47 protein-coding genes, 1 tRNA gene and 1 other RNA gene (2 of these 49 running past the window's edge) are annotated in these 57,671 nt (G+C 73.2%); 13 read left to right on the top strand and 36 right to left on the bottom strand.

Annotation, left to right across the window (positions count from 1 at the left end; genetic code table 11):
* Both E2B92_RS32990 and E2B92_RS16840 read left to right on the top strand, forming a co-directional pair.
* Window positions 1-13, top strand: partial view of a hypothetical protein gene (locus E2B92_RS32990; RefSeq protein WP_185923678.1) — the final stretch only. The gene continues 164 nt to the left of window position 1, outside the view; only the last 13 of its 177 coding nucleotides appear in the window; its start codon lies off the left edge, out of view; its stop codon occupies window positions 11-13.
* Complete coding sequence (locus E2B92_RS16840; protein WP_126887654.1) at window positions 10-1,296, top strand: MFS transporter; 1,287 nt, start codon at window positions 10-12, stop codon at window positions 1,294-1,296. The genes E2B92_RS32990 and E2B92_RS16840 overlap by 4 nt, the downstream gene beginning before the upstream one ends.
* Here E2B92_RS16840 and E2B92_RS16845 read toward each other — a convergent pair.
* The 4 genes from E2B92_RS16845 to E2B92_RS16860 form a co-directional block, all read right to left on the bottom strand.
* Window positions 1,235-2,023, bottom strand: a complete 789-nt coding sequence (locus tag E2B92_RS16845; protein WP_126887653.1) for a S16 family serine protease — start codon at window positions 2,021-2,023, stop codon at window positions 1,235-1,237. The genes E2B92_RS16840 and E2B92_RS16845 overlap by 62 nt on opposite strands.
* Window positions 2,024-2,156: 133 nt before the next feature.
* The gene (locus E2B92_RS16850; RefSeq protein WP_126887652.1) at window positions 2,157-2,798 is read right to left on the bottom strand and encodes an IclR family transcriptional regulator; all 642 of its coding nucleotides are present in this window, start codon (window positions 2,796-2,798) and stop codon (window positions 2,157-2,159) included.
* A 290-nt stretch (window positions 2,799-3,088) separates the two neighbouring features.
* Window positions 3,089-4,876, bottom strand: coding sequence for a DEAD/DEAH box helicase (locus tag E2B92_RS16855; protein ID WP_126887651.1), 1,788 nt, complete (start codon window positions 4,874-4,876; stop codon window positions 3,089-3,091).
* A 134-nt stretch (window positions 4,877-5,010) separates the two neighbouring features.
* On the bottom strand, window positions 5,011-6,453 hold the full coding sequence (locus tag E2B92_RS16860; protein ID WP_126887650.1) for an MFS transporter: 1,443 nt from the start codon (window positions 6,451-6,453) through the stop codon (window positions 5,011-5,013).
* 159 nt (window positions 6,454-6,612) lie between these two features.
* On the opposite strand from E2B92_RS16860, the gene E2B92_RS16865 reads away from it, so the two are divergent.
* A tRNA-Cys gene (locus E2B92_RS16865) sits at window positions 6,613-6,684 on the top strand.
* Here the strand turns inward: E2B92_RS16865 and E2B92_RS16870 are convergent.
* The 10 genes from E2B92_RS16870 to E2B92_RS16915 all read right to left on the bottom strand — a co-directional run bounded on the left by E2B92_RS16870 (window position 6,685) and on the right by E2B92_RS16915 (window position 17,731).
* Entirely contained in the window at window positions 6,685-6,966 is a 282-nt protein-coding gene (locus tag E2B92_RS16870; RefSeq protein WP_126887649.1) for a hypothetical protein, read from the bottom strand.
* A gap of 5 nt (window positions 6,967-6,971) precedes the next feature.
* The gene (locus tag E2B92_RS16875; protein WP_126887648.1) at window positions 6,972-9,284 is read right to left on the bottom strand and encodes a xanthine dehydrogenase family protein molybdopterin-binding subunit; all 2,313 of its coding nucleotides are present in this window, start codon (window positions 9,282-9,284) and stop codon (window positions 6,972-6,974) included.
* Complete coding sequence (locus E2B92_RS16880) at window positions 9,281-10,522, bottom strand: (2Fe-2S)-binding protein (protein WP_133087582.1); 1,242 nt, start codon at window positions 10,520-10,522, stop codon at window positions 9,281-9,283. Before E2B92_RS16880 ends, E2B92_RS16875 begins: the two co-directional genes overlap by 4 nt.
* On the bottom strand, window positions 10,519-11,394 hold the full coding sequence (locus tag E2B92_RS16885; RefSeq protein ID WP_133087583.1) for an FAD binding domain-containing protein: 876 nt from the start codon (window positions 11,392-11,394) through the stop codon (window positions 10,519-10,521). The genes E2B92_RS16880 and E2B92_RS16885 overlap by 4 nt, the downstream gene beginning before the upstream one ends.
* A 294-nt stretch (window positions 11,395-11,688) precedes the next feature.
* The gene (locus E2B92_RS16890) at window positions 11,689-13,320 is read right to left on the bottom strand and encodes a beta-N-acetylhexosaminidase (protein ID WP_126886768.1); all 1,632 of its coding nucleotides are present in this window, start codon (window positions 13,318-13,320) and stop codon (window positions 11,689-11,691) included.
* A gap of 3 nt (window positions 13,321-13,323) precedes the next feature.
* Complete coding sequence (locus tag E2B92_RS16895) at window positions 13,324-14,157, bottom strand: carbohydrate ABC transporter permease (RefSeq protein WP_126886769.1); 834 nt, start codon at window positions 14,155-14,157, stop codon at window positions 13,324-13,326.
* Window positions 14,154-15,167, bottom strand: a complete 1,014-nt coding sequence (locus E2B92_RS16900; RefSeq protein ID WP_126886770.1) for a carbohydrate ABC transporter permease — start codon at window positions 15,165-15,167, stop codon at window positions 14,154-14,156. The genes E2B92_RS16895 and E2B92_RS16900 overlap by 4 nt, the downstream gene beginning before the upstream one ends.
* A 4-nt stretch (window positions 15,168-15,171) precedes the next feature.
* On the bottom strand, window positions 15,172-16,476 hold the full coding sequence (locus E2B92_RS16905) for an extracellular solute-binding protein (RefSeq protein WP_126886771.1): 1,305 nt from the start codon (window positions 16,474-16,476) through the stop codon (window positions 15,172-15,174).
* 239 nt (window positions 16,477-16,715) lie between these two features.
* The gene (locus E2B92_RS16910; RefSeq protein ID WP_023588437.1) at window positions 16,716-17,003 is read right to left on the bottom strand and encodes a DUF3039 domain-containing protein; all 288 of its coding nucleotides are present in this window, start codon (window positions 17,001-17,003) and stop codon (window positions 16,716-16,718) included.
* A gap of 167 nt (window positions 17,004-17,170) precedes the next feature.
* Complete coding sequence (locus E2B92_RS16915) at window positions 17,171-17,731, bottom strand: YqgE/AlgH family protein (RefSeq protein ID WP_064072171.1); 561 nt, start codon at window positions 17,729-17,731, stop codon at window positions 17,171-17,173.
* Window positions 17,732-18,018: 287 nt separating this feature from the next.
* Here E2B92_RS16915 and murA point away from each other — a divergent pair, with 287 nt between their 5' ends.
* Window positions 18,019-19,359, top strand: coding sequence for a UDP-N-acetylglucosamine 1-carboxyvinyltransferase (gene murA, locus E2B92_RS16920; RefSeq protein ID WP_126886772.1), 1,341 nt, complete (start codon window positions 18,019-18,021; stop codon window positions 19,357-19,359).
* Window positions 19,360-19,585: 226 nt separating this feature from the next.
* Here murA and E2B92_RS16925 read toward each other — a convergent pair whose 3' ends face one another.
* The 6 genes from E2B92_RS16925 to E2B92_RS16955 all read right to left on the bottom strand — a co-directional run bounded on the left by E2B92_RS16925 (window position 19,586) and on the right by E2B92_RS16955 (window position 26,461).
* Window positions 19,586-19,867: an HU family DNA-binding protein gene (locus tag E2B92_RS16925; RefSeq protein ID WP_017237029.1), complete on the bottom strand. Its 282-nt coding sequence runs from the start codon at window positions 19,865-19,867 to the stop codon at window positions 19,586-19,588.
* Window positions 19,868-20,190: 323 nt separating this feature from the next.
* On the bottom strand, window positions 20,191-21,624 hold the full coding sequence (locus E2B92_RS16935) for an NAD-dependent malic enzyme (protein ID WP_126886774.1): 1,434 nt from the start codon (window positions 21,622-21,624) through the stop codon (window positions 20,191-20,193).
* A gap of 426 nt (window positions 21,625-22,050) precedes the next feature.
* Window positions 22,051-24,339, bottom strand: coding sequence for a HelD family protein (locus E2B92_RS16940; RefSeq protein WP_126886775.1), 2,289 nt, complete (start codon window positions 24,337-24,339; stop codon window positions 22,051-22,053).
* A 60-nt stretch (window positions 24,340-24,399) separates the two neighbouring features.
* Window positions 24,400-25,215, bottom strand: coding sequence for an anti-sigma factor family protein (locus E2B92_RS16945; RefSeq protein ID WP_126886776.1), 816 nt, complete (start codon window positions 25,213-25,215; stop codon window positions 24,400-24,402).
* Window positions 25,212-25,805: a sigma-70 family RNA polymerase sigma factor gene (locus tag E2B92_RS16950; RefSeq protein WP_064072166.1), complete on the bottom strand. Its 594-nt coding sequence runs from the start codon at window positions 25,803-25,805 to the stop codon at window positions 25,212-25,214. Before E2B92_RS16950 ends, E2B92_RS16945 begins: the two co-directional genes overlap by 4 nt.
* Before the next feature lie 110 nt (window positions 25,806-25,915).
* A complete protein-coding gene (locus tag E2B92_RS16955) occupies window positions 25,916-26,461 on the bottom strand; it encodes a CGNR zinc finger domain-containing protein (RefSeq protein WP_126886777.1) in 546 nt (181 codons plus the stop codon).
* Between the two features lie 129 nt (window positions 26,462-26,590).
* On the opposite strand from E2B92_RS16955, the gene E2B92_RS16960 reads away from it, so the two are divergent.
* Both E2B92_RS16960 and E2B92_RS16965 read left to right on the top strand, forming a co-directional pair.
* Window positions 26,591-26,794: a hypothetical protein gene (locus tag E2B92_RS16960; protein WP_200836917.1), complete on the top strand. Its 204-nt coding sequence runs from the start codon at window positions 26,591-26,593 to the stop codon at window positions 26,792-26,794.
* Window positions 26,791-27,186: a type II toxin-antitoxin system VapC family toxin gene (locus tag E2B92_RS16965; protein WP_126886778.1), complete on the top strand. Its 396-nt coding sequence runs from the start codon at window positions 26,791-26,793 to the stop codon at window positions 27,184-27,186. The genes E2B92_RS16960 and E2B92_RS16965 overlap by 4 nt, the downstream gene beginning before the upstream one ends.
* Window positions 27,187-27,217: 31 nt before the next feature.
* Here E2B92_RS16965 and E2B92_RS16970 read toward each other — a convergent pair whose 3' ends face one another.
* From E2B92_RS16970 to E2B92_RS16995, 6 genes are all read right to left on the bottom strand, one after another.
* Window positions 27,218-28,366: a uroporphyrinogen-III synthase gene (locus tag E2B92_RS16970; RefSeq protein WP_126886779.1), complete on the bottom strand. Its 1,149-nt coding sequence runs from the start codon at window positions 28,364-28,366 to the stop codon at window positions 27,218-27,220.
* 74 nt (window positions 28,367-28,440) lie between these two features.
* Window positions 28,441-29,772, bottom strand: coding sequence for a nitrate/nitrite transporter (locus E2B92_RS16975; RefSeq protein WP_126886780.1), 1,332 nt, complete (start codon window positions 29,770-29,772; stop codon window positions 28,441-28,443).
* Window positions 29,773-29,914: 142 nt separating this feature from the next.
* Window positions 29,915-31,111, bottom strand: a complete 1,197-nt coding sequence (locus tag E2B92_RS16980; protein ID WP_399431884.1) for an acyltransferase — start codon at window positions 31,109-31,111, stop codon at window positions 29,915-29,917.
* A gap of 503 nt (window positions 31,112-31,614) precedes the next feature.
* Entirely contained in the window at window positions 31,615-33,801 is a 2,187-nt protein-coding gene (locus E2B92_RS16985; protein WP_126886781.1) for a glycosyltransferase, read from the bottom strand.
* Window positions 33,802-34,641: a hypothetical protein gene (locus E2B92_RS33430; RefSeq protein WP_235023853.1), complete on the bottom strand. Its 840-nt coding sequence runs from the start codon at window positions 34,639-34,641 to the stop codon at window positions 33,802-33,804.
* 367 nt (window positions 34,642-35,008) lie between these two features.
* Window positions 35,009-35,974 (bottom strand): LysR family transcriptional regulator, encoded by a 966-nt coding sequence (locus E2B92_RS16995; protein WP_126886782.1) that lies wholly within the window; start codon window positions 35,972-35,974, stop codon window positions 35,009-35,011.
* 83 nt (window positions 35,975-36,057) lie between these two features.
* Between E2B92_RS16995 and E2B92_RS17000 the strand changes: the two genes are divergently transcribed.
* Entirely contained in the window at window positions 36,058-37,380 is a 1,323-nt protein-coding gene (locus tag E2B92_RS17000; protein WP_133087584.1) for an MFS transporter, read from the top strand.
* Window positions 37,381-37,446: 66 nt separating this feature from the next.
* Here the strand turns inward: E2B92_RS17000 and ssrA are convergent.
* The 5 genes from ssrA to ftsE form a co-directional block, all read right to left on the bottom strand.
* Window positions 37,447-37,817: a transfer-messenger RNA gene (gene ssrA / locus E2B92_RS17005) on the bottom strand.
* A 149-nt stretch (window positions 37,818-37,966) separates the two neighbouring features.
* Window positions 37,967-38,452 carry an SsrA-binding protein SmpB gene (smpB, locus tag E2B92_RS17010; RefSeq protein WP_073750546.1) on the bottom strand — a complete coding sequence of 162 codons (486 nt, stop codon included), beginning with the start codon at window positions 38,450-38,452 and terminating at the stop codon, window positions 37,967-37,969.
* A gap of 18 nt (window positions 38,453-38,470) precedes the next feature.
* Window positions 38,471-39,658 carry a S41 family peptidase gene (locus E2B92_RS17015; protein WP_126888309.1) on the bottom strand — a complete coding sequence of 396 codons (1,188 nt, stop codon included), beginning with the start codon at window positions 39,656-39,658 and terminating at the stop codon, window positions 38,471-38,473.
* A gap of 67 nt (window positions 39,659-39,725) precedes the next feature.
* A complete protein-coding gene (gene ftsX, locus E2B92_RS17020; protein ID WP_126888310.1) occupies window positions 39,726-40,643 on the bottom strand; it encodes a permease-like cell division protein FtsX in 918 nt (305 codons plus the stop codon).
* Between the two features lie 39 nt (window positions 40,644-40,682).
* Entirely contained in the window at window positions 40,683-41,372 is a 690-nt protein-coding gene (ftsE, locus tag E2B92_RS17025) for a cell division ATP-binding protein FtsE (RefSeq protein WP_064072157.1), read from the bottom strand.
* A gap of 279 nt (window positions 41,373-41,651) precedes the next feature.
* Here ftsE and E2B92_RS17030 point away from each other — a divergent pair, with 279 nt between their 5' ends.
* Window positions 41,652-41,843 (top strand): hypothetical protein, encoded by a 192-nt coding sequence (locus E2B92_RS17030; protein ID WP_126888311.1) that lies wholly within the window; start codon window positions 41,652-41,654, stop codon window positions 41,841-41,843.
* 87 nt (window positions 41,844-41,930) lie between these two features.
* Here E2B92_RS17030 and E2B92_RS33435 read toward each other — a convergent pair whose 3' ends face one another.
* The 4 genes from E2B92_RS33435 to E2B92_RS17050 form a co-directional block, all read right to left on the bottom strand.
* Window positions 41,931-42,896 carry an LPXTG cell wall anchor domain-containing protein gene (locus E2B92_RS33435; protein WP_126888312.1) on the bottom strand — a complete coding sequence of 322 codons (966 nt, stop codon included), beginning with the start codon at window positions 42,894-42,896 and terminating at the stop codon, window positions 41,931-41,933.
* Between the two features lie 388 nt (window positions 42,897-43,284).
* On the bottom strand, window positions 43,285-44,391 hold the full coding sequence (gene prfB, locus E2B92_RS17040; RefSeq protein WP_126888313.1) for a peptide chain release factor 2: 1,107 nt from the start codon (window positions 44,389-44,391) through the stop codon (window positions 43,285-43,287).
* Between the two features lie 70 nt (window positions 44,392-44,461).
* Window positions 44,462-45,697 carry a serine/threonine-protein kinase gene (locus tag E2B92_RS17045; protein ID WP_126888314.1) on the bottom strand — a complete coding sequence of 412 codons (1,236 nt, stop codon included), beginning with the start codon at window positions 45,695-45,697 and terminating at the stop codon, window positions 44,462-44,464.
* 107 nt (window positions 45,698-45,804) lie between these two features.
* Window positions 45,805-47,496, bottom strand: coding sequence for a serine/threonine-protein kinase (locus E2B92_RS17050; RefSeq protein ID WP_126888315.1), 1,692 nt, complete (start codon window positions 47,494-47,496; stop codon window positions 45,805-45,807).
* A 442-nt stretch (window positions 47,497-47,938) separates the two neighbouring features.
* Here E2B92_RS17050 and E2B92_RS17055 point away from each other — a divergent pair, with 442 nt between their 5' ends.
* The 5 genes from E2B92_RS17055 (at window position 47,939) to E2B92_RS17075 (ending at window position 57,316) form a co-directional block, all read left to right on the top strand.
* On the top strand, window positions 47,939-51,208 hold the full coding sequence (locus tag E2B92_RS17055) for an FtsK/SpoIIIE domain-containing protein (protein WP_133087585.1): 3,270 nt from the start codon (window positions 47,939-47,941) through the stop codon (window positions 51,206-51,208).
* 256 nt (window positions 51,209-51,464) lie between these two features.
* Complete coding sequence (locus E2B92_RS17060; protein ID WP_126888467.1) at window positions 51,465-52,799, top strand: ABC transporter substrate-binding protein; 1,335 nt, start codon at window positions 51,465-51,467, stop codon at window positions 52,797-52,799.
* Window positions 52,800-52,803: 4 nt separating this feature from the next.
* Window positions 52,804-54,153 (top strand): carbohydrate ABC transporter permease, encoded by a 1,350-nt coding sequence (locus E2B92_RS17065; RefSeq protein WP_126888466.1) that lies wholly within the window; start codon window positions 52,804-52,806, stop codon window positions 54,151-54,153.
* Window positions 54,150-55,016, top strand: coding sequence for a carbohydrate ABC transporter permease (locus E2B92_RS17070; protein ID WP_126888465.1), 867 nt, complete (start codon window positions 54,150-54,152; stop codon window positions 55,014-55,016). The genes E2B92_RS17065 and E2B92_RS17070 overlap by 4 nt, the downstream gene beginning before the upstream one ends.
* Window positions 55,017-55,084: 68 nt before the next feature.
* The gene (locus tag E2B92_RS17075) at window positions 55,085-57,316 is read left to right on the top strand and encodes a bifunctional glycosyltransferase/CDP-glycerol:glycerophosphate glycerophosphotransferase (protein ID WP_126888464.1); all 2,232 of its coding nucleotides are present in this window, start codon (window positions 55,085-55,087) and stop codon (window positions 57,314-57,316) included.
* On the opposite strand, the gene E2B92_RS17080 is transcribed toward E2B92_RS17075, so the two are convergent.
* Window positions 57,313-57,671, bottom strand: partial view of a glycosyltransferase family 2 protein gene (locus tag E2B92_RS17080; protein WP_126888463.1) — the 3' end only. Its footprint extends 1,285 nt past the window's final position; only the last 359 of its 1,644 coding nucleotides appear in the window; its start codon lies off the right edge, out of view — the gene reads right to left on this strand; it ends in the stop codon at window positions 57,313-57,315. The two genes, E2B92_RS17075 and E2B92_RS17080, sit on opposite strands and share 4 nt — an antisense overlap.

Here is a 57,671-nt window from a genome sequence, read left to right on the forward strand (position 1 = left end):
CCGCCTCGCATGAGGGCGCCGGGCCCGCTCGGCACCGTGCTGGCCGCCAACGCCGTCTCCGTCAGCGGTAACGCACTGACCCTCATCGGCGTCCCGTGGTTCGCGCTCCAGACGACGGGAAGCCCCGGCAAGGCCGGGCTCGTCGCCTTCTGCGCCACCCTCCCCGTCGTCGTCTCGGCGCTCGCCGGCGGGCCGGTCATCGACCGGATCGGCCGCCGCCGCGTGAGCATCGGCTCGGACCTGGTGTGCGCCCTGGCACTCGCGGCGATCCCGCTCCTGCACCACGCGGGACGACTGGAGTTCTGGATGCTGTGCGTCCTGATGGGCGTCACCGGGCTGTTCCACGCGCCCGGGGAGACGGCCCGGCACGTCCTCGTCCCCGACCTCGCCGAGCGGGCGGGGACGACGCTCACCCGGGCGGCGAGCCTGTTCGACGCGGTGTCGCGCGGGGCCCGGATGACCGGCGCCGCGCTGGCGGGCGTCCTGATCGCGCTGATCGGCGCGGAAACGGTCCTGTTGCTGGACGCGGCGACCTTCGGCCTCTCCGCACTGCTGGTCTTCGGCGGCGTACGGGGGGTGAAGGCGGCCGAGCCGCGGCGCGGCGCCCCCGTCTCGATGGCGCGGTACCGGGCGGAGCTGCGCGAGGGGTACTCCTTCGTGCTGGGCTCGCGGCTGCTGCTGGGGATCACGCTGATGGTGATGTTCACCAACGGCCTGAACCAGGGCTGGAGCGCGGTGCTCCTGCCGGTGCACGCGCAGCGGAACCTGGGCGGGGCGACCGCGATCGGCCTGGTCACGGCGGTGTTCGGCGGATGCGCGCTGCTCGGGGCGCTGCTGTACGCGGCGGTGGGGCACCGCTGGCGGCGGCGGACGGTGTTCACCACCGCGTTCCTGGTCGGCGGGGCGCCACCGTACGTGGTCGCCGCGCTGACGGACGGCGTGCTGCCACTGGTCGCCATGGCGGCGGTGGCCGGGCTCGGCGTGGGGACGCTCAACCCCATCCTGACGACCGTGATGTACGAGCGGGTGCCGGACGCCCTGCGCAGCCGGGTGGCCGGGGTGACCACGGCCGGGGTGCTGATGACCACGCCGCTGGGCGGGGTCGGCGCTGGTCACCTGGTGGAGCGCGTGGGTCTCGTACCGACGCTGCTGGCCATCGGCGGCGTGTACTTCGTGGCGACGCTGACCCCGGCGCTCTTCCCCTCCTGGCGGGACATGGACGCCCCGCCGGAGGTCAGCAGCCCGGGACGTCCTTCCCCTGCTGCAGGGCGCGCAGCGACGACACCGCGTCCTTGAGCGTGCTGACCGGGACGAGCCGCAGGCCCTCGGGCTTCTCCGCCCGGGCGTCCGCGCACTCGTCCTTGGGTACGAGGAAGACACTCGCGCCGTCCCGGTGGGCGGCCTGCGTCTTCAGGGACACCCCGCCCACGGCACCGACCGTGCCGTCGGGGGCGACCGTGCCCGTACCGGCGATGGTGCGGCCGCCGGTGAGGTCACCGCCGGCGCCGTCGCCCTCGATCTTGTCGATGATCCCGAGCGCGAAGAACAGCCCGGCGCTGGGCCCGCCGACGTCGGCCAGCTCCAGGTCCACCTTCACCTGCCGCGGGCTCTTGCCCAGGTAGCCGAGGGCCGCCTGGACCGCGCTGTTCTGCGACGCGCGCATCTGGCCGAGGTTGCGCTTCTCGATCTCCTCGTCGGACTTGCCGGCCGGGTAGACGGAGTCGCGCGGCAGGACGGCCCGGTCGCCGCGGAACCAACTGTCGACCACGTCACCGAGGTCCACGTCGGCGCGGGGCCCGGTGGCCACGATGGTCGTCATGCGCAGTTCGCCCTTGGTCGGGCGGACGGGCACACCGGTGATCGTGATGACCTGACGGCCCTTGTGCTCCCCGAGCACGTCGCTGGTGCTCCCCGGCTGCGCCAGGGTGAACGGCAGCGGTGCGACCCCGGCGACGACGAGCAGCGCGACGACGGGAAGGGCGCACAGGGCGAGCGCACGGGGGCGCGTGAGACGGGAGAGCACGGTGCCAATCTATCGGCCACCCGCGCCGCGCCGCGCTCCCGGGCGGGCCGCGGCGCCCCGGCCCGCCCGCCGGGGGTGGCCGCCCCGGCGGGAACCCCCGGCGCGGGGAACCCCGGCCGGGGCCCCCGGGCCGTCAGCGCAGGGCGTCGGCGACCTCGCGGGCGGCGTCGACCACGCGGGGGCCGACCCGTTCCGGTACGGCGTCCGCCAGCATGACCACGCCGACGCTGCCCTCGATGCCGGTCACCCCGAGCAGCGGGGCCGCGGCGCCGCTCGCGCCCGCCTCCAGCTCGCCGTGCGTCAGCGTGTAGCCGGGCTCGTTGAGGGCGCCCTGCCGGGCGGCGAGTATCGCGCGGCCGGCCGCGCCCCGGTCCAGCGGATGGCGGAAACCGGCCCGGTAGGCCACGTGGTAGTCCGTCCAGGTGGGTTCGACCACCGCCACGGCCAGGGCCTCCGCCCCGTCGACGAGCGTCAGGTGGGCGGTGGCCCCGATGTCCTCGGCCAGGGCCCGCAGCGCCGGCAGCGCCGCCTCGCGCACCAGGGGGTGCACCTGGCGGCTCAGGCGCAGCACGCCGAGGCCGACGCGGGCGCGCCCGCCGAGGTCACGGCGGACCAGGGCGTGCTGTTCGAGCGTGGCGAGCAGACGGTAGACGACGGTGCGGTTGACGCCGAGTTTGTTGGACAACTCGGTGACGGTCAGCCCGTGGTCGGTGTCGGCGAGCAGCTTGAGGACACGCAGTCCTCGGTCGAGCGTCTGGGAGGTCTCCGCGGTCACGACGCCCTCTCCTTCGGAGTGAGTGACGGCGGACACTCTCAATGGCGGACGCGCCACCGGTCCCATCGGCGACGCACGGAGAGGCCGCCGGCAGGCCATGGCACACCGGCTGCGCTCCGCGGCGGCGCTGCCACGGGGCGTTTGCATTGCGATTGCCGGGACAGTAGCGAGCCGCTCCGCTCAGCGGAAGCCCTCGTCCAGAATCCGGTCGCAAGCGAGTGCCGTACGGAAATTTCGCCCCGGTATGCGCCGATCGCACCGGCGGCCGGCCGGGGCCGGCCGCGCGACGCTCAACGCATGCGTGTAGCCCACTCCTGGACCTTCTTGATCCGCTCGCGGATCTGCCCGGCCGTCGCCTCCGCGCTCGGCGGCCCGCCGCACACCCGGCGCAGCTCCGTGTGGATCACGCCGTGCGGCTTGCCGCTCTGGTGGACGTACGCGCCGACCATCGTGTTGAGCTGCTTGCGCAGCTCCAGCAGCTCCTTGTGCGAAACGACGGGGCGCCGCTCGGCGGGCAGCTCCAGCAGGTCGGCCTCCTCGGCCGGCTTCTGCCGGCTGTGCGCGATCTGCCGCGCCTGCCGCTTGCGCAGCAGCAACTGCACCTGGTCGGGCTCCAGCAGTCCGGGGATGCCGAGGTAGTCCTGCTCCTCCGCGCTGCCCGGGTGGGCCTGCATGCCGAACTCGGCGCCGTCGTAGAGCACCCGGTCGAAGACCGCGTCGGACTCCAGCGCCTCGAAGGGCAGCATGTCCTGCTCGCCGGTGTCCTCGTCCTGCTGCTTGTTGGCCTCGTCCATCTCCTTCTCGGACTCGGCGTACGGGTCCTCGTCGGCCCCGTCCTTCTTGGGCTTGTCGAGGGCGTGGTCGCGCTCGACCTCCATCTCGTTGGCGAAGGTCAGCAGCGTCGGGATCGTGGGAAGGAACACGGACGCGGTCTCGCCGCGCCTGCGCGAACGTACGAAACGGCCGACGGCCTGGGCGAAGAACAGGGGCGTCGAGATCGTCGTCGCGTACACCCCGACCGCGAGGCGCGGGACGTCGACGCCCTCGGACACCATGCGGACGGCGACCATCCACCGGTCGTCGCCCTCGCTGAAGTCGTCGATCCGCTTGGACGCGCCGGCGTCGTCGGAGAGGACGACGGTCGCCTTCGTCCCGGTGATCTCGCGGATCAGCTTGGCGTAGGCGCGGGCCGAGTCCTGGTCGGAGGCGATCACCAGGCCGCCCGCGTCGGGGATGCCCTTCCTGACCTCGGTGAGCCGCTGGTCGGCGGCGCGCAGCACGTTGGGCATCCAGTCGCCGCGCGGGTCGAGCGCGGTGCGCCAGGCCTGCGAGACCGCGTCCTTGGTCATCGGCTCGCCGAGCCGGGCGGCGACCTCGTCACCGGCCTTGGTGCGCCAGCGCATGTTGCCGCTGTAGCTGAGGAAGATCACCGGCCGGACGACGCCGTCGCCGAGCGCGTTGCCGTATCCGTACGTGTAGTCGGCGGACGACCGCCGGATGCCGTCGTTGCCCTCCTCGTACGTGACGAAGGGGATCGGGTTGGTGTCCGACCGGAAGGGCGTACCGGTCAGCGCGAGCCGTCGCGTCGCGGGCTCGAACGCCTCCAGGCACGCCTCGCCCCACGACTTGGAGTCGCCGGCGTGGTGGATCTCGTCCAGGATGACCAGCGTCTTGCGCTGCTCACTGCGGTTGCGGTGGAGCATGGGCCGCACGCCGACACCGGCGTACGTCACCGCCACCCCGTGGTACTCCTTGCTCAGCGGCCCGGCGCTGTACTCCGGGTCCAGCTTGATGCCTATCCGCGCGGCGGCGGCCGCCCACTGCTTCTTCAGGTGCTCGGTCGGCGCCACGACGGTGACCTGCTGCACGACGTGGTGGTGCAGCAGCCAGGAGGCGAGCGTGAGCGCGAAGGTGGTCTTGCCGGCGCCGGGCGTCGCGACCGCGAGGAAGTCGCGGGGCTGTTCCTGGATGTACTTCTCCATCGCGGCCTGCTGCCAGGCACGCAGCTTGTTGGCGGTGCCCCAGGGGGCGCGGCCGGGGAAGGCGGGTGAGAGGTGATGGGAGGCGGTAGTAGTCACGGTCTCCGATTCGGTCTCTCGGCTGTTACGTACGACAACCGGGCCACCCTACCCGTGGCCCGGCACCGCCCCGGCCGGGACGGCGCCGTGACCTCGTGGAGTGCGACGCGGGTCACATCCCCCGCGCCGGGCGGTCACCGTGATCCGGTGCCGGCCCGCAGCCTGGTGGCCACCCACGCCCCCACCAGCGCCACGCCCGCCATCGGCAGGAACACCGCCGCGAAGGCGACCGGGTGGGAACCGCCCTGGGCGGTGTGCCCGGCGACCGAGCCACCGCCGAGGGCGGCGAAGGCCGCGCCGCCCGCCGTGAGGAGCACGGCGTTGGTGAGCCCGTCGGAGATCTGGAGCGCGGCCGAGTTCGTCCCCGCCTCCTCCGGCGCCGACAGCTTCAGCAGCAGCACGCTCGTCGAGGCGATCACCATGCCCATGCCGAGGCAGCCGAAGCCCCAGGCCACGCCCACGATCCAGACCGGTACGGAGGGGATCAGCACGCTCGGCGCGGTCGCGATGGCCGCCGCGACCAGCAGCATCCCGAGCACCATCAGCCGCTCGCGGTACGGCTCCGTGCGCGGCCGGGACTGGAGGTAGGAGCCCAGCGCCCACGTCGCGCCGCCCACCGCCAGCGACAGCCCGGCCAGCGTGGGGCTGACGCCCCGCTCGGTGACCAGCATCAGCGGCACGAACGACTCCGCCGAGATGAACGCCCCCGCCGCCACCCCGCGCAGCAGCACCACCGACGGCAGCCCGCGCGCCGCCCGGTAGGTGCCGCGCGGCAGCAGCCCGAGCGCGGCGGGCACCAGCAGCGCCGCGCCCGCCACCGCCGGGACCAGCGACAGCCAGCGCAGGTCCTGGCCCGCGTACTGCAACAGGCCCGCGCCCAGCGAGATCGCCAGCGCCAGCCGGATGCGCCGCCCGTCGAACGGCACCGCCGGCGCCCCGGGCCCGGCCGGCCCGGACGCCTTCCGCCGTATCGCCGGCAGGGCGAGCGCCAGCGGCAGGACGACGAGCACGGGGATGCCGATGAAGACCCACCGCCACCCCAGCCGCTCGGTGACCGTCCCGGCGGCCAGCGGCCCGACGACCGAGGGAATCACCCACCCCGCGGCGAACGCCGCCATGATCGCGGGCCGCAGCCGCTCCTCGTAGGCGCGGCTGACGACCACGTACAGGCCCACGATCACCATCCCGCCGCCCAGCCCCTGCACGGCCCGCCCGAGGATGAACAGCCACATCGCGCCCGCCGTCCCGGACATCAGCAGCCCCGCCCCGAAGGCGGTGATGCCCACGGTCACCGGCAGCAGCGGCCCCGCGCGGTCGGACCACTGGCCGGACAGCACCATGGCGAAGAGGCTGGTCGTGAAGTACGCGGAGAACGCGAACGCGTACAGCGGCACACCGTTCAACTCCCGTGCGGCGACCGGCATCGCGGTACCGACGGCGGTCGCCTCGAAGGCGATCAGCATCACGACGGAGACGATGCCGACGCTCAAGCCGCGGTGCTCCCGGCCGAGCACACCGCCGGGCTCGCTCCGCCCGGCGGTGGATGTGCCTCTACGGCTGCTGTCCAGTGCGGTCATGCACCCACCGTAAGGGGCGATCACGAAGTTGGCCCCTGTCCGGAGACGGGCCGCCCCTCGTCCTTCCGACGTACGTCCATGAACACCGTGTGGCAGTCGTGTTGCGGCCGTTCCGCCACCCTGCCCGGGCGTTCTACGGTCGTACCGGAGCAACCGCCCGACCGTGTACCCGAGAGGCTCAGGGAGTCGCCTGCAAAGCGACTGACGCGGGTTCGAATCCCGCCACGGTCTCTAGACGATCCGGGCCTCGCCCAGCCGGGCCAGGATCGTCTCCACCGTCTCGTCCACGGTGAGTTCCGAGGTGTCGAGCCAGAGCCCGATGCGCTCGGTCTCCTCCCGCATCGCCCGGTCCATCCCCTCGGGCGTCCACCCGCCCCCGTACGCCGCCGGTTCGGGCCCCGGCACCGCGTCCCGCACGACGGCGGTGAACCCCTCCGCCGCGTGAGCCGGCGCCCGGGCGACGGTCGACTTCCCGGCGGCCATGGCGCCGGTGACGAGGACGACGGCGGACACGGCCGCTAGGGTGCCGCCACCGCCGCCTGGGGGCGGATCGGCAGGCGGTTGACGGGGCGGCCCGTGGCGGAGCGGACGGCGGAGGCGACCGCGGCCGGGGAGGTGACCACGGGGACCGCGCTGGCGGCCTTGGCGCCGAAGGGGGCGACCACGTCGCGTTCCTCGACGAGCTTGACGATGCGGATGTCCGGGGCGTCCAGCGCCGTGGGGAGGGCGTAGCCCGTGAGGTCGGGGTGGCGGACCAGGCCGCGGGCGGTGCGGAGGTTCTCGGTGAGGGCCGCGCCGACACCCTGGGTGACGCCCGCCTCGATGCGGGTGGCGAGCTGGGCGGGGTTCAGGACGCGGCCCACGTCCTGGGCGACCGCCATCTCGACCACGCGGATCGAGCCGAGTTCGATGTCGACGTCCACGACCGCGCGGATGGCGCAGAAGGCGAGGCCCACGAAGGCGTCGCCCTGGCCGGCCTCGTCGAGGGGTTCGGTGGGGTGGGGGCGGCACTGGGCGGTGGCCCACAGCTCCTTGCCCTCCAGGGCCTCCATGACGGTGGTGGACAGCACCCCGTCGTAGGAGGTGATCTTCCCGTCGGTGATCTGGAGCAGCTCGGTGGACATGCCGAACTTGTGGGCCAGGGGCTGGAGGAGCTGGGTGCGCACCATCTTGGCCGCGCGCTCCACCGCACCGCCGGAGACCCAGGTGTGGCGGCCGTGGGTGGCCGGGCCGGCGGGGGGCTGGTCGGTGTCGACGGAGGCGACGTGCACCTCGTCGATGCCCAGGGTGTCCTGGACGATCTGGCGGGCGAGGGTGGAGAAGCCCTGGCCGGTCTCCACCGCCGCGCAGATGACGGTCGCCACGCCGTCGTGGACCTTGACCGTGGCCGTGGAGACCTCGTCGGTGCCCTCGGCCCCCAGCATGTGGACCATGCCGAGCGCGTAGCCGACGCCCCGGCGTACGGCGCCGGGCTCGCCCGCGCCCTCCGGGCCGCCGGGCAGCAGCCAGCCGTCCTCCGGGGAGTCGGCGGGCAGGGCGGGGAGCGGGAAGTCCCGGACGGCCTGGAGCAGTTCGGCCACCGGGGCCGGGCAGGTGACCGTCTGGCCGGTGGGCAGGATGTCGCCGGTGGCGAGGACGTTGCGCAGCCGCAGTTCGGCGGGGTCGAGGCCCAGGCGCGCGGCGAGTTTGTCCATCTGGGCCTCGTACGCGGCGCAGACCTGCATCGCGCCCTCCCCGCGCACATGGCCGGAGGGGGGGTTGTTGGTGCGTACGGCCCAGCCCTCCACGAAGGCGTGCGGGACGACGTAGGGGCCGCAGGCGAACGCGACGGCGGCGGCGAGGGACTCGGAGGACGACTCGGCGTAGGCGCCCGCGTCGAGGAGGATCTGCGCCTCCACCTTGACCAGGCGGCCCTCCGCGTCCGCGTGGTGGCGGTAGCGCAGCAGGGTGGGGTGGCGGTGGGGGTGCCCGAGGAAGGACTCCTCGCGGGTCGCGGCCAGTTTGACCGGGCAGCCGGTGCGCAGGGCCAGCAGGCCCAGCGGGATCTGGAAGCCGGGGTCCTCGCGGTCGCCGGTCGCGCCGGGGACGCCGGTGACGACGACCTTGACCTGCTCGGGCGGGAGGCCGAAGCAGGCGGCGGCCAGGTCGCGGTCGGTGTGCGGGTCGGTGGAGGCGGTGTAGATGTCGACGCCGCCGTCCGGGCGCGGGACCGCGAGCCCGGCCTCGGCGCCGATGGGCGCGGGGTCCTGGCGGCCGATGCGGTACAGGCCCTCGACGACGACCTCGCCCGTCGCCTCCGGGTCGCCGTAGCGCAGCGGGATGTGGCGGATCAGGTTGCCGTCGGGGTGGAGGGGCGGGGCGGCGAACGCCTTCTCGGGGTCGGTGACCGGGTCGAGGATCTCGTACTCGACGGCGATGGCGGCGGCCGCCAGGCGGGCCGTGTCCGGGTGGTCGGCCGCGACGGCGGCGATGGCCTCGCCGTGGTGGCGTACGAGGTCGGCGGCGAAGACGGGCCGGTCGGCGACCGTGCGGCCGTACGTCGCGTCGCCGGGCACGTCGGCGTGGGTGACCACGGCCCGTACGCCCGGCATGTCGGCGGCGGCCGTGGTGTCGATCGAGACCACGCGCGCGTGCGCGTGCGGGGAGCGCAGGACGGCCGCCCACAGCAGTCCCTCGGCCCACAGGTCGGAGGCGTACGGGAAGGTGCCCTCGGTCTTGGCGCGGGCGTCGGCGGACGGGAGGGACGCGCCGAGCCCGTGGGCCGGCAGCTCCTGCTGGGGCCCCTGGGGGCCGTCGACCGCCGGGATGGCGGTGGCCGCGTCGTTGCTCACGCCATGCCTCCGTCGTGCGGGTGGGGGATCTGGTGCGGGATGCGGGCCTGCGCGGCGCCCTCGTCGGTGGCCCCGGCCGCACCGGCGGCCTCCGCGGCGGCCTCCCGTTCGGCGACGACCTCCCGTACGGCGTCGAGGACGCCCCGGTAGCCGGTGCAGCGGCAGAGGTTGCCGCAGAGTGCCTGGCGGGTCTCCAGCTCGCTCGGGGCGTGGTTGCCCTCGAGGAGGTCGTGCACGGTCATCGCCATGCCGGGGATGCAGAAGCCGCACTGGACGGCCCCGCACTGGGCGAGGGCGCGCTGGACGTCGGAGGGTTCGCCGTCCGTGGCGAGCCCCTCGACCGTACGCACCTCGCTGCCGGCCGCGGTCGCCGCGGGCACCAGGCAGGAGGCGACGAGCCGCCCGTCGACCTGGACGTTGCAGGCGCCGCACTCGCCCTGCGAGCAGCCGTCCTTGGCGCCCGCGAGGCCGAGCCGCTCGCGCAGCACGTACAGCAGCGACTCGCCGATCCACGCCTCGGTGACGGGACGGTCGGTGCCGTTGACGCGCAGGACGTACGAGATGTGCGGGTGCTCGTCGCTGTCCGTGACGTGGGTGGGGGCCGCGGGGGCCTCCGGGCCCTGCTGGTGGGCCGGTTCGGGGCCGGGCTCCCCGGCCTCCGCGCCGGCCGGCTCACGGCCGGGGTCGTGGGCGGGGGCCTGCGGGGCCTCGGAGGCGTGGAGGGCCTCGGGGGCGGGGGGCTGGGGGGCCTCGTGGTGCGGCGCCCGGGCCGGATCGGGGGCGGGCTCGGAGGCCGGCCGCGGATACGGCTCCGCCTCCGCGGCGTCCCGCGCCGGCTCCGGCGTCGCCCAGGGCGCGGGCGCGCCGCCCGGCAGGGTCGCCGGCGGGTTGCCGCTCGTCCAGTGCGAGGCGAGCGCCGAGGTCGTGAACTCGCCCGATTCGTCCGGAAGATCCCCCTGGGCGACCGGGATCGTCCACTGACCGGTGAGCTGCGAGGGCGCCGGATCGGGCGCCGCCGCCCGGAAGTCCCACTGCGCCGTCGCGTTCGGGTCGTGCGCCGCCCACGCCTCCGGCGGCACGTAGCCGTGCCCGGGGGCCTCCAGGGGGGCGCCGGTGGTCGACATGTCCGGCGGCAACTGGACGAAGGCGGTCGCGTCACCGTCGTACTCGCCCTGCGGGGTCGGCTGCCAGCCGCCCCGGCCCCGCTCGGTGTCGTTCTCGTTCTCGCCGGTGCTCACGACAGCGCCCTCCCCAGTGCCCGTCGGGCCAGCGCGGCGACGGTGCGCCGCAGATGCAGTACGGCGGGCGGCAACTGCTCCTCGCCCGGCGGGTCCGGGATGCACGCGGCGGCGACGTACTCGCCGAACGCCGTGAGCGCCTCCGGAGCCAGCCCGCGGTCGCCGTCCCAGTCGATGAGCGACGCGATCCAGCGCTCGGCCTCCAGCGGCCGCAGCGGCATCGGGGCGATCGCCCCGACCGCGCAGCGCACGCCGCGCCGCGCCGGGTCCAGGACGACCGCGACGGACGCGGTGGCCCGCCCGGGGCCGGTCCGGCCGGTGGCCTTCAGGAACACCTGCGGGGCGTGCAGGAGGGGTACGCGGACGAAACCGATCAACTCGGCGGGGCCGAGCAGCTCCCGGCCGGCCAGCAGGTGCGTCACGGGCACCTCGCGCGTGCCGCCCGGGCCCGCGACGACCAGGTCCGCCTCCAGGGCGGCCAGCACGGGCAGGGAGTCGCCGGTGGGCGCGGCGGAGACGATGTTGCCGCCCAGGGTGCCCGCGTTGCGGATCTGGGGCGGTCCGGCGGCCCGGGCGGCCGCGGCGAGGGCGGGGATGAGCGCCGCGAAGTCCGGGCGGCCCATGCGCGCGTGGGTGAGGCCCGCGCCCAGGAGGGCGTGGCCGTCCTGGTACTGCCAGCCGCGGATCTCGTTGATGCGGCCGAGGCCGACGAGACCGGCGGGGCGCAACTGCCCCTTGTTGACGGCGGCCATCAGGTCCGTACCGCCCGCCACGGGCACGGCGGCGGGCATGGCGCTGAGCGCCGCCACGGCCTCCCCGAGCGTGGCCGGCAGCGTCACGGACTGCGCCGCCTGCGGTGCGTGCGTGGTCAACCCAGTGGCCCCTTCCCGGTGTCCCGGCTGTCCCGGCTGTCCCGCCTGTGTTGCCGTACCGTACGTGCTCACAGCCCCGACGTGGCAACTCTGGCACATCTTCCGGGCAGGTCGACGCGAGGGTCCGCGAAGGACGCATCCGCCCCGGACATCCCGTGACCTGCGAGATGGGCGGTTTGCCAGGGCATTGGCGGCACGCGCGGATTGCCACTTCTCGGCGACCTTGTACGACTTATTCTCGGCGGCCCACGGTCCCAGGTGCCGGGCGCGGAGGCGCGCGCCTTTCCGCCGGGCTCACACGTTTGGGGGCGCCCCCTCGATCGGGCGTCCGACAACCCCCGGGCGCCGTTGCCGGGGCAGCGGCCCGCCGGGTGGCCGGTAGTCGACGCCCAGCGCGTCGAGGCGCGCGTAATGGGTGGACATCCTGCGCGTGAAGTCCGCGAAGTCCCGTGCGGCCGGGTCGGCCGGGAGCCGGGTGGACCAGGCGACCTCGGCGAAGGCGGCGAGGCGGGGGAAGACCTGGTAGTCGACGCGGGAACGGCTCTCCATGACCTCGGTCCAGACATTGGCCTGAGTGCCGATGACGCGGGCGGCGGCGGCCGGTGACAGGCCGGGCGGTACGGGCTCGAAGCGGTAGACGTCCTCCAGGGTGCGTACGTATCCGATGGGCACCGGCTCGTCGGCGCCCGGGTCCTGCCGGTGGTCCAGGTAGACGTGCTGCTCGGGGCACATGACGACGTCGTGGCCCGCCTCGGCGGCGGCGATCCCGCCCGCGTACCCGCGCCAGGACGACACGGCGGCGCCGGGCGGCAGGCCGCCGTCGAGGATCTCGTCCCACCCGATCAGGCGGCGGCCCCGTTCCGCCAGCCAGCGGCCGAAGTGCCGGATGAACCACCCCTGGAGCTCGTGCGCGCCGGCCAGTCCGAGTTCCTCCGCGCGGGCCCGGGCGGCCGGGGACGCCGTCCACTGGCCGGTGGGGCACTCGTCGCCGCCGAGGTGGACGAAGGGCGACGTGGCGGCGGGGAAGAGGTCCAGGACTTCCTCCAGGACGCCTTCGTAGAAGCGGAGGGTGGTCTCGGTGGGGGCGAGTACGTTCGGGTTGACGCCCCAGGTGTCCCAGACGGGGAGGGCGGCCGTGCCGATGACGTCGGTGTTGCCGAGTTCCGGGTACGCGGCGATGGCGGCCTGCGAGTGGCCGGGGACGTCGATCTCGGGGACGACGCGGATGTGCCGCTCGGCGGCGTACGCGACGATCTCGCGGATGTCGTCCTGCGTGTAGTGGCCGCCGTGCGGGGTCTCGTCCCACAGCTCCGAGGCCCGGTGGCCCCGTTTCGTGCGCGCCCGCCAGGAGCCGGCCTCGGTGAGCCGGGGATGGCGCCTGATCTCGACGCGCCAGCCCTGGTCGTCGGTGAGGTGCAGGTGGAGCACGTTGAGCTTGTGGGCGGCGAGGAGGTCGAGGAAGCGCAGGACGTCGTCCTTGGGCGCGAAGTGGCGGGCGACGTCGAGCAGGACGCCGCGCCACCCGAAGCGCGGTGCGTCCTCGACGACCTGGCGCGGCACGGCACGGGACACCCCCGGGTCCGCGCACGCCCGCCGGTACGCCGCCGGTCCGAGGAGCTGACGGAACGTCTGGGCGCCCCAGAAGACGCCGGCCGCGCTGCCGCCCAGGATCTCGACGGCCGCCGCGACCGTGAGCCGGTAGCCCTCGGGCGGCAGGGACGGGTCGACGCGCAGGGTGACACTGCCGTCGGCCCCTGCCGGGCCGGGCGGCAGGTCGCGCCCGAGGGCGGGGCCCACCGTGGCGCGCAGCCACCGTGCGACGCCCTCCGTGCCGGGCGCGGCCGCGAGCGTGGTTCCGGTGCCGAGGACGAAGGGGGCGCGCGAGGGGTCTTCGGCGTGGGTGGCGGGCGCGGGGATCAGGTCCATGGGTCAGTCCTTCACCGCGCCGCCGAGCCCGGAGACCAGGCGGCGCTGGACGAGTACGAAGAAGACCAGCACCGGAACGGTCATCACGGTCGAGGCGGCCATGATGCCGCCCCAGTCGTTCTCGTCCGGCTTGAAGAAGACGAGCAGGGCCATGGGGAGGGTCGACTGGGAGGTGTCGCTGATGATGAACGACTTCGCGAACAGGAAGTCGTTCCAGGTGGAGATGAAGGAGAAGACGCTGGTGGCGACCAGCCCGGGGAAGACCAGCGGGAAGAGGATCTGCCACAGGAAGCGGGCGCGGCTCGCCCCGTCGAGGTACGCGGCCTCCTCAAGGGCCTCCGGGACGGCCCTGACGAAGCCGCGCAGCATCCAGATCGCGAAGGGCAGGGAGAAGGCGATGTGGGGCAGGATCAGCGAGCCGAGGGTGTTGAGCTGGCCGAGGTCCCGCATGAGGAAGAACAGCGGGATGGTCAGCGCCTCGATCGGCACCATCTGCGCGACCAGGAACATCACCAGCAGGGTGGTGCGGAACCGGAAGCGGAAGCGGGTGACGGCCGTCGCCGCCAGGAAGGCGATGAGCGCGGAGGCGATGACGACGGTCCCGGCGACGAGCAGGCTGTTGAGGAAGTAGCGGCCGAAGTCCTGCTGTTCGAAGACGCGGCGGAAGGAGTCCAGGGACGGGGACAGGGTCCACGGGCGGGGGCTGGTGGACTGGATCTCGCCCGCGGGCTTCAGCGCGGAGAGGACCATCCAGTACAGCGGGAAGGCGACGACGGCCGCGACGAGGAGGGCGGCGGCCTCGGCCGCGAGGCGCCAGGGGCGGCGGAGGGGGGTCACAGTTCTTCTCCCTGGCGTCGCACGAGCCGGAGGTGGACCAGCGTGACCGCGAGCAGGATCAGCAGCATGACGACGCCGATCGCCGAGCCGAGGCTGTACTGGGAGGACGCGAAGGCCTTCTGGTAGGCGTAGACGTTCAGGACGAGGTTCTGGCCGGCGATGCCGCCGCCGCCCGTCATCACGTAGATCTGCGTGAAGACCTTGAAGTCCCAGATCACCGACTGGACGGTGACGACGAGCAGGATCGGCCGCAGCAGCGGGGCGGTGACGGAGCGCCAGATCCGCCACTGGGAGGCGCCGTCGAGGGAGGCCGCCTCCAGGATCTCGGCCGGGATGGCCCGGATGCCCGCGTACACGGTCACCATCACGAACGGGAACGAGCACCAGACGACCTCGAACAGCACCAGCGCGAAGGCGCTGTACCGCCCGTACGTCCAGGAGAAGTCGCCCAGCCCGAGCACCCTGTTGGCGGGGCCGAAGTCCGGGTCGAAGAGGAACACCCAGACGGTGGACCCGGTGACGGCGGGTGTCGCCCAGGCGCCGAGCGCGGCGAGCATCAGCGCGAGGCGCGGCACGGTGCGGACGCGGGTGAGGAGCACGGCGAGGGCGCACCCGACGGTGAGGGTGGCGGCGACGCACGCGGCGGCGAACAGCACGGTGGCGAGGAGGACGTCCCAGAACTGCGGGTCGCCGAAGAGCGCGGCGTAGTTGCCGAAGCCCTGGAAGGAGGTCGGTTCGCCGCCACTGACCTGGGCCTGGGTGTACTCGAGGAACGAGATGAGGACGAGCTGGTAGAGGGGGTGGACGAGGAGGGCGCCGAGCACGATCAGCGCGGGTGCGAGGTAGAGCCACGGGGTCCAGCCCCCGCGCCCCCGCACGCCGCGCCGTCCGGCGGTCCGCCCGGCACGGCCGGCAAGCCCGTCCGTCCCGTCGGGCCCGCTGCGCGCCGCACGTCCGGTCCGCCCGGCACGGCCGCCCGGTTTCACGGGGGCACCGGCGTCGTACGTCATCGCCTCAGCCCGTCGCCGAGCCGAAGGCCGCGTTCATCTTCCCGGCCGCGTCGTCGGAGGCCGCCGCCACGTCCTTACGGCCACTGACGATCTCCTGGAACATCGTCGGGAGGACCAGCGAGGCGTCTATCCGGCCCCAGGCCGGCGAGGCCGGGACGAACCGGGTGCCCGCCGCCAGCGTGTCGATGAACGGCTTCACGAACGGCCGCTTCCGCGCCGCCTCCGCCCGCACGTCCGTGTACGTGGGCAGGAAGCCCATCGCGTCGAAGAGGTCGCGCTGCGCCTCCTTGCCCGCCAGGGACTTCATCAGGTCCACCGCCAGCGTGCGGTGCGAACTGCTGCGCAGCACACCGATGTTGTTGCCGCCCGCGAAGGCGGGGGCGATCGACCCGGGGGTCGCGCCGGGCAGGGGCACGACCGCGTACCTGCCCTTCACCGCGCCCGCCTCCACCGCCGCGTGGCTGAAGTCGCCGCCGATGGCCATCGCCGCCTTGCCCGACGCGAAGGCGGTGACCGTCGCGTTCCCGCCCATCGAGGCGCACTTGGCGGCCGGGCAGTTGTCGTCGCCGAACAGCGAGGTGTACGCGGTGATGCCCTTGCGGGCGGCCGCGCTGTTGACCGCCGCGGTGTACGAACCGTCCTTCGGGGTGGCGAGTTCGCCGCCGTTCGCCCAGAGGAAGGGCAGCGCGCCATAGGTGTAGGCACCGCCGACGGCGATCCCGTACAGCTCGGGCTTCGCCTTGCGGATCTTCTTCGCGGTCGCGATCAGTTCGGACTGCGTCCTGGGGGGTGTCAGGCCGAGTTCCTCGAAGACGTCCGTGCGGTAGTACAGCGCGCGTACGCCGACGAAGAGCGGCGCCCCGTAGACCTTCCCGTCGACCGTGACCGAGGCCCGGGCGGTCGGGTCGGTGTCCTTCGCGTCCGGCCAGGCGCCGAACTCTGCGCTGACGTCGGCGAGTCCGCCGTCCTCGACGTATCCGGCGGTGTCGGTGTTGCCGTACTCGATGACGTCCGGCGCGCTCGCGGGGTCGTTGAAGGCGGCCTTGACGCGCTGGGCGCGGGTGTCGACCGGGATGTACTCGACCTCGACGTCGGTGTCCCGGTGGCGCTTCTCGAAGGCGGCGACGGCGGCGTCGACGACCCGCCGCTTGGGTTCGTTGCTGACCTCCTGGAAGAGCCAGACGCGCAGGGTGCCGCTCTTCGCGTCCTCCTTCGCACCCGTGCCGGAGGTCTGCGGGGCACAGGCGGCCGCCGCGGCCAGCACGAGGACGGCGGCGACGGGAGCGACGAGCCGGGCAGGAAGCTTCATGGCGGTTCCCCTCCAATGGCGTTGCAACATACGCAACGAGCGTTTCGCGCTGCACAACACGCAGGAGGTTAGAGCCGTACCGCGACCCCCCACAAGAGGTCTCGACCACTCCGTGATCAGACGACGAAGGCCCCCGCGGCGCGTACACACGTACGCGCCGCGGGGGCCTTCGCCCGGCGGGCCCTGAGGCGGGCCGGGGACATCACTGCCCGTTCCGGGACGTCATCCGTCCCGGGAGGTCACTTCTTGTCCTTGCCGCCCTTGTCCTTGTCGCCACCGGCGCCCATGGACTCGTAGATCTCCTTGCACATCGGGCAGACCGGGTACTTCTTCGGGTCGCGCCCCGGTACCCAGACCTTCCCGCACAGCGCCACCACGGGAGTGCCGTCGAGGGCGCTCGCCATGATCTTGTCCTTCTGGACATAGTGGGCGTAGCGCTCGTGGTCGCCGTCGCCGTGCGACACCTGCGGCGTCGGCTCTACGAGGGTCCCCGTACCTGCCCCGCGCTCGGGCTCAAGAGTGCTCATGAGCTCCAAGGGTACTCACGTCCGCGCCGTCCCGGGAGCGCGGCCCCGCACGCCCCGGCACCCGGATGTGAAGCCCGTCACGTGCGCGCCGGACGCCCGGCGGCCCCGGCGGGCGGCCCGGCACCGGGCGCCGCGGATGGCCGAAAGTCACCGTATCGCCCGAGAGCTCAGTTCAGCGAGGGATCGTCCGGGTACGTGGCGATCATCGCCAGCTCGCTGCGCTGGCGCCGCAGCACCTCCCGCCACAGGCTCTCGGGCCGCGGCGAGGAGACGTCCCCGGGCTCGGAGTCCACGACGAACCAGGCGCCCTCGGCGAGCTCGTCCTCGAGCTGGCCCGGCCCCCACCCCGCGTACCCGGCGAAGATCCGCAGGCTGCCCAGCGCCGCGGCCAGCAGCTCCGGCGGGGTCTCCAGGTCCACGAGGCCGATCGCCCCGTACACCCGCCGCCAGCCCAGCGGGCCCTCGTCACCAGGGATGACGGCGAGCCCGAGCGCCGCGTCGAGGGAGACGGGGCCGCCCTGGAACACCACGCCCGGCTCCCCGGCCAGCGGGGCCCAGCCTTCGAGGATGTCGCCGACACCGACGGGTGTCGGGCGGTTGAGGACCACGCCGAGGGAGCCCTCGTCGTCGTGGTCGAGCAGCAGCACCACCGCGCGGTCGAAGTTCGGGTCCGCCAGCGCGGGGGTGGCGACGAGCAGCCGTCCTGTGAGCGAGGACACCTCGGTCATGCCAGACATGATCCCGCATCCCGGCCGTCCGCGGGGGGTGAGCGGCCGACTCACCACTCCCGGGTGCGAGCCGCGCCCCACGAGCCGGCCCGTGTCACGTCCTGGCCGAAAGCGGATCGTAACCCTCCGCAAGGGGCGGGGGACAGAGGGTGTTGTGCCGAATTCATTACATCTGACTGGCGTCCTCGGGCTACCAAGAAGGCCACTCCGCCCCCTTACCCTTTTCCCTGGCCCCCTGCCCGACCTCCCCCTAGCTCCGCCGGGGGGACCACCGGAACGCGAGATTCATGACCGGCACAGACGATGTCCTGCTTGTCCACGGCGGAACCCCGCTCGAGGGCGAGATCCGCGTCCGCGGCGCGAAGAACCTCGTGCCCAAGGCGATGGTCGCCGCCCTGCTCGGCAGCGAGCCGAGCCGACTGCGCAATGTGCCCGACATCCGTGACGTCCGCGTCGTCCGCGGACTGCTCCAGCTCCACGGCGTGACCGTCCGTCCCGGCGAGGAGCCGGGCGAGCTGGTCCTGGACCCGACGCACGTCGAGTCCGCCAACGTCGCCGACATCGATGCCCACGCGGGCTCGTCGCGCATCCCGATCCTCTTCTGCGGCCCGCTGCTGCACCGCCTCGGCCACGCCTTCATCCCGGGCCTCGGCGGGTGCGACATCGGCGGCCGGCCCATCGACTTCCACTTCGACGTGCTGCGCCAGTTCGGCGCGACCATCGAGAAGCGGGCGGACGGCCAGTACCTGGAGGCCCCGCAGCGGCTGCGCGGCACGAAGATCCGGCTGCCGTACCCCTCGGTCGGCTCGACCGAGCAGGTGCTGCTGACGGCCGTGCTCGCGGAGGGCGTCACCGAGCTGTCCAACGCGGCGGTGGAGCCGGAGATCGAGGACCTCATCTGCGTACTGCAGAAGATGGGCGCCATCATCTCCATGGACACCGACCGGACCATCCGGATCACCGGTGTCGACAAGCTCGGCGGCTACACCCACCGCGCGCTCCCCGACCGCCTGGAGGCGGCCTCCTGGGCGAGCGCGGCGCTGGCGACCGAGGGCAACATCTACGTGCGCGGCGCGCAGCAGCGCTCGATGATGACGTTCCTCAACACCTTCCGGAAGGTGGGCGGCGCCTTCGAGATCGACGACGAGGGCATCCGCTTCTGGCACCCGGGCGGGGCGCTCAACGCGATCGCCCTGGAGACGGACGTGCACCCCGGCTTCCAGACCGACTGGCAGCAGCCGCTGGTGGTCGCCCTGACGCAGGCCGCCGGCCTGTCCATCGTCCACGAGACGGTGTACGAGTCGCGGCTCGGCTTCACCTCCGCGCTGAACCAGATGGGCGCGCACATCCAGCTCTACCGCGAGTGCCTGGGCGGCTCGGACTGCCGCTTCGGCCAGCGCAACTTCCTGCACTCCGCGGTCGTGTCGGGCCCGACGAAGCTCCAGGGCGCCGACCTGGTCATCCCCGACCTGCGCGGTGGCTTCTCGTACCTGATCGCCGCCCTCGCGGCGCAGGGCACGTCGCGGGTGCACGGCATCGACCTGATCAACCGCGGCTACGAGAACTTCATGGAGAAGCTCGTGGAGCTGGGCGCGAAGGTCGAACTCCCCGGCAGCGCGATCGTCTGACGCCCCGTAAGACGGCTTACGAGCCCTCGACGGCCCCTCGCCTCCGGCGGGGGGCCGTCGGCCGTTCCCGGGCCCGTACAAGGCCTGTACGGGGCATGTACGAGGCATGTACGGGCGGCGTACCGGACGTACAGGCCGTACACCCGCGCCCTCGGCCGGACGCCGGGCACGCGGAAGGGCGGCCACCCGGGGAGGGTGGCCGCCCTTCTCAACGCGCCATGGGGGCTTACTTGCCCTTGGCGGCTTCCTTGAGCTTGGAGCCCGCGGAGACCTTCACGCTGTAGCCGGCCGGGATGTTGATCGGGTCGCCGGTCTGCGGGTTACGAGCGGTGCGAGCGGCACGGTGGGTGCGCTCGAAGGTCAGGAAGCCGGGGATGGTGACCTTCTCGTCGCCCTTGGCGACGACCTCACCGACGGTCTCGGCGAGCGCGGCCAGCACGGCGTCGGCGTCCTTGCGGGTCACCTCGGCGCGGTCGGCCAGGGCGGCCACCAGCTCACTGCGGTTCATGTTCTTACTCCCGTGTTCTTCTTGCCTGTGAGGCGTGCCACGCGGCGGAGCCGCGTGTTCGGCCCAGCGAAGCCGATGCTGCCAGGGCCCTTGACAGTCCCCGGACCCGGGTCTGCTGTCAGACCCTCGCGCCCGAATACGCATCCTGCCCCCACCAGCGGCGGGAAAGCCAATCCGGCACCCTCCGGAGTCACACGAAAAGCGCCACAGCCCCGCCGTGGTGACGTTCGGTCGACTCCTGCGGGACTCTCCGAGACTTCCCGGGGCCGAACCGCCACCCTAAAGGCGGCTTCACGGCCCCGGGACACACGACGCGCCGGGGGTCAGGCGGACGTGGGCGCCGTCACACCGGCACCGGCGGCCTTGGCGGCGTCACGCACCGCACCCGCCACGGCACCGGCGACCTTGTCGTTGAAGACGGACGGGATGATGTAGTTCGGGTTCAGCTCGTCCTCGGTGACGACGTCCGCGAGGGCGGCGGCCGCCGCCAGCATCATCTCCGTGTTGACCGTGCGCGACTGGGCGTCCAGCAGGCCGCGGAAGACGCCCGGGAAGACCAGCACGTTGTTGATCTGGTTGGGGAAGTCCGAGCGGCCGGTGGCCACAACTGCGGCCGTCTGACGGGCGATTGCGGGCTCGACCTCGGGGTCCGGGTTCGCGAGCGCGAACACGATCGCACCCTCCGCCATGGCCGCCACGTCGTCCCCGGACAGGACGTTGGGGGCGGAGACGCCGATGAAGACGTCGGCGCCGCGCACGGCCTCCTTCAGGGTGCCGGTGACGCCCTCGGGGTTGGTGTTGTCGGCGATCCAGCGCAGCGGCGACTCGGGGTCGGCGGAGACGAGGTCCTCGCGGCCCGCGTGCACGACGCCGTGGATGTCGGCGACCACGGCGTGCTTGACGCCCGCCGCGATGAGCAGCTTGAGGATGGCCGTGCCGGCCGCTCCGGCGCCCGACATGACGACGCGTACGTCGCCGACGGCCTTGCCCACCACGCGCAGCGCGTTGGTCAGGGCCGCCAGGACGACGATGGCGGTGCCGTGCTGGTCGTCGTGGAAGACCGGGATGTCGAGGGCCTCGCGCAGCCGGGCCTCGATCTCGAAGCAGCGGGGCGCGGAGATGTCCTCGAGGTTGATGCCGGCGAAGCCGGGTGCGATCGCCTTGACGATCTCGACGATGGCGTCGGAGTCCTGGGTGTCCAGGCAGATGGGCCAGGCGTCGATGCCGGCGAACCGCTTGAAGAGGGCCGCCTTGCCCTCCATGACCGGCAGCGCGGCCTTGGGCCCGATGTTGCCGAGGCCCAGCACGGCGGAGCCGTCCGTCACAACTGCGACGGAATTGCGCTTGATGGTGAGGCGGCGGGCGTCCTCGGGGTTCTCGGCGATCGCCATGCACACCCGGGCCACGCCGGGGGTGTAGACCATGGAGAGGTCGTCACGGTTGCGGATGGGGTGCTTGGACGCCATCTCGATCTTGCCGCCGAGGTGCATCAGGAACGTACGGTCGGAGACCTTGCCCAGGACGACGCCCTCGATGCCGCGCAGCTTCTCGACGATCTCGTCGGCGTGCGCGGTGGAGCTGGCGGCGATGGTGACGTCGATCCGCAGCTTCTCGTGGCCGGACGCGGTGACGTCGAGGCCGGTGACCGAGCCGCCGGAGGATTCCACAGCCGTGGTGAGCTGGGAGACCGCGGTTCCGCTCGCGGGCACCTCCAGCCGGACCGTCATCGAGTACGAGACGCTGGGCGCCGTTGCCATGGCCGTGTTCCTCTGCTTTCCCTGGTTCGTTGCCGCGCCGCGCCGGCGGGTGGCCGGGCGGAGCCCTCCGATGGTCGCACCTACCTGCGAGTAGCAGGTAATAGCGGTCGTTTCGGTCGTACAGTTTTCGGAAACTGTTTTCCACCATACGAGAGATGATGTCTTGGTGGAAGCCCCAACGGACAAACGACAGCAGGTCCGCGCCATCGGACGATGACACGGACCTGCTGATTGCGACGGATAAGTGGCACCGACCCGCCATGCTCGCCTCGCGGCAAGTGGTCGCTCGTAGCGACGAAGGTTGGGCCCGGGGGCTTGGATCGAGCCGGTGCCACACCCAGGCTAACAAACCGCCCCGGGAAGTGATTCCCCCCTCGCCAGTTGACGTGGAATCAGTCCGCCTCCCGCCACCCGTCCGGCTCTCTCCTAGTCCCGCAGGAGGTCCGGCACGCCGTGCCCGTCCGGCTCGTCGCGCCGGCCCGACACCACCGTGAGCTGCTGCGTCGCACGGGTCAGCGCCACGTACAGCACCCGCAGGCCCGCCGGGGACTCGTCGGCGATCTCGGCCGGGGAGACCACCACCGTCGCGTCGTACTCCAGGCCCTTCGCCTCCAGGCTGCCCAGCGCCACCACCCGGTCGCCCAGGTCCGCCAGCCAGCGCGCCGCCTGCTGGCGCCGGTTCATGGCGACGACCACGCCCACCGTGCCGTCCACCCGGTCCAGCAGCCGCCGCGCCTCCTCCCGCACGGCTCCCGCCAGGTCCCCGTCCCGCACGGCCACGAAGCGGGGCTCCACGCCCGTCGAGCGGACCGCCCGGGGCGCCTCCATGCCGGGCATGGCGAGGGCCAGCACCTTGGCCGCGAGCTCCGCGATCTCGGCCGGGTTGCGGTAGTTCACCGTCAGCTCGAAGCGGCGGCGCGGCCGCGTGCCCAGCGCCTCGTCCCGCGCCTCGGCCGCCTCGTCCGGCACCGACCACGACGACTGGGCCGGGTCGCCCACCACCGTCCAGGTGGCGTGCCGCCCGCGCCGGCCGACCATCCGCCACTGCATGGGCGTGAGGTCCTGCGCCTCGTCGACGATCACGTGGGCGTACTCGGTCCGCTCCTGCGCCAGCCGCTCGGCCCGCTCGCGCTGGGTCTCCTCCCGTACCGGCATCAGCTCCTCCAGCCCGGTGAGCTGGTCCAGCGGGTCGAGCTCCCGCTTCCTGCGCGGGCGCGCCGGGGCGCCCAGCAGCGTCTGGAGCTCGTCCAGCAGGGCGACGTCGTGCACGGACAGCTCCTCGCGCCGCAGCGACCGGGCCAGCCGCCGGACCTCGCCCGGGTTGAGCACCCGGCGCGCCCAGCGGCCCAGCCGCTTCTCGTCGGCCATGGCGGTCAGGACCCGGCGCGGGGTGAGCTCGGGCCACCAGGCGTTCAGGAAGTCGATGAAGCTGTCCTCCGACGTGACGTCCTCGTCGAAGGAGGAGCGCAGCTCGGCGGCCAGCTCCGGGTCGCCGGGGTGCCGGGAGGCGGCGCCGGACCTGGCGTACAGGGCGTCCAGCAGCAGCTTGCGCGCCCGGGGCCGCAGCAGGTTGACCGGCGCCGTACCGCTCAGGGCGGCGTGCCGGATGCGGGCCAGCTCGTCACCCTCCAGCTCCAGGCGCCGCCCGAAGGCCACCACCCGCAGCCGCTCGGGGGCCTCCCCCAGCTCCAGGGCGCCCCGCACGGCCTTGCGCAGCACCGCCCGCATGCGGGAGGAGCCCTTGACGCGGGCGACGGCCGGCTCGTCGTACGCGGTGGCCTCCACGCCGTCGACCAGGCTGCCGACCGCGCGGATCGCCACCTGGCCCTCCTCGCCCAGCGACGGCAGGACGCCCTCGGTGTAGGCGACGAGCAGCGGGGTCGGCGAGACGATCAGAATGCCGCCCGCGTATCTGCGCCGGTCCTGGTAGAGCAGGTAGGCCGCGCGGTGCAGCGCCACGGCCGTCTTGCCGGTGCCGGGGCCGCCCTCGACGTACGTCACGGAGGCGGCGGGCGCCCGGATGACCAGGTCCTGCTCCGCCTGGATGGAGGAGACGATGTCGCGCATGGTGTGGCTGCGGGCCTGGCCGAGGGCGGCCATCAGCGCGCCGTCGCCGACCACGGCCAGGTCCTCGCCGCCGAGGCGGGCCTTCAGCTCGGGGCGCATCAGGTCGTCCTCGACGCCGAGGACCTTGCGGCCCCGGGAGCGGATGACCCGGCGGCGCACCACCCGGCCGGGCTCGACCGGCGTGGAGCGGTAGAAGGGCGCGGCGGCCGGGGCGCGCCAGTCGATGACGAGCGGCGCGTAGTCGGAGTCCAGGACGCCGATGCGGCCGATGTGGAGGGTCTCGCCGATGTCGGCGGTGCCGTCCGCGCGTACGGCGTCGTCGGCCGGCTCGACGGAGGTGTAGGCGCCGTCGGGGCCCTTCTTGCCGTCCTTGCCGTGGAGCAGGTCGATCCGGCCGAAGAGGAAGTCCTCGTACTCGTTGTTGAGCCGGTTGAGGTGGATACCGGCCCGGAACACCTGGGCGTCCCGCTCGGCGAGCGCGCCGGGCGTGCCGACCTGGCCGCGCTGGGCGGCGTCGTTCATCAGGAACTCCGCCTCGTGGATCTTCTCCTCGAGGCGGCGGTACACCTGATCCAGATGGTCCTGCTCGATACCGATCTCTCGGTCGCGGATCGTATCGACACCACGGTCGGCTTCCTGCGCGGCCACCGAGGCCCCCTTCTGACGTGCTGGGCAGCCGTCGAGCGTACGCCACGGGAGGCCGGTGTGTCAGGCGGTGGCCGCGGGGACCTCCACCAGACGCTGCCCGTCGAACGTCCGGACCTCGAAGTGATCGATGTCGTTCCGGTCCATGGCGGCCCCGCCGTGGACGTACAGCGGGTTCTTGCCGATCTCGTGCGTGCTGCCCGGGATGCCGTACCCCCACTTCGGGACGGCCCAGGAGGTGACGACCTCCTCCTCGCCGGTCTTGGACACGGCGATCAGGTTGCACTTCAGCGGGCCCTTGACGTTCTTGAGCTCCAGGACCGTGTGGGTGCCCCAGGCCTTCTTCTCCATGCCGACGGTTGCGGTGACCTTGGTCGCCGCGTCGGTGTGCCGGACCTTCTCCTCCATGTGGTGGAGGAAGGCGTCCTCTGCGGGGCTCGTCGGGTGCGGGTCGGCGGCCTGGTTGGTCCGGGCGCCGTCGTCGCCCGCGGTGGCCACGAACGCGGCCGTGGGACCGGCGACGATCAGCACGGCGGCCGCCGCGACCAGGAATCGGCTGCGGCGGCGGCGCTGGGCGCGCTTGAGCGCGACCTCGTCGACCAGTCGGTCGAGCATGGGCGCCGGTGGGGCGCCCGGAGCGCCTGGCCGCTCCGGCATGGGGAGGACCACCGGCCGGGCCGCGGGGCCCGGGGCCTCGGCGAGCATGGCCAGCATCGGTTCCATCCCGGAGAACTCCTCCAGGTGGTGGGCGCACAGGTCGCAGCCCGCCAGATGCGCCTCGAAGGCGGTGGCTTCGGCGTCGTCCAGAATGCCGAGCACGTACGCGCCGACTGTGTCGTGCACCGACTCGTTCCCCTGTGGAGCGTGGTGCGACGTCATGCCGAGATCCCCCTCTCCTCCAGCGCGAGCTTCATCGAACGCAGTGCGTAGAACACGCGGGACCGGACGGTCCCGCTGGGTATGCCGAGGATCTCGGCAGCCTCGTTGACCGTACGCCCCTTGAAATACGTCTCGACCAAGACTTCCCGGTGGGCCGGGGTCAAATCGTCGAGCGCATCAGAGAGCGTCATGAGCCACAACGCCTTGTCGATCTCGTCCTCCGCGGGCATGACCTCGAGCGGCGACGGGTCGACCTCCTGCGGCCGGGCCTGCCGGCTTCGGTGGCCGTCGATGACGATACGCCGGGCGACCGTCACCAGCCAGGGTCGGACAGAGCCGGTCGCCCGATTGAGCTGACCGGCGTTCTTCCAGGCACGGATGAGCGTCTCCTGTACGACGTCCTCGGCGCGCTGGCGGTCGCCGGCGACGAGGCGCAGTACATAGGCGAGCAGGGGCCCGGCGTGTTCACGGTAGAGGGCCCGCATCAACTCTTCGTCCGGGACGTCGGGTTGGGTGCGTGCGGGCACCGCTCGATGCCGGGCGCGATGCGTCCCCCGACGGTCATCGGCCACGGCGGCATCCTTGCGCACCTGGAACCTCCCGGTCGAGACCTTGATCTGACTCGTTGTCCCCCATCACTACGTGGGGCGGCGCGGATCGACTCAACGCGGGGAGATTTTTTTCGGGGAAAGTTTCACAACTACCCGTGTGTGCGCGCCCGGTGACGTGCCACGCGCTCTCTGTTGCCGCACATCTCGCTGGAGCACCAGCGCCGCCGGCGCCCGCGCGATGTGTCGAGATACACAAGGCGGCAGCCCTCGCCCTCGCACTGGCGCAGCCGGGCGCGGGCGACGGGATCGGTGAGCAGGTCGACGGCGTCCCGGGCGACGACCGCGAGGAGGGCGCCGCAGTCGGGGGGTCCCGCCAGGGCCCGTACCAGGCCGCCCCGTTCGCCGCGCACGGCGCGCGGCACGGGGGGCGGGGAGGCGGCGAGCGCGTTGAGGTGGTCGAGCCGGGGGCCCGCGTACCGTCCGTCGCCGGCCATGTCGTCCCGTACCAACTGGTCGACGTCCCGCGCCAGTTCCGCGAACCGTTCCGCCCACCGCCCGTCCACCCCGTCGAGCGGGGTCCCGGCCGGTACGAGCCCGGCGCCGACGAGCCACTGCGCGAGCCGCCCGGCGTCGGACGGGGGCTCGGCCATCAGGTCCAGACAGAGCCGCCCGGAGTGGAACCGCCATGCCACCATGCGCCCCAGAGTGCCCGTCCGGAGCGGCGACCGGTACCCCGCCTGCGCGATCGGGGCGCTTGCAGCACACCGCCCGTGCATGCACCATGCATGCATGGTGGCTCTTCAGATCCGCGACGTCCGGACGAGGTGCGCGACATACTGGCCGACCGGGCCCGGCAACTCGGCCAGTCACTCCAGACCTATCTGCTGTCCCTGGTCACCGCAGAAGCGGAACGGGCGAACAACCTGGCGCTGCTGCGCGCTTTCGAGGATCGCGCCGACGGCGTCGAAACGGATATGACGGAGACCGTGGCCGAGATCGAGGCAGGCCGGGCGGGGCGCGACAATTGATCGTCATCGACGCCTCCGTACTCACCGAGGCCCTGACCGGCGACGGCACAGCAGGTAAGGCCGCCCGCGCCCGACTCATGCGAGACACCCACTGGGCGGCCCCCGAGCATCTCCTCGTCGAGACCTTTCACGCGGTGCGGGGGCGACTGCTCGAGCAGAAGATCACCCCGGAAAGGGCCGACGCGGCAGTGGCGGCCCTGTCCGACGTATCCCTGGAGACGGTCCAGGTACGGCGTCTCCTCCCGCGCATGTGGGAGCTGCGGCAGAACGTGTCGGGCCATGACGCCGCCTACCTCGCGGCGGCAGAGGCCTTCGGCTGTCCACTGATCACCGGAGACGCGCGTCTCAGCCGCTGCGGGTCCGCCAGGTGCGCCATCGAGGTCATCGGCTGACGCACCGCCGGCATCCCTTCCCGCCCCTTCCCTACGCGTCCGCGTACTTGGCGTCCGCGCCCGGGTCCAGGGCGAGGCGGTAGCCGCGCTTGACGACCGTCTGGATCAGCTTGGGCGCGCCCAGGGCCGAGCGGAGGCGGGCCATCGCGGTCTCCACGGCGTGCTCGTCGCGCCCGGCACCGGGGAGGGCGCGCAGCAGGTCGGCGCGGGAGACGACCCAGCCGGGGCGGCGGGCCAGCGTGTGGAGCAGCGACATCCCGGCGGGCGGCACCGGGCGCAGGTCGCCGTCGACCAGCACGGCGTGGCCCCGGATCTCGATGCGGCGGCCGGCGACCGGCAGGGTGCGGGCCCGGGCGGGCAGCTCCTGGCACAGGAGCTGGACGAGCGGGCCGAGCCGGAAGCGGGCGGGCTGGACGGTGTCGATGCCGTGCGCCTGGAGCGGCAGGGCGGTGACCGGCCCGACGCAGGCGGCCAGCACGTCGTGGCGCAGCGCGTCGAGCAGCTCGGGCAGCAGGCCCCGGTCCTGGGCGCGGGCCAGGAGCGACGCGCCCGCCGGCGCGCTGGTGAAGGTGACCGCGTCCAGCGACCGGGAGACGGTGGCGTCGATGAGCCGGTCCAGGGGCGCCAGGTCCTCGGGCGGCATCCACCGGTAGACGGGGACGACCACCACGTCGGCGCCCGCGTCGCGCAGCGCCTCCACGAAGCCGGGCAGCGGCTCGCCGTGGAGCTGGAGCGCGATGCGGCGGCCGGCCACGTCCTGGCCGAGGAGCCGGTCGAGGACCTCGGCCATGGAGTCGGAGGCGGGCGACCACTCCTCGGTGAGCCCGGCCGCGCGCACCGCGCCCTTGACCTTGGGGCCGCGGGCGAGGACCTGCGCGTCGCGCATCCGGTCGAGGAGCTCCTCGCCGTACCCCCAGCCGTCGGCCGCCTCCAGCCAGCCCCGGAAGCCGATCGCGGTCGTGGCGACCACGATGTCCGGGGCCCGGCCGATGAGGGCCTTGGTGGCGTCGAGGAGCTCGGCGTCGTCGGCGAGCGGCACGATCCGCAGCGCCGGGGCGTGCTGGACCGCCGCGCCCCGGCGCTCCAGCAGCGCGCCCAGTTCGTCCGCGCGGCGGGCCGCGGTGACGCCGACGGTGAACCCGGCCAGCGGGCCGTGGGAACCATGCTCGTGCTCGTGCATGGCATCAGAGACTGGCAAGCATCCGTGTCGGTCGCGGTTCACCGGTATTTCCCCCCCGTTACGGCCGGGCGCCTTCACACCTCGGAGTAGCTGAGCTGCCGCTTGGCGGGGACCTCCACCGGGCGGCGAAGGTATACCGCCCACGTGACCGTCAGGCACGCCCCGTAGAAGAGGAGGAAGGCGACGAAGGCGGCGGTGCCGGTGCCGGCGGTCTGGAAGGACTGCCGGAACGCCAGGTTGATGGCGAGCCCGCCGACGGCACCGACGGCGCCGATCAGGCCGATCGCGGCGCCCGAGAGCCGCCGGCCGTACGCCTCGGCCTCTTCGCCCTCCAGCCCCGCGGCGTGCGCCTTGGCCTGGAAGATGGCGGGGATCATCTTGAACGTGGAGCCGTTGCCGAGCCCGCTGAGGATGAACAGGGCGATGAAGCCGACGAGGAACACGGCGAGCGACTCGGTCACGGAGGCGTAGACGACCACGCCGGTCGCGGCGGCCATGGCGAGGAACGTCCACAGCGTGATGCGGGCGCCGCCGTGCCGGTCGGCGAGCGAGCCGCCGAGCGGCCGGATCAGGGAGCCGAGCAGCGGGCCGATGAAGGTGAGCGAGGCGGCCTGGAGCGGCGTACGGCCGAACTCGGTCTGGAGGACCAGTCCGAAGGCGAAGCTGTAGCCGATGAACGAGCCGAAGGTGCCGATGTAGAGGAACGCCATGATCCAGGTGTGGGCGTCCTTGACGGCCTCCTTGACGGCGCCGGTGTCGTTCTTCACGGGCGCCAGGTTGTCCATGTACAGCGCGGCGCACACGGCGGCGACGACGATGAGCGGGATGTAGATCCCGAGCACCACCCGCGGCTGGGCCGCGCCCGCCGTACCGATGACGAGCAGGCCGACGAGCTGGACGACGGGTACGCCGATGTTGCCGCCGCCCGCGTTGAGGCCGAGGGCCCAGCCCTTCTTGTGGAGCGGGAAGAAGGCGTTGATGTTCGTCATCGAGGAGGCGAAGTTACCGCCGCCGACGCCGGTGAGCGCGGCGACCAGCAGGAAGGTCGTGTACGACGTGCCCGGCTCCATCACGGCGTACGCGGCCCCCGTGGGCAGCAGGAGCAGCAGCGCGCTGAAGATGGTCCAGTTGCGGCCGCCGAAGCGGGCGACGGCGAAGGTGTACGGGACCCGGATCACGGCCCCGACCAGCGTCGCGACCGCGATGAGGAAGAACTTGCCGGCCGGGTCGATCCCGTACTCCGGCCCCATGAACAGGACCATCACGGACCACAGGGTCCAGATGGAGAAGCCGATGTGCTCGGAGAGGACGGAGAAGAGCAGGTTGCGCTTCGCGATCCGCTCCCCCTTCTCCCGCCAGAAGGTCTCGTCCTCGGGTTCCCAGTGCTCGATCCACCTGCCGCTCATCGCGTACCTCCACTGCTGCTGTCAGACCCTGAATCCCGTCAGGACCGACGCTAGGGAGGATGCGTTTCAGCCCGGTCATATGACGTGACCGGGCTGAAACCTTGCTCTCACGCGGCGCGCGGGCGGACTGTGAGCGCCGTGCCTAGGCGCGCGCCTTCTTCTTGGCGCCGTTCGGCCAGAGCCGGGGCTTGCGCTTGGCGGCGACGTCCTCCAGCCATCCCACGGCCATGATCATCAGGCCGATCAGCGGGAAGACCACGATCAGCATGAGAACCGTGTACGCGCTCTCCAGGTAGCCGGAGTACGTCGGCCAGACACCTGGGATCTTCCACAGCAGGTCGATGATCGGGATCGTGGCCATGATCAGCAGGTTGTGCCAGAGGTAGATCGTCACGGCCCGGTTGTTGGCCAGGGTCACCAGCGTGTCCCACGCGGCCAGCTTCCCGGGCAGTTCCTTCCAGGACGGCGAGTACTGGAGCAGGATCACGCAGAAGCCGAAGGACCAGGTGGCCTGGGCGAGCGGGATGTCGTTGAGGTCCCAGCCGTCCGGGCCGAGGTGACCGGACGCCCACCACAGGCCGAAGGCCATGATCAGCGCGGACACGGAGACCGAGATGTACCGGGGGACCTTCTGGAACAGGCCCTCGTTGTGCGCGAAGCCCAGCACCCAGCAGGCGCCGTAGGTGGCGAAGTCGGTGATCGCGTTGCCGGTCTCGCCGGGGATCTTGATCAGCCCGGAGCCGACGATCGCGGTGAGCCCGAGCGGCGCGAGCAGCGTCACCCACGGCAGTCTGCGGAAGGCCCACAGCAGCAGCGGCGAGGCGATCACGAACCACAGGTAGGCGCGGATGTACCAGAGGGGCCCGGCGGCCTGCACCGCCCAGGTGTCCTCCAGCAGGCCCGCCTGGTCACCGCTGTGCCAGGGGAACGGCGGGGCGCCGACCGGGAAGATGTAGGTGGCCAGCTTGGCGAACCACCACAGGCCCTCTTCCTTCAGCGGCTTCCAGCCGAAGTAGAACATGATCGGCACGACGGTGAGCGAGAACGCCCACATGGGCGGCAGCAGCCGTCGGACACGTCCCCGGATCACGCCCCAGGCCGGCCGCGACAGCGACCGCGCCATCAGCGACCCGGCCAGCGCGAACATCACGCCCATGGAGGGGAACAGGACGGTCAGCCAGGCCCAGCCGAAGATGTGGTAGACGATCACGCGGACCAGCGCGATGGCGCGCAGCAGGTCCAGGTAACGGTCGCGGCCGGGCCGCGCGGCCGCCGGGGCCGGGCCGCCCGCCACGGGCGCCTTGTGCCGTGCCCGGGGCACCGCGCCGGTGGACTCCACCGCGGTCGTCGTGCCGGTGTCCCCGGCGGCGCGCGCCGTGCCCGGCTCGTCGAGGTCGACGGGCGCCGCGGCACGGTGCGTGGCCGGGCCGCCGAAGGCAGCGGCGAACGGGTCGTCGACCGGGTCCGGCCCGCCGGCGGGTGCGGTGCCGGCGGGTGCGGCGCCGTAGGGGCCGGTGCCGTAGGGGGCGCCGGGATCGTGCAGGTCGGCGCCGTACGGCGCGGCGGGCGCGGCGGTGGCGGCGGCGAACGCGTCGGCGTCGTGCGCGGCGCGGCCGGGGCCGGCGCCGGCGCCGGCGCCGGGGCGGTGGGGGTCACCGAACGCGTCGGCGCCCGAGCCGAGCGGGCCCGCGCCCGGGAAGGCGGCGTCGCCGGGTGCGCCCCGGCCGTCGCCGGGCCCGGCCGGGGCCGGGGCGCCGAACCAGTCGGAGCCCTCGCTCCGGGCGGCGGGGGCGCCGAACCAGTCGTCGTTGCCGGCGGGGCCGGAACCGTTCGTGGGGGGCGTCACGCGACGGGCCTCCGATCGTCACCGCTGCGCCGCTGGCTGGGTATGGAGCCGGGCGCCTCCACCACACCGGTGCGGCGCAGCTTCTGCCAGCGCAGCCGGCCGCCGGTGAGAGCGGTGATCCAGGACTGGAGCAGCACCACGTACATGAGCTGCCGGTACAGGAGCTGCTGGAGCGGCAGCGAGATGAGGTGGACCATGCGCTCGCGGTCGAGCCGGAAGGCGTACGCGGCGCACACGGCCTGGATGGCGAGGACGCCGAGCCAGGCGACGACGGTGTTCTGGGTGGGGCCGAAGACCAGGCCGTACAGCAGGAACACGTCGATGAGCGGGGCCAGCAGCGGGAACAGCACCATGAACAGCGACACCAGCGGCAGACCGACCCGGCCGAAGCGGCCGGACGGGCCGCGCTCGATGATCGCGCGCCGGTGCTTCCAGATGGCCTGCATCGTGCCGTACGACCAGCGGTAGCGCTGGGACCAGAGCTGCTGCACGGACTCCGGCGCCTCGGTCCAGGCACGGGCCTTCTCGGCGTACACCACGCGCCAGCCGTCGCGGTGCATGGCCATGGTGATGTCGGTGTCCTCGGCGAGCGTGTCCTCGCTCATGCCGCCGACCCGGTCCAGGGCCTCGCGGCGGAAGGCACCGACCGCGCCGGGGATGGTGGGCATGCAGCCCAGCAGGTCGTACATGCGGCGGTCGAGGTTGAAGCCCATCACGTACTCGATGTGCTGCCAGGCCCCGATGAGCGAGTCGCGGTTGCCGACCTTGGCGTTGCCCGCGACCGCGCCGACGCGCGGGTCGCCGAACGGCTGCACCAGCTCACGCACGGTGGACGGCTCGAAGACGGTGTCGCCGTCCATCATCACGATGATGTCGTACCGCGCGTGCCGGATGCCGTTGTTGAGCGCCTCGGGCTTGCCGGAGTTGACCTGCCGCACCACCCGGACGTTGGGCAGCCACATGTTCTCGACGATGTCGGCGGTGCCGTCCGACGAGCCGTCGTCGATGACGATGACCTCGATGGGGTGGTCGCTGGCCATCAGCGAGCGCACCGTGTTCTCGATGCACTCCTTCTCGTTGTACGCGGGGACCAGCACCGTCACCGGTTCGGTGACCGGCGCGCCCCACTGGAAGCCGCGCCGCCGCACCTTGCGGGCGTGCGCGAACGACAGCGCCAGCATCAGGCCGAAGCGGGCGATGACCAGGACGCCGATGATGGCGAGGCCGCCGACCAGCACCGAGGTGGTGTTCTCGGAGACGGCCACGGCGGTGATCCAGGCCTTGCCCTTCCACAGCTCGAAGCCGGTGACGGGGGTGTGGGCGCTGGGGGCGCCGAGCGCCTCGGTGAGGACGGTGAATTCGTAGCCGCGCTTCTGCATCTGCGGCAGGAAGCGGTCGAGGGCCTCGACGGTCTGCGAGCGGTCGCCACCGGAGTCGTGCATCAGCACGATCGCGCCCTGGGTGCCCTTGGGCGTGGAGCGCTTGATGATCGCGTCGGCGCCGGGCCGCTTCCAGTCCTCGGAGTCGGTGTTGTTGAAGGCGGTGATGTAGCCGCGCTCGCCGATGTACTGCGTCACCGGCCAGGCCTCGTTGTCGAGGGCGCTGGAGAACGACGAGTACGGCGGGCGGAAGAGAGAGGTGCGCACCCCGGCCGCGCCGGCGATCGCGAGCTGGTTCTGGGACAGCTCCCAGTCGATGCGGTTCTTGGTCTGGAAGGACAGGTCGGGGTGGTTGAAGGTGTGCAGGCCGACCTCGTGGCCCTCCCTCACCATCCGCTCGACCAGGTCCGGGTGGCGCGAGGCCATGGTGCCGGTGACGAAGAAGACGCCGTGGGCGTCGTACTCCTTGAGCTTGTCGAGCACGCGCGGGGTCCAGACCGGGTCCGGGCCGTCGTCGAAGGTCAGGACGAGCTTCCGGTCGGGCACGCTCAGGGCCTTGGGGGCCTTCTTGTCGCGCGCGTCGATGACCGGTCCGCCCTTGAGGATGTGCTCGGGCACCTGGTCGTAGGAGACCGGGGGGCGCACGCGGTGGTCGGCGAGGATCTCGCTGTGCACGTAGCCGCGCAGCATCAGCATCGCGAGGAGCGCGACGAGGAAGAGGGACGGCAGCAGATAGCGCATGGGCAGCCTGCGCCGGCGGACACGCCTCTGCTTCTGGGCGCGCCGCCTGCCGGGGGAAGTCATTTACTGTGCGCCTTCCGCGGCCATCTGCTGGCCGCCGCTCTCTCCGACCGGCGGGTCGGTGGGTTCTTCCGTGGGAGTCGTCGGGACGTCCGTGGGCTCCGGGTCCGCCGTCTTCTCGGGCGGGACGATCGGCGGCGGCTGCGGGGTGGCGCCGTCCGTGGGCCGGTTCGGAGTGGGCCTGGAGTCCGGTACCTCGACGTCCGTGCCGCCGGTGGCGCCGGCGGGCGGGGTGGCGCCGGTGGCGGACGACGTGCCCGGGCGCGGAGTGGCGGGCAGGCCCTGGGGGCCGCCGTCGGCGGGCTGCGGGATGACCGCGCCCGTGGAGTCGGTGGGGGCCGGGGCGCCGGGCACGGCCCCCGGGGTGTCGCCGTCGGGCGCCTCGGTGGCGGTGGGCGCGGGTTCGACCTGGGTGGTCTCGGTCTTCTTCTCGTCGGCGGGCCCGGGTATGAGCAGCCAGGGTGCGCTGGAATTGCCGCCGATCACGGAGACGACGAGCGTGATGGCGTACACCGCGCACGCGGTGGCGAGGACCCAGCCGAGCCGGCGGAACTTCTTGCTGCGCCTGCCGCTCTCGTCGACGAACACCGGCCCGTCGGAGGGCTCCTGGTCCATCGGGGCGGGGGCGGACGCGGCCCGGGGGGCGGCCGCCGGTACGGCGACGGTCACGGCCGGGAGCTCGGCGGTGCCGAACTCGGGGTCCGCCACGCCCGTGCCGCCGTGGGCCGGGCCGTCGGTGCCGAGGCCGAGGCTGTCGGCGCGGTAGGCGATGGTCTCGTCCTCGCGGCCGGGGAGGTAGGCCACGGTCTCGTCCTCGTGGCCGCCGGGCGCGTGGGCCGGCACCCCGGCCGGGTGGCCGTGGCCGTCCGGCGCATACCCGGCGCCGTCGTCGGGGTGGCCGTATGCCTGGTGTCCCTGCCCGCCGGGCGGGAATCCGGCGCCGTCGGCCCGGTGCCCGAACGCATCGAATGCGCCAACGCTGTCGAGCTGGACGGTGCTGTCGTGTGGCTCATTCTGGCGCCCGTTCCAGGCACCTTCTCGCCAATTGTCCACTTTGTACGCACATCCCCCACTGAACGGACCATGGGTGCGCACACGGACTGCCTGGGTACTCACCACCGGACCGGGCCCCCACCCTGCCGGAGCGCCCCCACCACACTGCACCCGGACCATGAATGTAGCGCACGCCGAGGACAACGGGGCTTATGGTTCATTGATTCGGGCACATGTGCAACAAATCACCCTCCGGCAGCCACGCCCCGGGGGGCCTCACCAGCCACCCCTCCCTCTCGGCCATCTCGGCCGCCGCCGCACGCAGTGCGTCGAGTCCGGGATGCTTCAGCCCCTTGCGCCACACCAGCGACACGGGTGACAGCGGTACGGGGCGGACCAGCGGCCGCAGGACACACCCGGGCATGTCCGGAAAGTCCACTGAGGCCAGAACCGGCGTACGCGTTTTGGCCATGACCCGGCGGAACTCCTCGAACCCGATCGCCACCGGCGCCGGCGAGGCCACCTTGATCCCGCGCCCCGCGAAGAGCCGCTCCGCGAGGTCGGTCCACTCCTTGGTCGCCGGGTTGCCGGCGCCCGCGTACACGGACTCCCCGGCGAGCGCGTCCAGCTCCACCTCCGCCCGGCCCGCGAGCGGGTGGCCCTCCGGCAGCAGCACGGCCATCGGCTCGAGCCGCACCGGCTGCGCCGCCAGCCCGGCACGGACGGCGGGCGCCAGCCCCGTGAACCGGCCGAAGGACACGTCGAGCCGCCCGGCCGCGATCTCGGCGGCCGCCCCGGTCAGCCCGCTCTGGTAGCGGGCCATCAGCTCGCACTCCGGCGCCAGTTCACGGGCCCGCGCCAGCACCCTGCCGCTGATGATGCCGTCGGTGTTGAGGTCCACCAGCAGCGGCCGCGCCTCGTCGGCGAAGGCGCCGCCCAGCTCGTCGTACGCGGCCAGCACGGCCTGCGCGTACGGCACCAGCCGCTCGCCGTCCGGCGTGAGCGTCACGTGCCGGGTGGTACGGGTGAACAGCTCGGCGCCCAACTCCCGCTCCAGGCGCCGGATGTCCCGGCTGAGCGCCTGCTGCGCGACGTACAGGCGGGCCGCGGCCCGGGTGAAGTGCAGCTCGTCGGCGACGGCCACGAAGGCGCGCAGCAGCCGGGGTTCTATGTCAGGGACCACCCGCGGAATTTACAACACAGGTGCGTCAATGGCTTCTCCACAGGTGTTGGACCGGCGACCGGCCCCCGGGCGAGGCTGGGCGCATGCCGCAGACGACCACTTCACCCCTGCTCGCCCTGACCCCCGAGTCCCCCGTCCTGGCCCCGCGCTACGACTCCGCCCCCCGGGCCCCCGAGCGCCGGCCACGGCCCCCGGTCCGGTCCCGGCCCCGGTCGCGGCCCCTGGCACGGTACGCCCGGCTGTTCGCGCTGCCCGGCACGCGGGCGTTCACCGTGGGCAACCTCATCGCCCGCCTGCCCATGGGGATGTTCAGCGTGAGCGCGGTCATCATGATCGCCGGCGCGTACGGCTCCTACGCCCTCGCCGGCGCCGTGACGGCCACCGGGCTGGCCGCGACCGCCCTGGTGGCGCCGTTCACGGCCCGGCTGGTCGACCGGTACGGGCAGGCCCGGGTCGCCGTGCCCGCCACCGCCGTCGCCGTGCTCGGTTCGCTCGCCCTGCTGCTGTGCGTGCACCACCACGCGCCCGCGTGGACGCTGTTCGCCGCGTACGCCGCGACCGCGACGACACCCAACACGGGCGGCATGTCCCGGGCCCGCTGGGCGCACCTCTACCGCGACGACCCGGCCGCCGTCCACACCGCGAACGCCTTCGAGCAGGCCGCCGACGAGCTGTGCTTCATGCTGGGCCCGGTGCTCGCCGCGTTCCTGTGCGCCGCCCTCTTCCCGGAGGCCGGCACGCTGACCGGCGCGGTGCTCCTGCTCAGCGGGGTGCTGCTGTTCGCGGCGCAGCGCGCCACGGAGCCGCCCGTCGCGCCCCGCACCGGCGGGGCGCGCACTCCGCTCCGTACGCCCGGCATGCCCGCCCTGCTGGCGGTGTTCCTGGCGACGGGCGCGGTGTTCGGGTCCATGGAGGTCGTCACGCTCGCCTTCGTGGACGGCCCGGCGGCCGGTGCCGTCCTGGCGCTCCAGGCGGCGGGGTCGTGCGCGGCGGGCCTGGTGTACGGCTCGGTGCGGCCCGCGCGTGACGTGGGGCGGCGGCTGCTGGGCTGCCTGGCCGCGATGACCGCGCTGATGTCGCTGCCGCTCCTCGCGGCCACCGGGACCGGCTCGCTGCCGGCCCTGGCGGGCGCGCTGCTGGTGGCGGGGATGGCGACCGCGCCGACCATGGTGACGGGCATGACGCTGGTGCAGCGCCTGACGCCCCCGGCGCAGCTCAACGAGGGCATGACCCTGGCGGTCACCGCCCTGCTCGGCGGCGTCGCGGCCGGCTCGGCGACGGGCGGCTGGACGGCCGAGCACGCCGGGGCCACGGCCGCCTATGTCGTGCCGGTGACGGCGGCGGCCCTCGCCCTGGTGCTCGCCCTGCTCCTGGCGGCGGGCACGACGAAGGCCCGGCGGTCGTGACGACCGCCGGGCCTTCGCCCACATGGGATGACGGGTCCCGGGGGGCGAACCCCCCGGAGGTACCGCTCGTGGAGATGGCGGGAATCGAACCCGCGTCCAACGGTGCAGAATCAGGGCTTCTCCGTGTGCAGTCCGCTGCGATTTTCTCGGCCCCGGAGATCACGCGGACAAGTCTCCGACGGGCTCAGTCACTGTTTGATTTCCCTCTACACCCCGTGACCGGGCCTAGAGGTTTAGTTCCCTAGCTGATGCCAGGATCCGGGTCGGGAACAGCCCCGGGCTGACACTTCGCAGGCTCGCTACTTAGGCAGCGAGGGCGAAGGAATCGCGCTTGGTGTTGGCGATTATTTTTTGCGACATATGGTTTACGAGATCATTGCCGCTTCCTCGACACGCTTCCCCTGCTTCGACATCCGCTGTCGAAACCGATCATCCCCATGTTGATTTTTCAAACCGTGCCCCCGAGGGGGCGCGCCCCCTCCGTGAGGGGCAGGTGCCATCGTACGTGACCAACGCGGAGTGATGCCAGCGTATTCCCGCGCCGCCGGGTGCCTCCCGGGGCGCGCGGACCGCGTCCGGCGCCCGGTCAGGCCCGCTCGCGGCGCTTGACCGCCGAGATCACCCGCTCCGCCTCGCGGCGGTCCTGCTTCTCCCGCAGGGTCTGGCGCTTGTCGTACTCCTTCTTGCCCTTCGCCAGCGCGATCTCGACCTTGGCCCGGCCGTCCTTGAAGTACAGGGACAGCGGGACGATGGTGTGGCCCGTCTCCTGGGACTTCGACTCCAGCTTGTCGATCTCGTACCGGTGCATCAGCAGCTTCCGCTTGCGGCGGGCGCTGTGGTTGGTCCACGTCCCCTGTGCGTACTCCGGCACGTGCACGTTGTGCAGCCAGGCTTCGTTGCCGTCGATCTGGACGAACCCGTCCACGAGCGAGGCCCGCCCCTGGCGCAGCGACTTCACCTCGGTGCCGGTCAGCACCAGCCCGCACTCATAGGTGTCGATGATGGTGTAGTCGTGCCGCGCCTTCTTGTTCTGCGCGATCAGCTTGCGCCCTGTGTTCTTTTCCTTGGCCATAGTGCCGCCATTTTCGCACTAGGAGGCGCCCCCGAGGCCACTCAATACCGTCCTCGCCCGCTCCTCGGCGCGATCCGAGGCCACCAGGTCCGGCGTGATGCCCCGGCCGTCGACGCTGTGCCCGGCCGGGGTGCGGTAGTGGCCGACCGTGAGCTCGGCGACCGACCCGTCGGGCAGCCGGCTCGGCATCTGGACCGACCCCTTGCCGAACGTCCTGCTACCGACCGTCACCGCCCGGCCGCGGTCCTTCAGGGCGCCCGCCAGCAGCTCGGCCGCGCTCATGGTGCCGCCGTCCACCAGCGCCACCAGGGGCCTGCCGGTGTCGCCGCCCGGCTGCGCGTACAGCGCCTGCTCGTGGCCGTGCACGTCGTACGTGGCGACCAGGCCGCCGTCCAGGAACGCGGAGGCCGCCGTGACCGCCTCGGTGACCAGGCCCCCGCTGTTGCCCCGCAGGTCCAGCAGGACGCCCGCGTCCCTCGGGGCGGCGCGGACCGCGTCCCGCACGCGCTGCCCGGCGCCCTTGGTGAACGCCGCCACCCTGATCCTCAGGGAGCCGTCGGCGAGCCGCTGCACGGTCACGTCCTCGGTGGCGAGCCTGGCCCGCCGCAGTGACTCGGTCCACGCGCGCGTGCCGCGCTGCACCCCGACGGCGACCACCGAGCCGGGCGGTGCGCCGTCCCCGCGCAGCAGGGCGACGACCTCCGCGGCGGTGCGCCCGTCGACGGGGCGGCCGTCGACCGTGCGGATGTGGTCGCCCGCCCTCAGGCCCGCCCGGTGCGCCGGGCCGCCTCCCTGGACGCGGGCCACCTCGATCCGGCCGTCGGCGGCGCGCCGGGCGGAGAGGCCCACGCCCGTGTACCGCCCGTCCAGGGCCTGCTCGAACTCCTCGTACTCGCGCTGGTCGTAGACGGCGCCCCACCGGTCGCCGCTGCGGCTGACGACCTCCTTGGCCGCCTTGGCGCCGGACTTGCCGTCCGCCATCGCCTCGGCCGCCGCGCGCGCCAGCTCGCGCTGGTCGACCTGCCCCCGGGCGGCGCCGGTGGCCGGGGCGGCCCGGGAGACGGCCCGCCCGCCCGGGTCCCCGCCGTCCCGGGGAAGGCAGTTGGTCACCGCGGCGGCGACGAGGACCGAGGCGAAGGCGATGGTCAGGGCCGCCCCGCGGCTGCGAGCGCCGCGGGGCCGGGTACAGAACTCGGGGCCCAGCATGGCGACCACTCTAGGACAAGCGAAAGGCGCCGTACGGCTGTTGACCGTACGGCGCCCGGGGCGATCGTCACACCTTCAGATACTTGCGCAGCGCGATCGCCGCCGCCAGAGAGGGCATCAGCAGCCCGATGACCACTACCAGCGGCAGCACCGTGACCACCGCGTCCCAGCCGATGAAGTTGACCAGCGGCATGCTCTCGGCGAGGTTCAGCCCCGCGTCGATCAGGAAGTACCGGCCCACCAGCAGCATCACGCAGGCCACCACACCGCCCAGCAGGCCCGCGACGGCGGCCTCCATGATGAACGGCATCTGGATGTAGAAGCTGGACGCACCGACCAGCCGCATGATGCCGGTCTCGCGCCGCCGGCTGAACGCCGAGACGCGCACGGTGTTGACGATCAGCATCAGCGCGATGACGAGCATCAGCGCCATGACGCACAGCGCCGCGACGTTCATGCCCCGCATCATCTGGAAGAGGTTCTCCAGCGTGTCGCGCTGGTCCTGTACGGAGTGCACGCCGGCCCGCCCCGCGAACGCGGTGGCGACGACCTTGTACTTCTCCGGGTCCTGCAGCTTGACCCGGTACGACTCCTGCATCTGGTCCGGCGTGATGATGCTGGCGATGGCGGTGTCGCCGTACTGCTCCTTGTAGTGCTTGTACGCCTCGTCCGCCGACTCGTGGTGGACCTTCTCGACGATGTCGAGCTTGTCGAGGTCGGCCTCGATCTCCTTCTTCTGCTGGGGGGTGACGGCGCCCTTGTTGCACGTCCCGCCGGCCGCGGCGTCGTTCTTGTTGCAGAGGTAGATCGTGACGTTGACCTTGTCGTACCAGAAGTCCTTCATCACGCTGACCTGCTCGCGCATGAGCAGCGCGCCGCCGAACAGGGCGAGGGACAGGGCCACGGAGACGATGACGGCGAAGGTCATCGTGAGATTGCGACGGAGGCCGACACCGATCTCCGACAGTACGAACTGGGCGCGCATCGCGTGCGTTCAGCCTTTCCTTGCTGGTGCCGGTAGCCGCTAGTGCTGGTAGCCGTAGACGCCGCGCGCCTGGTCGCGTACGAGACGGCCCTTCTCCAGCTCGATGACCCGCTTGCGCATCTGGTCGACGATGTTCTGGTCGTGCGTGGCCATGATGACGGTGGTGCCGGTGCGGTTGATCCGGTCCAGCAGCTTCATGATGCCGACCGACGTCTGCGGGTCGAGGTTGCCGGTCGGCTCGTCGGCGATCAGCAGCATCGGGCGGTTGACGAACGCGCGCGCGATGGCCACCCGCTGCTGCTCACCGCCGGACAGCTCGCCGGGCATCCGGTCCTCCTTGCCGCCGAGGCCGACGAGGTCGAGGACCTGGGGGACGGCCTTGCGGATCTCGCCGCGCGGCTTGCCGATGACCTCCTGCGCGAACGCCACGTTCTGCGCGACGGTCTTGTTGGGCAGCAGGCGGAAGTCCTGGAAGACGGTGCCGAGCTGGCGGCGCATGTGCGGCACCTTCCAGTTGGACAGCCGGGCGAGGTCCTTGCCCAGGACGTGCACCGTGCCGTGGCTGGCGCGCTCCTCGCGCAGGACCAGCCGCAGGAAGGTGGACTTTCCGGAGCCGGAGGACCCCACCAGGAAGACGAACTCGCCCTTCTCGATCTCGAGGGAGACGTCCCTGAGCGCGGGGCGGTTCTGCTTCGGGTAGGTCTTGGAGACGTTGTCGAATCGGATCACGGGTGCACCACGGTCGGCAGGGAGTAGGTGTGCGTGACCATACGCGACTGGGGATGCCGCGTGCAGTCGGCGCCCTGCCTTGCGCCTTTTGTCCGGGTGAGGTAGAAGGCCGAACCGGGGGTAATCCGGCGGGGCGCGCCTAAACTCTGCGGAGCTGGCACAGTGGTAGGGGGAACGGATGCGTTTCCCTGAGCGTTGTGCGGAGAGAACTGTGTGCACAGTCCGCGTCAGTGCACGGTCCGCGTCTTGCGGCTCCGCCGCGCGGGAGGAGGAGAGCGCATGACCTACGACCGATTGGTGTGCGCCAACTGCGCGGCGCCCGTCAGCGAGGGCCGGTGCCCCGTCTGCCGGGCGAACCGGGAGCGCCTCCAGCAGGAGGGCCCCTTCGGTGGACTGAGCCCCGTGGCTCTGCTGACGCTGCTGGTCATCCTGGTCGCGGCGGTGGCCCTGCTGGCCCACCAGACCGCGTAGGGCGTCCCTGGACAGGCCCCTGGACACAGGAAAGGGCCCGGGCGGGTAGGAGACCCGCCCGGGCCCTTTTCGTCGCTCTACGGCACGTTACGCGGCCGTACGGCCACCGCCCACGAGGCGCGGCAGCATGCGGAAGCCGATGCCGCCGGCGATCATCGTCGCGGCACCGATGAGCAGGAACGAGGTCTCGGCGGCGCCGGTCTCGGCCAGCTCCTCCTTGGCCTTGCCCTGCTCGACCGGCTGCGAACCGGCGGAGTCGGTGTCGGTGTTGTCGGCGCACTCGGCACCGTCGAGGTCGACGGTGCAGGTGCCGGCGTCGTCGCCACCGGTCACGGAGCCGGAGGTGCCGGAGCCACCGGTGGCGGTGGAGCCGCCCTGGTCGCCGCCGTTGCCGCCATTGCCGCCGTTGCCACCGGAGTTGCCGTTGCCGCCATTGCCGCCGTTGCCACCGGAGTTGCCGTTGCCACCCTGGTCGCCGGTACCGCCCTGGTCGCCGGTGCCACCCTGGTCGCCGGTGCCACCCTGGTCGCCCGTGCCACCCTGGTCGCCCGTGCCACCCTGGTCACCGGTACCACCCTGGTCGCCCGTGCCACCCTGGTCACCGGTACCGCCCTGGTCGCCCGTACCGCCCTGGTCGCCCGTACCGCCCTGGTCGCCCGTACCGCCCTGGTCGCCCGTACCGCCCTGGTCGCCCGTGCCACCCTGGTCGCCCGTGCCACCCTGGTCGCCCGTGCCACCCTGGTCGCCCGTGCCACCCTGGTCGCCCGTGCCACCCTGGTCACCGGTACCGCCCTGGTCGCCCGTGCCACCCTGGTCGCCCGTGCCACCCTGGTCGGCGCCGCCGTCGACGCCGCCCGGGTCACCGTCGTCGTCGCCGATACCGAGGCCGGCCTCCAGGCCGTCCTCGTTCGCCTCGGCCTGGACGTTGATGCCGGCGACGTCGACGTCTATGCCGACCGCCGAGGCGGCGCCCGCCGCGGTCAGGGACGCTCCGGCCGCGATCACCGCACCGGCTGCGATCCGCGCCACGCGGACCCGCGTCTTCTTGGTCATCTGCCTGCTACCCCCAGTAGCTGTTTCGTCAGTGGAGCAGCGCTCGGGGCAGCGGACGCTGGGGGTCTTGCTCAGTTGCCCCCGATCACACGCGCCCCAGTCATGCGCATGCCGCGCGTCAGCTTTCCCAGTTTTCGTACAAGCGTCAAGGCGGTTGCGCGTGCGATGCCCGGAATGGCCCCACTTGCCTGGCCTGCAACGATGCAACTGTGACGGAATTGGCGAACTCCCGCCCTCGGAAGGCCAGTTTCCTTGTCGACAAAGCGAGGTGACGGTCAACGGGCCACTTGCGCCAGCGAATCAGGCCCCTACGCGAACGGCGCCGGACCGCCTCTTACGAGGTGGTCCGGCGCCGGAACGGCCGGTGGAATCCGGGAGTTGCGAAAGACTACTTCTCCTGCTGCTTCCGCCAGCGGATGCCCGCCTCCAGGAAGCCGTCGATCTCGCCGTCGAGGACCGACTGCGGGTTGCCGACCTCGAACTCCGTTCGCAGGTCCTTGACCATCTGGTACGGGTGCAGGACGTACGAACGCATCTGGTTGCCCCAGGAATTGCCGCCGTCGCCCTTGAGGGCGTCCATCTTGGCCTGCTCCTCCTGGCGGCGGCGCTCGAGGAGCTTGGCCTGGAGGACGTTCATCGCGCTCGCCTTGTTCTGGATCTGCGAGCGCTCGTTCTGGCAGGAGACCACGATGCCGGTCGGGATGTGCGTGATGCGCACGGCCGAGTCGGTGGTGTTGACGCCCTGGCCGCCGGGGCCGGACGCGCGGTAGACGTCCACGCGCAGCTCGGACTCGTCGATCTCGACGTGGTCGGACTGCTCGACGACCGGCAGCACCTCGACGCCCGCGAAGGAGGTCTGGCGGCGGCCCTGGTTGTCGAACGGGGAGATGCGGACCAGGCGGTGCGTGCCCTGCTCCACCGAGAGCGTGCCGTAGGCGTACGGGGCCTTGACGACGAAGGTGGTCGACTTGATGCCGGCCTCCTCCGCGTACGACGTCTCGAAGACCTCCGTCGAGTACCCGTGCCGCTCGGCCCAGCGCAGGTACATGCGCTGGAGGCGCTCGGCGAAGTCGGAGGCGTCGACGCCACCGGCCTCGGCGCGGATGTTGACCAGCGCCTCGCGCTCGTCGTACTCGCCGGACAGGAGGGTGCGCACCTCCATCTCGTCGAGCGCCTTGCGGACGGAGACCAGCTCCGTCTCGGCCTCGGCGAGGGTGTCCGGGTCGTCCATCTCCTCGGCCAGCTCGAAGAGGACGGCCAGGTCGTCGATACGACTGCGCAGCGCCTCGGTCTTGCGGACCTCGGCCTGGAGGTGCGAAAGCTTGCTCGTGATCTTCTGCGCCGCCTCCGGGTCGTCCCACAGGGACGGGGCCGCGGCCTGCTCCTCGAGCACGGCGATGTCTGCCCTCATCCTGTCGAGGTCCAGGACGGCCTCGATCGACCCCATGGTCGAGGAGAGGGACTTCAGCTCTTCGGATACATCGACGACTGCCACGACACCAGCGTAACGGCTGTGTGCGACACCCCGGGCCCCCAGGCGGTACCCAGGGCCTCTCATCCGGACCCTACGGCTGTGACGGGGCCGACTGCTTGGAGTCCTGGGGCGGGGTGCCGGGGTCGTCGTCGCTGGTCGCCACGTAGCCGCCGACCCCGGCGGCGGTCACCAGGGCGAGGGCGGCGATACCGAGGGTGAGGCGGCGCTTGCGGACGGCTCCGGACTTGTGCCGCGCGGAGCCCGGCCGGCGGCCGCCGGCGGGGCGCGGGGCGCGGGCGGTGCCGTGGGGGCCGCCGGACAGCTCGTCGGGCGCCGGGACGCGCATCGAGGTGTGGGTGTCCCGGTTGGAGTCGGTGGGCGAGCCCGGGACCAGCGGGACGGCGGCGCGGCGCGGGGCGTTCGGGACCGTCGGGTAGGGGTCGTCCTCGTACGGCTCGGGGGCGGGCTCGGCGTCCGGCTCGTCCACGTCGAGCGGCGGCATGCCCGCGACGAGCGGGAGGAGGTCGTGCAGCCGGGCGGCGAGCTCGGAGGCGCGCAGCCGGGACGCGGGCGCCTTGGCCAGGCACTGGACGATGAGCTGCCACAGCTCGTCCGGGATGCCGGGGAGCGGGACGACGGTCTCGGTGACGTGGCGGCGCAGGACGGCGCCGGGGTGGCCGCCGCCGAACGGCGTGAAGCCCGCGAGCAGCTCGTACAGCACCGTCGCCAGGGCGTAGATGTCGACCGCCGCGCGGGGCGGGAGCCCTTCGACGATCTCGGGGGCGACGTAGTCCGGCGTGCCGATCACACGGGTGGACTTGGTGCGGCCCGGGGTGTCGATCAGCTTGGCGACGCCGAAGTCGGTGAGCAGGGCGGGGTGGGCGCCGCCGGGGCCGAGCGGCCCCTCCATGTCGAGCAGGATGTTCTCCGGCTTGACGTCGCGGTGGACGACCCCGGCGGCGTGCGCGGCCGCCAGGCCCTCGGCGACGTCCGCGATGATGGCGACGGCCGCCTCGGGGGCGAGGCGGCGCTCGCGGTCCAGCCGGGTGCGCAGGTCGGTGCCGCGCACCAGGTCCATGACGAGCGCGAGGTCGTTGCCGTCGACGACCAGGTCGCGGACGGCCACCACGCGCGCGTGGTCCAGCCCGAGCAGGGCGGTGCGCTCCTGGACGAAGCGTCCGACGAGTTCCTGGTCGCAGGCGAGGTCCTCGCGCAACAGCTTGATGGCGACGGGGCCCTCCGGGCCCTCGCCGAGCCACACCGTTCCGGCACTGCCCCGCCCCAGGATCTGGTGGGCCGTGTACCGGCTGCCGATCTTCCGTGCCAAGACTGCTCCCTCAGCGGCTGGCGTTCCCGACAAAGTTACGCGGGCCCGGGCGCCGGTATTCACCTCCGGGGGGAAATCACCCCCCGGAAGTCGACAAATCGGCAGAGTTACTGCCCGGAGGGGGTACCGCCGGTGCTGCCGGTGCTGTCGCCGATCTCCGAGATCCACTTGGAGACCGAGGACACGCCGTCACTGATGGCCTGCCAGTAGCTCTTGCCCTCCGCGATCCAGTCCTGGACCGGGGTCAGCTCCCAGATGAGCCAGCCGGCCACGATGAACAGCACGATCGTGAACAGGCAGCCCTTGAGGCAGCCCAGGCCCGGGATGCGCATGGGGTTGGCGCTGCGCTGCCGGGGCGGGCGCGGCTCGCGCGGCGGACGCGGAGCCGGCTGCTGGGGCTGCTGCGGCGGGTGTGGCTGGTGGTGCTGGGGCTGGTGGTGCTGCGGCGGGTACTGCTGCTGCGGGGGCGGCGGCGCGTACTGCTGACGCTGCGGCGGGCGCTGGGGCGGCCGCTGCTGCCGCTGGGGCTGCGGGGGGTACGGCTGCTGGTGCTGCGGGGGCTGCTGGGGCGCCTGCCGCTGCGGGCGGCGGCGCAGTGGGTCCTGGCCCGGGTCCAGGTACTGGATCTGGGTCTGCTCGTTGCGGTCCCGGGCGGCGCGGAGCTGGCTCTGCCACGGGTGCGGCTCCTCCGGCTGCGGCGGGCCGTCGGGACGCGGTGGTACGGGCGGCATGACCGCGGTCGGGTCGGCCGCGCCGGGGGCGGCGCCGCCCGGCCCGCTGGTGGGCATCACGCTGGTGGGCGCGGCCGGGTCGTACTGGGCGGCCCCGGTGCTCGGCAGGACCTGGGTCGGGTCCGCCGCGCCGGGGGTCTGAGGGACGGGCGCCGGCGCCGGGTCGGGGGCGAGCAGGGCGCCCACGCCCTCGGCCGCCTCGATCTGGGCGGGCGTGGCGTGCACGCCGATGCCGGCGGCGACGGTGCGCAGGCCGCGGGCGAGGTTCTCGGCGCTGGGGCGGCGCCCCGGGTCCTTGCTGAGGCAGCGCTCTATGACGGTCCACAGGGGCCCGGGGACCGTCGAGGGCCGGCGCGGCTCCTCGCTGAGGTGGCGGTGGAGGACCTCCAGCGCGGTGCCTCCGGCGAACGGCGGGCGGCCGGTGACCAGCTCGTACAGGAGGATTCCGGCGCCGTAGATGTCCACGGCGGAGGTCTGCGGGCGGCCCTCGGCGGACTCGGGCGCCACATAGGCGGGGGTTCCGACGAATTCGTGCGTACGGGTGAGGCCGGGGCTGTCCGCGAGGCGCGCGATGCCGAAGTCGGTGAGCATCGGGTGCATCTGGCCGTCGCGCTCGGCGAGCAGCACGTTGGCGGGCTTCAGGTCCCGGTGGACGACGCCGTCGGCGTGGCTGGCGGCGAGCGCGTCGGCGATCTGGGCCGTCAGGAGGGAGGCGGCGACCGGGCTGAGGGGGCCGTTCTCCCGGATGTAGCGGTGCAGGTCCGGGCCGTCGACCAGGTCCATGACCAGGGCCAGGAGGTCACCCTCGACGACGAGGTCGCGGGTGCGCACGATGTTCGGGTGGGTGAGGCGGAGCAGGACGGAGCGTTCCCTCAGGAACCGCATCACCACGTCCGCGTCGTTCGCGAGCTCCTCCTTGAGGACCTTGATCGCGACGGTTTCGCCGGGCTGCCCCGGTACGGCCGCCTCGGCGCCCGCGGTCTCCCGCTGGCGGGCTCGCCAGACGGTGCCCGTGGCGCCGCGTCCGAGCGGCTCCTCGAGCAGGTACTTGCTGCCTACCGGCCGCACGTCATGCGCTCCCTGGATCGTGTTCCTCGCCTGGCCCGTGCCTCCCTCTCGGGCCCGCCCGGGTGTCCGACCCACTGTAGTGCCGGAGAGTGGCACACCGGCGGGTCGTCCTCCGGTCCCGTTCGACCCTGCAAGACGCGTTCGAAGGGGACACGGTTGCCAGGGTGACACGACCGGCGCCGCCGCACATGATCCCAAGCCGGGCGCAAGCAGCCCTTTTCACGATCAGGGGTGATCGATCAAGATCATTTCTGACTGGGTCGGCGACGGGTTGTCAGCGGCAGGTGGGAGGATGCCTCCAGCACGGCGCATCGCGGGGCCGGGAGCCCCGTGATCCGTGCCGACCTGACCGGACGACGCGTCCGTGGCGGGTGGGGGGAGATCGAGACGGGCCATTCCCTCCCCTGCCGGGCGCGCCGCGCAGAAGGGACCGCTGACGGCGATGCAGATCCGGCTGACCGTCCTCGCGGCGCCGCCCGGCGGCCAGGCCGCTGGGCGGGCCTGTGACGTGCTTGTCACCGCCCCGGCCGGGACCGCGCTGGCCGCCGTCGCGGGTGGGCTGGCGGCCGCCGTGTCGGGCTCCGACACCTCGGGCTCCGTCGTGCTGTACGCGGGCGGGGAGCGGCTGGACGTGCAGCGCCGCGTCCTGGGCGAGCCGCCGCTGGTGGACGGCGCGGTGCTCTCGCTCCAGGTGCCCGGCGAGGACCACGCGCCCCTGGACGGCGGCTCCGCGCGGCTGCACGTGGTGGCCGGGCCGGACGCGGGCGGCGTCCACCTGCTGCACGCCGGGCAGATCCGCATCGGCCGCTCCTCCGACGCCGACGTGCCCCTCGACGACCCGGACGTGTCACGGCTGCACGCGGCGGTCACCGTCACCGACAGCGGGCGCGTCACGGTCGCGGACCTGGGCTCCACGAACGGCACCACCCTGGACGGCGCCGAGGTCGGCACCCGCCCGGTCCGCCTCGCTCCGGGCGCGCTGCTGCGGCTGGGCGAGTCGTCGCTGCGGCTGACGGCGGGCCCGCCCTCGGCGGACGGCGCCCCGCTGCCGACCGCCCCCGACGGCGAGGGCCACCTCCGGGTGGCCCGCCCGGGCGCGGCGCCGTCCACCACCACGGCGCCCTCCCCCACGGCGCACGCCCCGGCGGCCGGCGCCCCGCAGCCACGGCTCCCGCGCCAGGCCACCGGCCCGTCCGCCCCGGGCGCCACGCCCGCCGCCGGACCGGCCGGCGCGGCCACCCCGGCGGGCGCCCCACCCGCCCCGGCGCCGCTCAGGAGCGTGCCCCAGCAGGCGGGTACCGGCACCGGAGAGGCCACCCCGCCACGCGGCACCCCCACGGACACCCCCAGCGGGACCGCGCCCCGAACGGCACCCGCCACCCACCCGGCCACCACCCACCCCGCCCCCCCGGCACCCACCCCCGCCCCCCCCCCCCCCCCGGCACCCCCCCCCGCACCCCCCACTCACCCGGCACCCTCCACCCACGCCACCCACGCCACCCAGGAAACCCACGCCACCCACGCCGCCCACCTCACTCCCCCCGCGTCCGGCGCCGCGCCCCAGCGCAAGCGGGGCATAGGGGCCTGGGCGCGGCGGCTCGCGGGCGGGCGGGGCGACGGGACCGCGCAGGTGCCCGAGGGGGACGCCCCCGTGGCCCCGGTGGGCGGGAGCGTCCGGGAGACCTGGCCCGATCCGGCAGCGGTGCTGCTCACCGCGCTCGGGCCGGGACCGCGCCTGTGGGAGCGGGACCCCGGCCACCCGGAGGCGCTCGTCGTACGGCTGGGCACCACCGACCGGGCCGACCTGTCCGCCGTACCCGTGACGGTCGGGCTCCGCGAGGCGGGGTCGCTCGGGCTCGCCGGGCCACGGGCACGGCTGCTGGGCCTGACCCGCTCCGTGGTGGCGCAGCTCGCCGCGCTGCACGCGCCCACCGACCTGGAGATCGTGCTGCTCAGCGGCGCGGGCCGCACGCGCGAGTGGAGCTGGCTGGGCTGGCTCCCGCATGTGCGCCCGGCCCACGGCCAGGACTGCCGGCTGCTCCTCGCGTACGACCGGGAGCAGGCGGCCGCCCGGGCCGCCGAGCTCACCCGGCGGCTGGACGACGGGCCGCTCGGCCCCACCTGGGCGAGCGCCGACCGCAAGGCCGTCGCCCGGGCCGCCGAGGAGCACGACGCGGCGCACGGCACCCGCACGGTGGTGATCGTGGACGGCGATCCCGGCTCGGCCGCCCTGCGCGAGACGACCGCCCGGCTGGCCGGCGCGGGCGCGGCGGCCGGCATCCATCTGGTCTGCCTGGCCGAGACCCCGGCCGCCTCGCCCCTGTCGCCGGTCGCGGCGACGTACGAGACCGCGTGCGCCGCGTCCCTGGCGTTCCGCGAGTGCGGAGCCGTGGCGCTGCTGTCGGGCGACGTGGCGACGGCGCTGCGCCTGATGCGCACGGCCGGCGGGCAGCCCGCCGGTCACGGCACCGTGGGCACGGTCGACGCGGTGTCGGCCGCCTGGGCCGAGCGGTTCGCGCGGGCGCTGGCCCCGCTGCGGGCCGACCGCGACGAGGCCGGCGCCCCGGGTGCCCCGGGGGGCGTGCCCCGCGCCACCGCCGTACCGCTGCCGCCGTCCTCCCGGCTGCTGGACGAGCTGGGGCTGGCCCGCGCCACGCCCGCGTCCCTGATGGCCCGCTGGGCCTCGGCCCCGGACGGCACCGCCGTGCTGGGCACCGGCCCGCGCGGGCCCCTGGCCGTGGACCTGACCACGGAGGGCCCCCACCTGCTGGTCGAGGGGCCGGCGGGCAGCGGCCGCACGGAGCTGCTGCGCACGGTCGCCGCGTCGCTGGCCGCCGCGTCCCGCCCCGACCGGCTGGGGCTGCTGCTCGTGGACGGGGCGGGCGGCGAGCGGGGCGAAGGGCTCGCGCCCTGCACCGAGTTGCCGCACGCCACGGAGCACCTGGTGGCCTCCGACCCGGTGCGGATGCGGGAGTTCGCCCAGGCGCTGGGGGCGGAGCTGAAGCGTCGCGCCGAGCTGCTGGGGCGCCAGGAGTTCACCGAGTGGCACACCCAGCGGGAGGTCGCCGACCGCATGGTGGGGCAGCGTCCGCCCGCCCCCGGCGACCTGGACACGCCTCCCTCCGGCACGCTGCGGCTGCGCCCGGCGGCCCGTACCGCCGAGGACGAGGTGCCGCCACCGCTGCCGCGCCTGGTCGTCCTGGTCGACGACTACGACGCGCTCGTCGCGCCCGCGCTGGGCAGCCCGGGCCGCCCCGCGGCCGGGTCGGTGGTGCGGGCGCTGGAGGCCGTGGCCCGGGACGGGCACCGCCTGGGCGTGCACCTGGTCGCCGCGTCCGCCCGCCCGGACCGCACGGCCGATACGGAGCTGGCCCGGGCGGCCCGGCTGCGCGTGGTGCTGGACGCCCCGCCCGCCTCCGCCGGGCCGGACGTCCCGGCGCCGGGGCGCGGCCGCCTGGGGCACCCGGACGGCCGGGTGACGCCGTTCCAGGGCGGCCGGGTCACCGGGCGCATCCCCCGTACGGCCACGCAGCGGCCCACGGTGGTGCCGCTGGAGTGGGAGCGGATGGGCGATCCGCCGGCCCGCCGTCCGGTGCGGGAGCTGGGCAACGGCCCGACGGACCTCGCGCTGCTGGCCAGCGCGCTGGAGCGGGCGGCCCGCTCGGTCCAGGCGACGCCCCTGCCGCCGCTCGTGCCGACGCACCGGGCGTGAAAGGGGCCTGACGGCACGTCACGACCGGATCACGATCCCCGAGTTGACACGGAAGGCGGTATTGCGGGCCCCGAACCCCGGGCGTAGACCTGACGGACGGGACGCGTACGCGCACGGAAGAGACGGGGCAGTGATGCGCACAACTCTTCGGACACGCAGGACACGCACGGGGCGCATGGGGCGCACGGGAGGCTCGGGATTCTCGGGTCACCCAGGGCACACGGCGCGCACGGGACGCCTGGCACGCGGGGGTGTCATGGTGCTGGCGGCCGCCTGCGCGCTGGCCCTCGGCGGCTGCGGCGGCGACGGCGGCGAGGGCAGCGGCGCCGAGCCGACCAAGGGCACCGGGACCGGCGCGGCGAGCGTCGAGCTGCCCAAGCTGGACGGCCAGAAGATCCAGGTCGTCGCGGTGTGGACGGGCCCGGAGCAGGAGGCGTTCACCAAGGTCCTCGACGAGTTCGAGAAGCGCACCGGGGCGGAGGTCGCCTACGTACCGACGCAGGACGCGATGCTGAACTACATCGGTACGAAGATCGCGGGCGGGGCCCCGCCGGACGTGGCCATGCTCCAGCAGGTCGGCGCGCTGCACCAGGCCGTGGAGCGCAAGTGGGCCAAGCCGGCAGGCGCCGGGGCCAAGGCGCAGCTCGCCAAGAACTACGCCAAGGGCTGGCAGGACCTCGGGGCGGTGGACGGCACCCAGTACGGCGTGTACTTCAAGGCCGCCAACAAGTCGCTGATCTGGTACAACACCGCCGTCTTCGAGAACGCGGGCGTGTCCGAGCCGAAGACCTGGAAGGAACTGATCAGCACCGCGGAGACGATCTCCGCGTCCGGGGTGACGCCCGTCTCGGTCGGCGGGGCGGACGGCTGGACGCTGACGGACTGGTTCGAGAACATCTACCTCTCCCAGGCGGGCCCGGAGAAGTACGACCGGCTGGCCAGGCACGAGATCCCGTGGACCGACCCGTCCGTGAAGCAGGCCCTGACGACCCTCGCGGAGCTGTTCGGCAAGCCGAACCTGATCGCGGGCGGCGCGGCGGGCGCCCTCCAGACGGAGTTCCCCGCGTCCGTCACCCAGACGTTCACCGGCGGCGACCAGCCCAAGGCGGGGATGGTCTTCGAGGGCGACTTCGTCTCGATCAACATCGCCCAGACGGAGGCGAAGATCGGTCAGGACGCGAAGGTGTTCCCCTTCCCGGCGGTGGGGCCGGAGGCGCCCGTGGTGACCGGCGGGGACGTGGCGGTCGCGCTGACCGACAAGCCCGCGACCCAGGCGCTGCTGACGTTCCTGGCGTCGCCGGACGCGGCGGCCGTCTGGGCGGGCGAGGGCGGGTTCATCTCGCCCAACAAGGCGATGGACCCGGCGGCGTACCCGAACGACGTCCAGCGTGACATCGGCAAGGCGCTCATCGCGGCGGGCGACGACTTCCGCTTCGACATGTCGGACCAGATGCCGCAGTCGTTCGGCGGGACGCCCGGCAAGGGCGAGTGGAAGGCGCTCCAGGACTTCCTGAAGAACCCCAAGGACATCGCGGGGACGCAGGCGCGGCTGGAGGCCGACGCGGTCAAGGCGTACCAGGGCCAGAGCTGACGCCATGGCGGAGCCGACAGCGGGGGGCGCGGCGGTCACGCCGCCGTCGCCCCCGGGTTCGCGCAAGAGCGTCACCGGCACCCGCGGGCTCGTGGCGGCCGGCTTCCTGCTGCCCGCGCTGGTGCTGCTGGGCGCGCTCGTGGTCTACCCCATCGGGTACTCGGTGTACCGGTCCTTCTTCGACCGGGCGGGCAGCGGTTTCGCCGGGCTGGGCAACTACGTCGAGATCTTCACCGACGACACGATCCTCACGGCCGTCCGCAACAACGCGGTCTGGGTCGTGGTGGCGCCGACCGTCGCCACCGCCCTCGGCCTGATCTTCGCGGTCCTGACCGAACGGGTGCGGTGGGGCACGGCGTTCAAGCTGCTCGTCTTCATGCCGATGGCGATCTCGATGCTGGCCGCCGGGATCATCTTCCGGCTGGTGTACGAGCAGGACCCGGACCGCGGGGTCGCCAACGCCGTCTGGGTGGGCGTGCACGACACGTTCGCCGAGTCGGCGAGCTACCCCAGGGCGCGGCCGCTGCCCGTCCACCCGCTGAAGGCTGCGGGCGACGGGGCGTTCGTCACCGAGGAGCCGGTGCGGGCGGGGATTCCGGCGCGGTTGCCGCTGATCGGTGTGGCGGCGCCGGACATGCCCGAGGACGCCGAGCCGGCGAAGGCCGCCGCGGTGCGCGGCGGTGAGGTCACCGGGACCGCGTGGCTGGACTTCACCCGGGGCGGCGGCGGCACGTCCAACAGCATCGACGCCAAGGAGCTGGGCCTGAAGGGCCTGAAGGTGGAGGCGGTCAAGGACGGCCGGGTCGTCGCCACGGCGACGGCGGCGGCCGACGGCACCTTCACCCTGCCCGCCGAGGCGGACGGCGCGCTGCTGCGGCTGCCCGGGAGCAACTTCCGGGAGCAGTACAACGGGGTCGACTGGCTGGGCCCGTCCCTGGTCACCCCGGCCATCATCGGCAGCTACGTCTGGATGTGGGCGGGCTTCGCGATGGTGCTGATCGCCGCCGGGCTCGCGAGCCTGCCGCGCGAACTGCTGGAGGCGGCCCGGGTGGACGGCGCCAGTGAGTGGCAGGTCTTCCGCCGCGTGACGGTCCCGCTGCTGGCGCCGGTCCTGGCGGTGGTCCTGGTCACCCTGATGATCAACGTTCTGAAGATCTTCGACCTGGTGTTCATCATCGCGCCCGGCTCGGTCCAGGACGACGCGAACGTGCTGGCGCTCCAGCTCTACCGGTCGTCGTTCGGCACGGACGCGCACCTCGGCGTGGGCAGCGCCATCTCGGTGCTGCTGCTGTTGCTGGTGATCCCGGTGATGTTCTTCAACATCCGGCGCATCCGGAAGGAGACCCGGCGATGAGCGACCGGCCGAAGACGTCGGCGGCGGCGCGGCTCGCCGCGCGGACCGGTGGCGGGGTCATGCGGGTCTTCCTCGTGCTGGTCGCGCTGTTCTGGCTGATGCCGACCGTGGGCCTGCTGCTGTCCTCGCTGCGCGACCCCGCCGACATGAACGCGAGCGGCTGGTGGACGGTGTTCACGGCGCCCGCCCGGCTCACCACCGCCAATTACGCGGGCATCCTGCAGAACGACACGTTCACCGGGTCCCTGCTGTCCACGGTGCTGATCACCGTCCCGGCGACCGTCCTCGTCGTGGTGATCGGCTCGCTCGCGGGGTACGCCTTCGCGTGGATGGAGTTCCCGGGCCGCGACTGGTGGTTCCTGGTCGTGGTGGGGCTGCTGGTGGTGCCCGTGCAGGTCGCGCTCGTGCCCGTGTCGAAGCTGTTCGGCGTGGTCGGGATCTTCGAGACGACGCTGGGGGTCGTGCTGTTCCACGTCGCGTTCGGCCTGCCGTTCGCGATCTTCCTGCTGCGCAACTTCTTCGCGGAGATCCCGCGCGAACTGCTGGAGGCCGCCCGGCTGGACGGGGCGGGCGAGGTCCGGCTGTTCACACGGGTGGTCATGCCGCTGGGCGGCCCGGCCATCGCCTCGCTCGGCATCTTCCAGTTCCTGTGGGTGTGGAACGACATGCTGGTCGCGCTGATCTTCGCGGACTCCGAGTCGCCGCCGATCACCGTCGCGCTCCAGCAGCAGGTACGGCAGTTCGGCAACAACGTGGACGTCCTGGCGCCCGGCGCGTTCGTGTCGATGGTGATACCGCTCGCCGTCTTCTTCGCCTTCCAGCGGCAGTTCGTCTCCGGCGTGATGGCGGGTGCGGTCAAATGAGGTACGCGACCGTCCCCCGTATGCCACGCCGGGCGTAACCCGGTCGGTTCATCGGACGTTCCCGGGCCATGCCCCGGTTCAGCGTCATCGTCCCCGCGTACAAGGTCCAGGCCTATCTGCACGAGTGCCTGGAGTCGGTGCTCTCCCAGTCCTTCGAGGACTTGGAGCTGATCGCCGTGGACGACTGCTCGCCCGACGGTTGCGGGGCGGTCATCGACGAGTTCGCCGCCCGCGACCGCCGGGTCGTCGCCGTCCACCTGCCCGGGAACGCCGGGCTGGGGCCCGCCCGCAACGCCGGGCTGGCCCGGGCGACCGGCGACTACGTCCTGTTCCTGGACGGCGACGACACCTTCGTACCGGGCGCCCTCCAGGCCGTCGCCGACCGCCTCAAGGAGACCGGCTCGCCCGACCTGCTGGTGTACGACTACGCCCGCGTCTACTGGTCGGGCGAGGCGGTGCGCCACGAGTTCCGCGCCCACCTCTCCGAGGCCGGTCCGGCGCCCTTCCCGCTGACCGATCGGCCGGGGCTGCTGAAGGTGCTGATGGTGGTGTGGAACAAGGCGTACAAGCGGGAGTTCCTGGAGCGCGAGGGGTTCGCCTTCCCGCCCGGCTTCTACGAGGACACGCCCTGGACGTACCCGGCGCTGATGGCCGCCGAGTCGATCGCGACGCTCGACCGGGTGTGCGTCCACTACCGCCAGCGCCGCACCGGTTCGATCCTGCGGACCACGAGCCACCGGCACTTCGACCTGTTCGAGCAGTACGAGCGGGTCTTCGCCTTCATCGACGCCCGCCCCGAGCTGGCGCGCTGGCGGGCGGTGCTGTTCCGGCGCATGGCCGACCACTTCACGTCCGTGTTCTCCGCCCGGGGCCGCCTCCCGCGCGGCACCCGGGCCGACTTCTTCCGCCGGGCCCGCCGCCACTACCGCCGTTTCCGCACGCCCGGTGCCACGCCCAAGTTCACCACCCGGCTGCGCCACGCCCTGGTGCGGCTCGGCAGCCACCGCGCGTACCGGGCGATCATGGCCGCCCGGGCGCTGAAGAAGCGGGCCGGGCAGGGCGTGTCGACCGCCGCGCGGGCCGTGCGCGGCGCGCTGCTCCAGCTCCACTACCGCGTCCAGCGGTGCCTGCCGCTGCGCGAGGACCGTGCCGTGTTCGCCGCCTACTGGAACCGGGGCTACGCGTGCAGCCCGGCCGCCGTCGAGGAACGGGTGCGCGAGCTGGCCCCGCACGTGCGCACCGCGTGGGTGTGCGGGCCCGAGCACTTCCACACCGTGCCGCCCGCGACGCGCCGGGTGCGCCCGGGGTCGGCCGCGTACTGGACGGCGCTGGCCCGCTCCAAGTACCTGGTCAACAACGTCAACTTCGACCGGCGGCTGGTCAAGCGGCGCGGCCAGCTCCTGATCCAGACCCACCACGGCACACCGCTCAAGCACATGGGCCTGGACCTCCAGTACCGGCCGGCGGCCGCACGGGACATGGACTTCGCGCGGCTGCTGCGCGCCATCGACCAGTGGGACGCCGTGGTGTCCGCCAACCGCCACTCCAGCCTGGTGTGGGAGCGGGTCTACCCGGCCGCCTACCGGACGCTGGAGTTCGGCTCGCCGCGCAACGACGTCTTCCAGCGGGCCACCGCGGCCGACGTGGCCCGGCTGCGCGAGACGCTCGGCATCCCGGAGGGCCACACGGCGATCCTGTACGCGCCGACGCACCGCGACTACGTGCGCCCGCAGCCCCACCTGGTCGACCTGGAGCGGCTGCTGCGGGCGCTGGGCCCCCGGTTCGTGATCCTGGCCCGCCCGCACCCCACGCACGGCTCGCCGTTCCCCGTGACGGACAGCCCCCGGGTCATCGACGTGTCGGACCACCCGTCGGTCGAGCGGCTGTGCCTGGCGTCCGACGCCCTGCTGACGGACTACTCGTCGCTGATGTTCGACTACGCGGTGCTCGACCGGCCGATCGTCGTGCACGCCGAGGACTGGGCGGCGTACGACGCGGCCCGTGGCACCTACTTCGACGTGCGGGCGTTCCCGCCGGGCGCGGTGGCCCGCACCGAGGACGAGCTGATCGACATCTTCGCCACCGGGCACTGGCGCGGTTCGCGCTCCGCGCAGTTGCGGGCCGCGTTCCGGGCGCGGTTCTGCCCGTACGACGACGGGTACGCGGCCGAGCGGGTGGTGCGGCACCTGTTCCTGGGCGAGGACCTGGCGGCCCTGCCGCCCGTCGTCCCGATGGAGGACCGCCGCCCGGCGCCCTCGCTGGGCGGGCCGGGGGCGGCCCTGTTCCCGGCGCCGCGCTAGCGGGCGGCCAGCAGCGCCTTGGCGGCCCGCCGCACCGGCCCCCGCCGCACCGCGGGCACCAGGAGCCTGCCCACCACTCCGGCGGGCCGCCAGCGCAACTGCAACCGCCCCGCCTCCCGCCCCTCCGGCTCCACCGTGACGCGGTGCCGGCGCGCCCCGGCCACCTCGAAGGGCGCGAAGTCCAGGGGGGCGAGCAGGACGCCGGTGTTGCCGGCGCGCCCGTCGGTGACCTCCAGCACGGGATGCCGCACGCCCTGGAAGCCGTGCGCGGGCAGCGTCGCGGCGGTCACGTCGAGCCGTACGGCGCCCTCGAAGACGCCCCGCCCCGCCGGGTCCATCCGCACCGGCACGGTCA

It is taken from the genome of Streptomyces sp. WAC05374 (assembly GCF_004353505.1).
Lineage (GTDB): Bacteria > Actinomycetota > Actinomycetes > Streptomycetales > Streptomycetaceae > Streptomyces.

Bases quoted from the DNA above. Each gene is read 5' to 3' on its own strand.
- E2B92_RS16925 (WP_017237029.1), bottom strand. From the start codon at position 19,867: ATGAACCGCAGTGAGCTGGTGGCCGCCCTGGCCGACCGCGCCGAGGTG.
- murA (WP_126886772.1), top strand. From the start codon at position 18,019: ATGACCGGCACAGACGATGTCCTGCTTGTCCACGGCGGAACCCCGCTC.
- E2B92_RS16900 (WP_126886770.1), bottom strand. From the start codon at position 15,167: ATGACGTACGACGCCGGTGCCCCCGTGAAACCGGGCGGCCGTGCCGGG.
- E2B92_RS16935 (WP_126886774.1), bottom strand. From the start codon at position 21,624: ATGGCAACGGCGCCCAGCGTCTCGTACTCGATGACGGTCCGGCTGGAG.
- E2B92_RS16970 (WP_126886779.1), bottom strand. From the start codon at position 28,366: ATGCACGAGCACGAGCATGGTTCCCACGGCCCGCTGGCCGGGTTCACC.
- ftsX (WP_126888310.1), bottom strand. From the start codon at position 40,643: ATGCGCGCCCAGTTCGTACTGTCGGAGATCGGTGTCGGCCTCCGTCGC.
- E2B92_RS17060 (WP_126888467.1), top strand. From the start codon at position 51,465: ATGGTGCTGGCGGCCGCCTGCGCGCTGGCCCTCGGCGGCTGCGGCGGC.
- E2B92_RS17015 (WP_126888309.1), bottom strand. From the start codon at position 39,658: ATGCTGGGCCCCGAGTTCTGTACCCGGCCCCGCGGCGCTCGCAGCCGC.
- E2B92_RS16910 (WP_023588437.1), bottom strand. From the start codon at position 17,003: ATGAGCACTCTTGAGCCCGAGCGCGGGGCAGGTACGGGGACCCTCGTA.
- E2B92_RS17030 (WP_126888311.1), top strand. From the start codon at position 41,652: ATGACCTACGACCGATTGGTGTGCGCCAACTGCGCGGCGCCCGTCAGC.
- E2B92_RS17055 (WP_133087585.1), top strand. From the start codon at position 47,939: ATGCAGATCCGGCTGACCGTCCTCGCGGCGCCGCCCGGCGGCCAGGCC.
- E2B92_RS17065 (WP_126888466.1), top strand. From the start codon at position 52,804: ATGGCGGAGCCGACAGCGGGGGGCGCGGCGGTCACGCCGCCGTCGCCC.
- E2B92_RS16905 (WP_126886771.1), bottom strand. From the start codon at position 16,476: ATGAAGCTTCCTGCCCGGCTCGTCGCTCCCGTCGCCGCCGTCCTCGTG.
- E2B92_RS16945 (WP_126886776.1), bottom strand. From the start codon at position 25,215: ATGACGTCGCACCACGCTCCACAGGGGAACGAGTCGGTGCACGACACA.
- E2B92_RS16915 (WP_064072171.1), bottom strand. From the start codon at position 17,731: ATGACCGAGGTGTCCTCGCTCACAGGACGGCTGCTCGTCGCCACCCCC.
- E2B92_RS16860 (WP_126887650.1), bottom strand. From the start codon at position 6,453: ATGACCGCACTGGACAGCAGCCGTAGAGGCACATCCACCGCCGGGCGG.
- E2B92_RS16955 (WP_126886777.1), bottom strand. From the start codon at position 26,461: ATGGTGGCATGGCGGTTCCACTCCGGGCGGCTCTGTCTGGACCTGATG.
- smpB (WP_073750546.1), bottom strand. From the start codon at position 38,452: ATGGCCAAGGAAAAGAACACAGGGCGCAAGCTGATCGCGCAGAACAAG.
- E2B92_RS16840 (WP_126887654.1), top strand. From the start codon at position 10: ATGAGGGCGCCGGGCCCGCTCGGCACCGTGCTGGCCGCCAACGCCGTC.
- E2B92_RS16890 (WP_126886768.1), bottom strand. From the start codon at position 13,320: ATGGACCTGATCCCCGCGCCCGCCACCCACGCCGAAGACCCCTCGCGC.
- E2B92_RS17070 (WP_126888465.1), top strand. From the start codon at position 54,150: ATGAGCGACCGGCCGAAGACGTCGGCGGCGGCGCGGCTCGCCGCGCGG.
- E2B92_RS17000 (WP_133087584.1), top strand. From the start codon at position 36,058: ATGCCGCAGACGACCACTTCACCCCTGCTCGCCCTGACCCCCGAGTCC.
- E2B92_RS16975 (WP_126886780.1), bottom strand. From the start codon at position 29,772: ATGAGCGGCAGGTGGATCGAGCACTGGGAACCCGAGGACGAGACCTTC.
- E2B92_RS17075 (WP_126888464.1), top strand. From the start codon at position 55,085: ATGCCCCGGTTCAGCGTCATCGTCCCCGCGTACAAGGTCCAGGCCTAT.
- E2B92_RS33435 (WP_126888312.1), bottom strand. From the start codon at position 42,896: ATGACCAAGAAGACGCGGGTCCGCGTGGCGCGGATCGCAGCCGGTGCG.
- E2B92_RS16985 (WP_126886781.1), bottom strand. From the start codon at position 33,801: ATGACTTCCCCCGGCAGGCGGCGCGCCCAGAAGCAGAGGCGTGTCCGC.